Source organism: Priestia endophytica, assembly GCF_026790145.1.
Lineage (GTDB): Bacteria > Bacillota > Bacilli > Bacillales > Bacillaceae_H > Bacillus_I > Bacillus_I endophytica_A.
This window is the reverse complement of record NZ_JALAMS010000003.1, coordinates 115,343-173,013: the sequence shown is the minus strand read 5'-3', so window position 1 is coordinate 173,013 and position 57,671 is coordinate 115,343. Positions and strand designations below refer to the sequence as shown.

57 protein-coding genes (2 of these 57 running past the window's edge) are annotated in these 57,671 nt (G+C 37.6%); 8 read left to right on the top strand and 49 right to left on the bottom strand.

What is annotated here, in order from left to right:
* From MOC86_RS05075 to MOC86_RS04915, 33 genes are all read right to left on the bottom strand, one after another.
* Positions 1 to 315, bottom strand: partial view of a M23 family metallopeptidase gene (locus MOC86_RS05075; RefSeq protein WP_268583081.1) — the beginning only. Its footprint begins 501 nt before the window's first position; only the first 315 of its 816 coding nucleotides appear in the window; the start codon lies at positions 313 to 315; the stop codon falls past the left edge of the window.
* A gap of 144 nt (positions 316 to 459) precedes the next feature.
* Positions 460 to 1,494 carry a stage II sporulation protein D gene (gene spoIID / locus MOC86_RS05070; RefSeq protein ID WP_268583080.1) on the bottom strand — a complete coding sequence of 345 codons (1,035 nt, stop codon included), beginning with the start codon at positions 1,492 to 1,494 and terminating at the stop codon, positions 460 to 462.
* Between the two features lie 129 nt (positions 1,495 to 1,623).
* Positions 1,624 to 2,928, bottom strand: a complete 1,305-nt coding sequence (murA, locus tag MOC86_RS05065; protein ID WP_268583079.1) for a UDP-N-acetylglucosamine 1-carboxyvinyltransferase — start codon at positions 2,926 to 2,928, stop codon at positions 1,624 to 1,626.
* Between the two features lie 31 nt (positions 2,929 to 2,959).
* Positions 2,960 to 3,712, bottom strand: coding sequence for a YwmB family TATA-box binding protein (locus MOC86_RS05060; protein WP_268583078.1), 753 nt, complete (start codon positions 3,710 to 3,712; stop codon positions 2,960 to 2,962).
* A 138-nt stretch (positions 3,713 to 3,850) separates the two neighbouring features.
* Positions 3,851 to 4,087: a DUF1146 family protein gene (locus MOC86_RS05055; RefSeq protein WP_019394810.1), complete on the bottom strand. Its 237-nt coding sequence runs from the start codon at positions 4,085 to 4,087 to the stop codon at positions 3,851 to 3,853.
* 110 nt (positions 4,088 to 4,197) lie between these two features.
* Positions 4,198 to 4,602: a F0F1 ATP synthase subunit epsilon gene (locus tag MOC86_RS05050; protein ID WP_243516365.1), complete on the bottom strand. Its 405-nt coding sequence runs from the start codon at positions 4,600 to 4,602 to the stop codon at positions 4,198 to 4,200.
* 25 nt (positions 4,603 to 4,627) lie between these two features.
* On the bottom strand, positions 4,628 to 6,046 hold the full coding sequence (atpD, locus tag MOC86_RS05045) for a F0F1 ATP synthase subunit beta (protein WP_019394808.1): 1,419 nt from the start codon (positions 6,044 to 6,046) through the stop codon (positions 4,628 to 4,630).
* Between the two features lie 77 nt (positions 6,047 to 6,123).
* The gene (locus MOC86_RS05040) at positions 6,124 to 6,990 is read right to left on the bottom strand and encodes a F0F1 ATP synthase subunit gamma (RefSeq protein WP_019394807.1); all 867 of its coding nucleotides are present in this window, start codon (positions 6,988 to 6,990) and stop codon (positions 6,124 to 6,126) included.
* Positions 6,991 to 7,060: 70 nt separating this feature from the next.
* A complete protein-coding gene (gene atpA, locus MOC86_RS05035) occupies positions 7,061 to 8,572 on the bottom strand; it encodes a F0F1 ATP synthase subunit alpha (protein WP_243516363.1) in 1,512 nt (503 codons plus the stop codon).
* A 15-nt stretch (positions 8,573 to 8,587) separates the two neighbouring features.
* Positions 8,588 to 9,130, bottom strand: a complete 543-nt coding sequence (locus MOC86_RS05030; RefSeq protein ID WP_268583076.1) for a F0F1 ATP synthase subunit delta — start codon at positions 9,128 to 9,130, stop codon at positions 8,588 to 8,590.
* The gene (gene atpF, locus MOC86_RS05025) at positions 9,130 to 9,657 is read right to left on the bottom strand and encodes a F0F1 ATP synthase subunit B (protein WP_061804793.1); all 528 of its coding nucleotides are present in this window, start codon (positions 9,655 to 9,657) and stop codon (positions 9,130 to 9,132) included. The genes MOC86_RS05030 and atpF overlap by 1 nt, the downstream gene beginning before the upstream one ends.
* A gap of 137 nt (positions 9,658 to 9,794) precedes the next feature.
* The gene (gene atpE, locus MOC86_RS05020; protein ID WP_019394803.1) at positions 9,795 to 10,010 is read right to left on the bottom strand and encodes a F0F1 ATP synthase subunit C; all 216 of its coding nucleotides are present in this window, start codon (positions 10,008 to 10,010) and stop codon (positions 9,795 to 9,797) included.
* A 52-nt stretch (positions 10,011 to 10,062) separates the two neighbouring features.
* A complete protein-coding gene (atpB, locus tag MOC86_RS05015; protein WP_243516353.1) occupies positions 10,063 to 10,773 on the bottom strand; it encodes a F0F1 ATP synthase subunit A in 711 nt (236 codons plus the stop codon).
* A 21-nt stretch (positions 10,774 to 10,794) separates the two neighbouring features.
* Positions 10,795 to 11,166, bottom strand: coding sequence for an ATP synthase subunit I (locus MOC86_RS05010; RefSeq protein WP_019394801.1), 372 nt, complete (start codon positions 11,164 to 11,166; stop codon positions 10,795 to 10,797).
* 5 nt (positions 11,167 to 11,171) lie between these two features.
* Positions 11,172 to 11,393, bottom strand: coding sequence for an AtpZ/AtpI family protein (locus MOC86_RS05005; RefSeq protein ID WP_026009747.1), 222 nt, complete (start codon positions 11,391 to 11,393; stop codon positions 11,172 to 11,174).
* A gap of 364 nt (positions 11,394 to 11,757) precedes the next feature.
* On the bottom strand, positions 11,758 to 13,971 hold the full coding sequence (locus MOC86_RS05000; RefSeq protein WP_326847707.1) for a S8 family serine peptidase: 2,214 nt from the start codon (positions 13,969 to 13,971) through the stop codon (positions 11,758 to 11,760).
* A gap of 76 nt (positions 13,972 to 14,047) precedes the next feature.
* Positions 14,048 to 15,193: a non-hydrolyzing UDP-N-acetylglucosamine 2-epimerase gene (gene wecB / locus MOC86_RS04995; RefSeq protein WP_268583075.1), complete on the bottom strand. Its 1,146-nt coding sequence runs from the start codon at positions 15,191 to 15,193 to the stop codon at positions 14,048 to 14,050.
* A 22-nt stretch (positions 15,194 to 15,215) separates the two neighbouring features.
* On the bottom strand, positions 15,216 to 15,845 hold the full coding sequence (upp, locus tag MOC86_RS04990) for a uracil phosphoribosyltransferase (protein ID WP_019394797.1): 630 nt from the start codon (positions 15,843 to 15,845) through the stop codon (positions 15,216 to 15,218).
* 325 nt (positions 15,846 to 16,170) lie between these two features.
* Complete coding sequence (glyA, locus tag MOC86_RS04985) at positions 16,171 to 17,412, bottom strand: serine hydroxymethyltransferase (RefSeq protein WP_268583074.1); 1,242 nt, start codon at positions 17,410 to 17,412, stop codon at positions 16,171 to 16,173.
* Between the two features lie 218 nt (positions 17,413 to 17,630).
* Complete coding sequence (locus MOC86_RS04980) at positions 17,631 to 18,134, bottom strand: TIGR01440 family protein (RefSeq protein ID WP_268583335.1); 504 nt, start codon at positions 18,132 to 18,134, stop codon at positions 17,631 to 17,633.
* An 83-nt stretch (positions 18,135 to 18,217) separates the two neighbouring features.
* Positions 18,218 to 19,501, bottom strand: a complete 1,284-nt coding sequence (locus MOC86_RS04975; RefSeq protein WP_268583072.1) for a methyl-accepting chemotaxis protein — start codon at positions 19,499 to 19,501, stop codon at positions 18,218 to 18,220.
* Between the two features lie 77 nt (positions 19,502 to 19,578).
* A complete protein-coding gene (locus tag MOC86_RS04970) occupies positions 19,579 to 20,013 on the bottom strand; it encodes a low molecular weight protein arginine phosphatase (RefSeq protein ID WP_243516345.1) in 435 nt (144 codons plus the stop codon).
* A gap of 76 nt (positions 20,014 to 20,089) precedes the next feature.
* On the bottom strand, positions 20,090 to 20,650 hold the full coding sequence (locus tag MOC86_RS04965) for a manganese efflux pump MntP family protein (RefSeq protein ID WP_268583070.1): 561 nt from the start codon (positions 20,648 to 20,650) through the stop codon (positions 20,090 to 20,092).
* 68 nt (positions 20,651 to 20,718) lie between these two features.
* Positions 20,719 to 21,762: an L-threonylcarbamoyladenylate synthase gene (locus tag MOC86_RS04960; protein WP_268583069.1), complete on the bottom strand. Its 1,044-nt coding sequence runs from the start codon at positions 21,760 to 21,762 to the stop codon at positions 20,719 to 20,721.
* Between the two features lie 174 nt (positions 21,763 to 21,936).
* A complete protein-coding gene (locus MOC86_RS04955; protein ID WP_243516339.1) occupies positions 21,937 to 22,383 on the bottom strand; it encodes a GNAT family N-acetyltransferase in 447 nt (148 codons plus the stop codon).
* Between the two features lie 64 nt (positions 22,384 to 22,447).
* Positions 22,448 to 23,152 carry a stage II sporulation protein R gene (gene spoIIR, locus MOC86_RS04950; RefSeq protein ID WP_268583067.1) on the bottom strand — a complete coding sequence of 235 codons (705 nt, stop codon included), beginning with the start codon at positions 23,150 to 23,152 and terminating at the stop codon, positions 22,448 to 22,450.
* Between the two features lie 120 nt (positions 23,153 to 23,272).
* A complete protein-coding gene (prmC, locus tag MOC86_RS04945) occupies positions 23,273 to 24,139 on the bottom strand; it encodes a peptide chain release factor N(5)-glutamine methyltransferase (RefSeq protein ID WP_268583065.1) in 867 nt (288 codons plus the stop codon).
* Positions 24,139 to 25,215 (bottom strand): peptide chain release factor 1, encoded by a 1,077-nt coding sequence (gene prfA, locus MOC86_RS04940; protein WP_081496143.1) that lies wholly within the window; start codon positions 25,213 to 25,215, stop codon positions 24,139 to 24,141. The genes prmC and prfA overlap by 1 nt, the downstream gene beginning before the upstream one ends.
* A gap of 444 nt (positions 25,216 to 25,659) precedes the next feature.
* Entirely contained in the window at positions 25,660 to 26,232 is a 573-nt protein-coding gene (locus MOC86_RS04935; RefSeq protein WP_243516333.1) for a thymidine kinase, read from the bottom strand.
* A 225-nt stretch (positions 26,233 to 26,457) separates the two neighbouring features.
* A complete protein-coding gene (gene rpmE / locus MOC86_RS04930; protein WP_019394784.1) occupies positions 26,458 to 26,658 on the bottom strand; it encodes a 50S ribosomal protein L31 in 201 nt (66 codons plus the stop codon).
* Positions 26,659 to 26,792: 134 nt separating this feature from the next.
* Positions 26,793 to 28,067: a transcription termination factor Rho gene (gene rho, locus MOC86_RS04925; protein WP_061804808.1), complete on the bottom strand. Its 1,275-nt coding sequence runs from the start codon at positions 28,065 to 28,067 to the stop codon at positions 26,793 to 26,795.
* A gap of 582 nt (positions 28,068 to 28,649) precedes the next feature.
* The gene (gene glpX / locus MOC86_RS04920) at positions 28,650 to 29,618 is read right to left on the bottom strand and encodes a class II fructose-bisphosphatase (protein WP_268583062.1); all 969 of its coding nucleotides are present in this window, start codon (positions 29,616 to 29,618) and stop codon (positions 28,650 to 28,652) included.
* Positions 29,619 to 29,642: 24 nt separating this feature from the next.
* On the bottom strand, positions 29,643 to 30,929 hold the full coding sequence (locus MOC86_RS04915) for a UDP-N-acetylglucosamine 1-carboxyvinyltransferase (protein ID WP_113750236.1): 1,287 nt from the start codon (positions 30,927 to 30,929) through the stop codon (positions 29,643 to 29,645).
* 358 nt (positions 30,930 to 31,287) lie between these two features.
* Between MOC86_RS04915 and MOC86_RS04910 the strand changes: the two genes are divergently transcribed.
* The 4 genes from MOC86_RS04910 to MOC86_RS04895 are packed head-to-tail and all read left to right on the top strand — an operon-like array spanning position 31,288 to position 32,980.
* Positions 31,288 to 31,611, top strand: coding sequence for a PadR family transcriptional regulator (locus tag MOC86_RS04910; RefSeq protein WP_268583059.1), 324 nt, complete (start codon positions 31,288 to 31,290; stop codon positions 31,609 to 31,611).
* A 1-nt stretch (position 31,612) separates the two neighbouring features.
* Positions 31,613 to 31,813, top strand: coding sequence for a hypothetical protein (locus MOC86_RS04905; protein WP_268583058.1), 201 nt, complete (start codon positions 31,613 to 31,615; stop codon positions 31,811 to 31,813).
* Positions 31,776 to 32,276, top strand: coding sequence for a hypothetical protein (locus MOC86_RS04900; RefSeq protein ID WP_268583056.1), 501 nt, complete (start codon positions 31,776 to 31,778; stop codon positions 32,274 to 32,276). The genes MOC86_RS04905 and MOC86_RS04900 overlap by 38 nt, the downstream gene beginning before the upstream one ends.
* A 44-nt stretch (positions 32,277 to 32,320) precedes the next feature.
* Entirely contained in the window at positions 32,321 to 32,980 is a 660-nt protein-coding gene (locus MOC86_RS04895) for a DUF1129 family protein (RefSeq protein ID WP_268583055.1), read from the top strand.
* Between the two features lie 44 nt (positions 32,981 to 33,024).
* Here MOC86_RS04895 and fsa read toward each other — a convergent pair whose 3' ends face one another.
* From fsa to MOC86_RS04880, 3 genes are all read right to left on the bottom strand, one after another.
* Positions 33,025 to 33,672 carry a fructose-6-phosphate aldolase gene (gene fsa / locus MOC86_RS04890; protein ID WP_268583054.1) on the bottom strand — a complete coding sequence of 216 codons (648 nt, stop codon included), beginning with the start codon at positions 33,670 to 33,672 and terminating at the stop codon, positions 33,025 to 33,027.
* Positions 33,673 to 33,768: 96 nt separating this feature from the next.
* Positions 33,769 to 34,626 carry a class II fructose-bisphosphate aldolase gene (locus MOC86_RS04885; RefSeq protein ID WP_268583053.1) on the bottom strand — a complete coding sequence of 286 codons (858 nt, stop codon included), beginning with the start codon at positions 34,624 to 34,626 and terminating at the stop codon, positions 33,769 to 33,771.
* A 275-nt stretch (positions 34,627 to 34,901) separates the two neighbouring features.
* Positions 34,902 to 35,273 (bottom strand): response regulator, encoded by a 372-nt coding sequence (locus tag MOC86_RS04880; protein ID WP_268583052.1) that lies wholly within the window; start codon positions 35,271 to 35,273, stop codon positions 34,902 to 34,904.
* Between the two features lie 244 nt (positions 35,274 to 35,517).
* On the opposite strand from MOC86_RS04880, the gene MOC86_RS04875 reads away from it, so the two are divergent.
* Positions 35,518 to 36,048 carry a DUF2529 family protein gene (locus MOC86_RS04875; protein WP_268583050.1) on the top strand — a complete coding sequence of 177 codons (531 nt, stop codon included), beginning with the start codon at positions 35,518 to 35,520 and terminating at the stop codon, positions 36,046 to 36,048.
* Positions 36,049 to 36,084: 36 nt separating this feature from the next.
* Here the strand turns inward: MOC86_RS04875 and MOC86_RS04870 are convergent, their stop codons facing one another.
* From MOC86_RS04870 to MOC86_RS04835, 8 genes are all read right to left on the bottom strand, one after another.
* Positions 36,085 to 37,692, bottom strand: a complete 1,608-nt coding sequence (locus MOC86_RS04870) for a CTP synthase (RefSeq protein WP_268583049.1) — start codon at positions 37,690 to 37,692, stop codon at positions 36,085 to 36,087.
* A gap of 349 nt (positions 37,693 to 38,041) precedes the next feature.
* Positions 38,042 to 38,599: a DNA-directed RNA polymerase subunit delta gene (gene rpoE / locus MOC86_RS04865; protein ID WP_326847706.1), complete on the bottom strand. Its 558-nt coding sequence runs from the start codon at positions 38,597 to 38,599 to the stop codon at positions 38,042 to 38,044.
* A 245-nt stretch (positions 38,600 to 38,844) separates the two neighbouring features.
* Positions 38,845 to 42,039: a fused isobutyryl-CoA mutase/GTPase IcmF gene (gene icmF / locus MOC86_RS04860; RefSeq protein ID WP_268583047.1), complete on the bottom strand. Its 3,195-nt coding sequence runs from the start codon at positions 42,037 to 42,039 to the stop codon at positions 38,845 to 38,847.
* Positions 42,040 to 42,059: 20 nt separating this feature from the next.
* Positions 42,060 to 43,190 carry an acyl-CoA dehydrogenase gene (locus MOC86_RS04855; protein WP_268583046.1) on the bottom strand — a complete coding sequence of 377 codons (1,131 nt, stop codon included), beginning with the start codon at positions 43,188 to 43,190 and terminating at the stop codon, positions 42,060 to 42,062.
* 18 nt (positions 43,191 to 43,208) lie between these two features.
* Positions 43,209 to 44,291 carry an acyl-CoA dehydrogenase family protein gene (locus tag MOC86_RS04850; RefSeq protein WP_268583045.1) on the bottom strand — a complete coding sequence of 361 codons (1,083 nt, stop codon included), beginning with the start codon at positions 44,289 to 44,291 and terminating at the stop codon, positions 43,209 to 43,211.
* Between the two features lie 13 nt (positions 44,292 to 44,304).
* A complete protein-coding gene (locus tag MOC86_RS04845) occupies positions 44,305 to 45,156 on the bottom strand; it encodes a 3-hydroxybutyryl-CoA dehydrogenase (RefSeq protein ID WP_268583043.1) in 852 nt (283 codons plus the stop codon).
* Between the two features lie 14 nt (positions 45,157 to 45,170).
* Positions 45,171 to 46,346: an acetyl-CoA C-acetyltransferase gene (locus MOC86_RS04840; RefSeq protein WP_268583333.1), complete on the bottom strand. Its 1,176-nt coding sequence runs from the start codon at positions 46,344 to 46,346 to the stop codon at positions 45,171 to 45,173.
* 12 nt (positions 46,347 to 46,358) lie between these two features.
* On the bottom strand, positions 46,359 to 48,461 hold the full coding sequence (locus tag MOC86_RS04835) for a (Fe-S)-binding protein (protein ID WP_268583041.1): 2,103 nt from the start codon (positions 48,459 to 48,461) through the stop codon (positions 46,359 to 46,361).
* Between the two features lie 162 nt (positions 48,462 to 48,623).
* Here MOC86_RS04835 and cls point away from each other — a divergent pair, with 162 nt between their 5' ends.
* The gene (cls, locus tag MOC86_RS04830) at positions 48,624 to 49,814 is read left to right on the top strand and encodes a cardiolipin synthase (RefSeq protein ID WP_268583039.1); all 1,191 of its coding nucleotides are present in this window, start codon (positions 48,624 to 48,626) and stop codon (positions 49,812 to 49,814) included.
* Between the two features lie 13 nt (positions 49,815 to 49,827).
* Positions 49,828 to 50,784 carry a UV DNA damage repair endonuclease UvsE gene (uvsE, locus tag MOC86_RS04825; protein ID WP_268583038.1) on the top strand — a complete coding sequence of 319 codons (957 nt, stop codon included), beginning with the start codon at positions 49,828 to 49,830 and terminating at the stop codon, positions 50,782 to 50,784.
* A gap of 36 nt (positions 50,785 to 50,820) precedes the next feature.
* Here uvsE and argS read toward each other — a convergent pair whose 3' ends face one another.
* The 5 genes from argS to MOC86_RS04800 form a co-directional block, all read right to left on the bottom strand.
* Positions 50,821 to 52,491 (bottom strand): arginine--tRNA ligase, encoded by a 1,671-nt coding sequence (gene argS, locus MOC86_RS04820; RefSeq protein ID WP_268583037.1) that lies wholly within the window; start codon positions 52,489 to 52,491, stop codon positions 50,821 to 50,823.
* Positions 52,488 to 52,925: a DUF1934 domain-containing protein gene (locus MOC86_RS04815; protein WP_243516270.1), complete on the bottom strand. Its 438-nt coding sequence runs from the start codon at positions 52,923 to 52,925 to the stop codon at positions 52,488 to 52,490. The genes argS and MOC86_RS04815 overlap by 4 nt, the downstream gene beginning before the upstream one ends.
* 144 nt (positions 52,926 to 53,069) lie before the next feature.
* Positions 53,070 to 54,071 (bottom strand): FecCD family ABC transporter permease, encoded by a 1,002-nt coding sequence (locus MOC86_RS04810; RefSeq protein ID WP_268583035.1) that lies wholly within the window; start codon positions 54,069 to 54,071, stop codon positions 53,070 to 53,072.
* A complete protein-coding gene (locus MOC86_RS04805; RefSeq protein ID WP_268583034.1) occupies positions 54,068 to 55,066 on the bottom strand; it encodes a FecCD family ABC transporter permease in 999 nt (332 codons plus the stop codon). The genes MOC86_RS04810 and MOC86_RS04805 overlap by 4 nt, the downstream gene beginning before the upstream one ends.
* 84 nt (positions 55,067 to 55,150) lie before the next feature.
* Positions 55,151 to 56,116, bottom strand: a complete 966-nt coding sequence (locus MOC86_RS04800; protein ID WP_268583033.1) for an ABC transporter substrate-binding protein — start codon at positions 56,114 to 56,116, stop codon at positions 55,151 to 55,153.
* Positions 56,117 to 56,355: 239 nt separating this feature from the next.
* Here MOC86_RS04800 and MOC86_RS04795 point away from each other — a divergent pair, with 239 nt between their 5' ends.
* Positions 56,356 to 57,671, top strand: the 5' portion of a protein-coding gene (locus tag MOC86_RS04795) for a sigma-70 family RNA polymerase sigma factor (protein ID WP_268583032.1). Its footprint extends 553 nt past the window's final position; the window shows 1,316 of its 1,869 coding nt (coding positions 1-1,316); its start codon is at positions 56,356 to 56,358; its stop codon lies beyond the right edge, outside the window.

Genomic DNA, 57,671 nt, shown 5'->3' with positions numbered 1-57,671 from the left:
TTCTTCTTGTTCTTCCGGTTTTGCACTGTGGTCATAAAACTCTGTCTTTACAACCATTTTGTCTTCATTTGCAAAAGGTTTTGCAATTTCCTCAACACTTGAATTTACTTCTACAGCATCTTGACTTCCGTCATATACAGTTTGGTCATTATTTTTGTCATTAGCTTGATCATTGCTGTTTCCTTGGAACCAAAGAACTGCTGTAAGAATGATTGCTGCACTGAATAAGTAAACAGCCGGATATACCCAACGTTTTCTAAAAAACTTCTTGAATTTTGATGGTTGTGAAACGCGATTTTTTTCTTCGTCTCTCATATGTTATCACCTCAGCAACCATTCTGAACAAAAAAAAGGCATTATATACACAAAAAGAATTTTTTCCACTTATTTTTTGCTAAAAACGTTAAATTATGCAGAAAATAAGAAAAAAGCTTAGAAAGTATGCTCTTTTCTAAGCTTTTATTTCTTGGCCATTAAACTATTCAACTCTTGATCATAGGAGGAAATAGAGACATCTTGATAATAGTGATGGACAATATCTTGATAATTTTTTCCTTCCTCTGCCATTCCATTTGCCCCATATTGACTCATTCCAATGCCGTGACCGTTCCCTTTTGTGTTAATGGTAATCTCGTTCCCATGCCTTTCAAATGAGAAATCGGTTGAAGCTAATTCTAATTTTGCACGTACGTCTTTACCAGTTAGTGTTTTGTTATCAAATTTCACTTTTTCTACTCGTTTACCAGGAGTAGTTGATATAATTTGCCCTATCTGTTCCCCATCTCCAAGAGTAACATCTAAATTTTTTTCAAACTGCTCAACTGATATGACTTTCTTTGCCGTAAACTTTGGTGATTTCTTATCCCAAGGGCTTTCAACACTTTTCAAGTATGGAATTGAATTCGGCCAATATTCTTCTGAATTATCCGTATAACCATTGCTTGTTGAAAAGAAGGTTGCCTCAATTGGATCACCATTATACGTTAAGATTTCTCCTGTCGTCTCTTCAACAGCTTCTTCAATCTTTTGAATTTTTTCTTCGTAGTTACCTTTCCAGAGTTTCTTTAGTTCTTTTCTATTGTGATAAACCTGATCTTGAACAGTATCCGTAACATTTGCTTTACCTGGAAGGTTAGAAGAGCCTGATGTTAAATGTTTTACAATATAAGTACGAGCTGCCAGAGCTTGAGCTTTCAAAGCTTCTTCTTCGAACTCTGCGGGCATTTCTGCAGCAACAACACCAACTAGGTACTCTTCAAGCGGAAGCTTCTCGATTTCTTTAGTTTCTGTTCTGTATACCGCCACTTCAACAGCTGTTGCGTTCTGTTTCTTTTTGGCACTAGCACTTTCTGTTTCCTTTTTGGGAGGTTGAACACTTTCCATACTCTCTTCACTAGCCTTTTCTCCAAAAGGAACAACTAGAAGAGCAGGAATGATTAAGACGACCGTAAATAGAATTGCTGCTGTGATAAAAAGGGGTTTGTAACGTTTCATGAACGCGTATAGCCTCCACTCTCTTAAAATTTAATCATCTATGTTCATTTTTATGGAAGTGGACAACCTTTTATGACTGAAGAAACCATAAAAAAAAAAGGTGGCTTATAAAAGCCACCTTTTTATAAATTAAACGTTCATATCTGTTACTTTAGAAACTTCTGGTTTTACAGCTTCATCATTCACGCGTTCAATGTCTGCTCCAAGGGCAAGTAATTTGCCATGGAAATTCACATAACCACGATCAAGATGCTTAAGCTCTGTAACACGCGTATAGCCTTCTGCTACAAGACCAGCAAGGATTAGAGCTGCTGCTGCACGTAAATCTGTTGCAGCGACCTCTGCTCCTTGCAATTTAGAAGGTCCGTTAATAATAACTGAACGCCCCTCGATTTTAATATCAGCATTCATGCGACGGAACTCTTCCACATGCATGAAACGATTTTCAAAAACTGTTTCTGTAATCATACCTGTACCAGATGCTTGAAGAAGCAATGACATCATTTGTGATTGCATATCCGTTGGGAAGCCCGGATGTGGCATTGTCTTAATGTCAACTGGAGTTAGTTTTTCTGGACCAATAATGCGTAAGCCATCGCCTTCTTCAGTAATGGTTACACCCATTTCTTCCATCTTCGCTACTAGAGAGCTTAAATGCTCCATAACAGCTCCTCTTACAAGGACGTTTCCTCCTGTAATTGCTGCAGCTACCATAAATGTACCTGCTTCAATACGATCAGGAATAATCGTATGTTGAGCGCCATATAATGTAGGAACGCCCTCAATACGCATTGTACCAGTGCCAGCTCCTCTGATTTTGCCTCCCATAGCATTAATAAAGTTAGCTAAGTCAACAATTTCAGGTTCTTTAGCACAATTTTCAAGCGTTGTTGTACCGTCTGCAAGAGCTGCAGCCATCATAATGTTTTCAGTAGCACCTACGCTTGGGAAGTCTAAATAAATTTTAGCTCCCTTTAGTCTTCCGTTAACATGAGCTTCAATGAAGCCATTTCCTACCTGTACTTTTGCACCCATTGCTTCAAAGCCTTTAAGATGTTGATCAATTGGTCTTGAACCAATCGCACAGCCTCCAGGTAAAGCTACACTTGCTTTTCCATTACGAGCCAATAAAGGACCCATAACAAGCACAGAAGCACGCATCTTACGTACATATTCAAAAGGCGCATCTGTTTTAAGTTCTTGTGATGCATCTACAACTACTTCATTACCGTTAATCTCTACTTTTGCGTTCAAGTAGCGTAAAACTTCGCTAATTGTAAATACATCGGAGAGAGCAGGTACATCATTCAGAATAGTTTTTCCATCACTAGCTAATAAAGTTGCAGCGATAACAGGCAACACAGCATTTTTTGCACCTTCAACTTTTACTGTGCCGTTCAACTGTTTTCCGCCGCGGACGATGATTTTTTCCAAGGTATTCCCCTCCGCGTCCATTTTCTATATATTAATATTCAGACGTAATAATAGGTGTGCCAACGACAAAGGTCGTCTTTTCGCCCATTCCTTGATTTCTTATTGCTATTTGTAAGTTCATTCTTTGTTGGTCTTGTGTCAGAAGAACGTCTTCCCACATTTCAGTATATGCTGTTACTGAAACAAATGCTTCTTCACTAAGCTCTTCGACAGAATCTGCTTTAAATGATTTCAATAGTTTCTGAGAGCCTAAAGACAAAACACCTTTAATGTTATCATTGAAGTGCCCTCTAATACAAGCAAAACTTTCGAAATTTCCTGCAAATAATTCTTCGTTTTTCTTTGTTAAATATGGATTAAAATAAGACCAGACTTCCTGACTCCACTGCTTCCCTTTGACATCATATATAATATACGATTGATGATGTTCTTTTTTGAGGGTCATTAGCAGCTGAATTTTTTCATTAATTCCAAACTTTTTCTCTTTCCCTACCCCGACAGCTTTCCAAACCTCTTTATCCTTTTGAATCGACCACTGAAAATGGGCATACTTCTTCTTTAATAAAGCCGCTTTGCTCTCAAAAGCCGCTTTTGTTGTTACATCAATTTTCTCTCGATTATAAATTGACCATTCTGTAACCGTTCCTTCTGATTTATGAACCCCGTGAGCAAGCTCTTCAATTGGGTATTTCTCCCCAAAAGCAAAACTCACGTAATTACCATGATATAGGAATATAGCTAGAATGAAAATAGCTAAAAAGACACTATTTTTAAATTTTAACATCCAATTTCTCCCCCTTCTCCTTATCTCTCATTTTTTCCAAATGATAATGTCTCATACGTGAAAAAAATCGACAGAATTCAGAGGAGATTGTCTAACTATATGTCACTATAAAAGAAGAAACATTCTGTCAGCACAATATTAGAAAAAAAGTGATGGCAACGATTGGGACCATGACAAAAAGTCTAGAAAAAAGTTACTAACGCTTGTGCCGATGGCAATTGTAAGAAGCATTAATAAAAGTCGTGCTTGCACAACACGATTAGCTCTAATCATCTTATCAATGGAAAGAGCTTGAAGAGCCCACCAGGTTACAACAAGAAAGATAAGATGTGAAAACATCCCAACTAATGCTTGTTGACCAATTGCTTGTAACATATTTTATCATTCCTTTTAAATCCTATTGTTTTTGCATGCTTGAATTGTTAATAAATATAGCTAAAAAAACCTCTAGGGCTTCTACGTTCGTTCCCTAGAGGTTTTTTATGTTAAACGTTACGGCTACCTACTTTAATACGGTTTAAAGCACGTCTTAGAGCAAGTTCAGCGCGCTGAACATCAAGGTCAGCTTGCTTGTTAGCTAGCCGCTCTTCCGCACGCTGCTTAGCCTCTTCCGCACGTTTGATATCGATGGCACCTGCTGCCTCTGCTGCCTGTGCTAAAATTGTCACCTGATCCGATCTTACTTCTAGAAAACCGCCGCTTACTGCGATAAAATCTGTTCCACTTGGTGTGTTAAGTTTTACAGCTCCGATTTTCAACGGTGAGACCATCGGAATATGACCTGGCAAAACACCTAGCTCACCGCCCTGTGTTTTGGCAATGACCATTTCTACATCTTCACTATATACCGGGCCATCAGGAGTTACCACACTGACATTCATCGTCTTCATCTAACACCCTCCTAGGTCCCTATCATTATGCTTGTTGCATTTCTTTTGCTTTTTCAACTACTTCTTCAATGCGTCCAACTAGACGGAAAGCATCTTCTGGAAGATCATCATACTTACCAGCAAGAAGTTCTCCAAATCCTTTAACAGTTTCTTTTACAGGAACATATGAACCTTTCTGACCTGTAAACTGTTCAGCAACGTGGAAATTTTGAGACAAGAAGAATTGAATACGACGTGCACGGTGTACTGTTAGTTTATCTTCTTCTGAAAGCTCATCCATTCCTAAAATTGCAATGATATCTTGAAGCTCTTTGTAACGCTGTAGAGTTTGCTGAACTTGACGTGCAATATTGTAATGTTCTTCACCTACATATTCAGGTGAAAGTGCACGAGAAGTTGAAGCAAGCGGATCTACCGCTGGATAGATACCCATCTCTGATAACTTACGCTCAAGGTTTGTTGTTGCATCTAAGTGAGCAAATGTTGTTGCTGGTGCTGGATCTGTATAGTCATCGGCAGGAACGTAGATTGCTTGGATTGATGTAACAGAACCAACGTTTGTTGATGTAATACGCTCTTGTAATTGACCCATCTCTGTTGCAAGAGTCGGCTGATAACCTACGGCTGAAGGCATACGTCCTAGAAGGGCAGATACCTCACCACCTGCTTGTGTAAAGCGGAAAATGTTATCAATGAAAAGAAGTACGTCTTGACCTTGCTCATCACGGAAATGCTCCGCCATTGTAAGACCTGTTAGTGCTACACGTTGACGAGCACCAGGTGGTTCGTTCATTTGACCGAATACCATAGCTGTCTTATTGATAACTCCAGAGTCTTTCATTTCATAATAAAGGTCATTACCTTCACGTGTACGCTCTCCAACACCTGCGAATACTGAGATACCGCCATGCTCTTGAGCGATGTTATTGATAAGCTCCTGAATTAGAACGGTTTTACCAACACCCGCTCCTCCAAACAGCCCAATTTTTCCACCTTTAATGTATGGTGCTAATAAGTCGATAACTTTAATACCTGTTTCAAGAATCTCAACTTCTGTTGATAAATTCTCAAATGTTGGTGCTTGACGGTGAATTGGATCACGCTGAATATCTGCAGGAAGATCTGGATCAAGGTCAATTTTCTCTCCAAGAACGTTAAATACGCGTCCTAATGTAACATCCCCTACTGGAACAGAGATTGGAGCTCCTTTATCTTCCACTTCCATACCACGAACAATACCATCTGTTGATGACATTGCTACAGCGCGAACTGTGTCGTCCCCTAAGTGAAGAGCAACTTCTAGTGTAAGATCAATACTCACATTATTTTCATTATTTGCTTCACGAACAATGTGAAGCGCGTTATAGATTTCTGGAAGGTGTCCACTTTCAAATTTCACGTCTACAACTGGACCCAGAACTTGAGTAACGCGTCCTTTTGTCATCATGTTCCCTCCTAACGTACATTTATCAGTCTAAAACAAGGAATAGTATGTAAAATTCCTTTGTTCAATGTAAATTTCTATTCAAGTGCCGCTGCTCCACCGACAATTTCAGTGATTTCTTGTGTAATTGCTGCTTGTCGAGCACGGTTATAAACAAGTGTAAGCGAGCTAATAAGATCTTTTGCATTATCTGTCGCATTTTTCATCGCTGTCATACGTGCAGCATGTTCACTTGCTTTTCCATCTAATAAAGCTCCATAGATAAGGCTTTCTGCATATTGAGGAAGTAACACTTCTAAAATTTCTTCTTGAGAAGGTTCAAACTCATAAGATGTAAGGTTAAGAGACTTGCTCTCTGCTCCAATATCTGTTAGAGGAAGAAGCTGCTTCTCTGTTACTTCTTGCTGAATAGCACTTACAAAATGGTTGTAGAATAAATGAATTTCATCAAACGTCTCGTCACCAAACATATTTACTGTTTGAGATGCAAGGTCTTTAATATCTGAAAAACTCGGTTGATCAGACAGACCAATAACTTCAAGCATGATTGGAACTTCACGCTTTTTGAAAAAGTCTCGACCAACGCGTCCAACGACAATAACGCCATATTCGTTTGGAGACTGATGATTTTGCTTAATTTTATTATAAACCGTACGAAGAATGCTGCTGTTATAAGCACCTGCTAAACCACGATCAGATGTAATGACAACGTAGCCTGTACGTTTAACTTCACGAGACTTTAACATAGGATGTGTAGCGTTACGGCTTCCGCTCGCAATACTTGCAACAACATCTTGGATTTTATCCATATACGGGTTAAAAGACTTTGCATTTGTCTCAGCTCGATTTAGCTTGGAGGCTGAAACCATCTCCATTGCTTTCGTAATTTGGCTTGTTTTCTTCGTCGAATTAATTCGAGACTGAATATCACGTAAAGATGCCAAAGGTCTCACCACCTTTTTTTCAAAAAGTCACGTTGAAGTTTAAAGAGGAAAGCTCTTTAAACTTCCCTTTTTATTCTTCTGATACAACGAACTTCGTTTTAAATTCTGCGATTGCACCTTTGAACTCTTCGTCTTCAGGTAAATTTCCTGTCGCACGGATAGAGTTCATCATATCGCTCTTGTTCTTTTCTAACCATGTAAGATATTCTTCTTCAAAGCGTTGAATATCAACTACAGGAATATCATCAAGGAAACCACGAGTTAATGCATAAAGAATCGCAACTTGCTTATCAACTGTTAAAGGTTTGTTTAATCCTTGTTTCAATACTTCAACAGTTCGCTGTCCACGGTTAAGCTTTGCTTGTGTTGCTTTATCAAGGTCTGAACCAAACTGTGCGAATGACTCTAGTTCACGGAAAGAAGCTAAGTCAAGACGAAGCGTTCCGGCTACTTTTTTCATTGCTTTAATTTGAGCAGATCCTCCAACACGAGATACAGAAAGACCTGCATTGATCGCTGGACGTACGCCCGAGAAGAACAAGTCTGATTGTAAGAAAATCTGTCCATCTGTAATCGAAATTACGTTTGTTGGAATGTATGCTGAAACATCACCAGCTTGCGTTTCGATGAATGGAAGAGCTGTTAGAGAACCTGCTCCTTTTGCATCTGAAAGCTTCGCTGCACGCTCAAGCAAACGAGAGTGTAAGTAGAATACATCACCAGGATATGCCTCACGACCTGGAGGACGACGTAATAATAATGAAAGTTCACGATATGCTGATGCTTGTTTTGTTAAGTCATCATATACAACTAGAACGTGTTTTCCATTGTACATAAACTCTTCACCCATTGTTACACCTGCATATGGTGCTAAGAATAGCAATGGTGCAGGCTGTGAAGCAGATGCTGTCACAACAATTGTGTAATCAAGAGCTCCTTTTTTACGAAGCGTTTCTACTACATTACGTACTGTAGATTCTTTCTGTCCAATAGCAACGTAGATACAAATCATATCTTCGTCTTTTTGGTTTAAGATTGTATCGATTGCAACAGATGTTTTACCTGTTTGACGGTCACCAATGATTAACTCACGCTGACCGCGACCGATTGGAACAAGAGCATCGATTGCTTTAATTCCAGTTTGCAATGGTTCATGAACTGATTTACGATCCATAACACCTGGTGCTTGGCTTTCAATTGGACGAGTTTTCGTTGCTCCAATTGGACCAGCTCCATCAACTGGTTGCCCAAGCGGGTTTACGACACGGCCAATTAGCTCTTCACCAACTGGTACTTCCATAATTCTTCCTGTACGGCGAACCTCATCACCTTCACGGATGTCTGTATAAGGCCCTAAAATAACAATACCTACGTTATTTGTTTCTAAGTTTTGTGCTAATCCCATAACACCGTTTGAGAATTCCACAAGCTCTCCAGCCATAACACCATCTAAGCCATGAACACGAGCAATACCATCTCCGACCTGGATTACTGTTCCCACGTCATGAACTTGAACATCTGACTGATAGTTTTCAATTTGCTTTTTTATCAGTGCACTAATTTCTTCAGCTTTAATGCTCATGTGTTTCACCCCTATCTACGATCTCTTTGTAAGCGTGCTACGGACACGGTCTAGGCGTCCTTTCACACTGCCATCATATATACGATTACCAATTCGAAGCTTTACACCACCAATAAGACTTGGGTCAACAATGTTTTCAATATGTAAAGACTTCTTGTTTACTTTCTTAGAAAAAGTATTGGAAAGCAACGATTTCTCATCTTCGCTTAGTATTTTTGCAGAATAAACCAGCGCTTTTGCCACGCTCTTTTCCTCATCATATAGTTCAAGGAAATGATCAATCACTTCAGTCACAATAGCAATGCGGTGACGATCTAAAAGTAATAAAAGCGCGTGCTGAACTGGTGGAAGACATGTAGAAAACGTTTCTTCCATCAACGCCTTCTTTTTCTGTCTATCAATCTTAGGATGTGTTAAAATTTCAAGAAATTGCGGATTTTCATTAAACACATTTTTAATGATTTCAAGCTGTTTGCTTGCCTCATCTAAAATATGTTGCTCTTTTGCTAATTGAAACAAGGCCACTCCGTAACGTCTTGCAACTACTCCGTTACTCATTACGCTCGCCCTACTTCATTAATATATTGTTTGATTAATTGCTCCTGATCATCTTCAGAAAGCTCTTTTTCAATAACTTTAGAGGCAATTAAAACAGATAGAGAGGCAACTTGCTCGCGTACAGAATCCATTGCTTGCTCTTTTTCAAGCTCAATTTCTCTTTTCGCAGATTCTTTCAAACGCTGTGCTTCATTTCTTGCAGCAGCGATGATTTCTTCTTTTTTCTCATCTGCTGTTTTACGCGCTTCTTCCATCATTGTTTGAATCTCTTGACGAGAATTTTTTAGAATTTCACGTTGCTCTTCAGCTAACTTTCTAGCCTCAGCATTGCTTTGTTCTGCTTGATCAATTTCATCCGCAATATATTGCTCACGCTTTTTCATAATACCCATAATAGGCTTCCATGCAAATATCTTTAAAAGCACTAGTAGGATAATAAACATAACAAGTTGGAAAAGCATATCTCCAACTAGAAAGCCTCCACCAGCCGCTCCTAACATAAGTGAATCTGGATTTAGAACAGACATCGCGATGCTCACTCCTTTCAGAGGGTTACCGTTTTTTTAATATATTATAAAGAAAAAATAGTTTGTGAATATAAAGGAAAGGCGAAGGTTCGTAGAGAATGATCTTCGCCATGTTCATCCTTGTAAGATTCTTGTTATTAACCTTGACCTTGGAAAATGAATGCCATTACTACAGCGATAATCGGTAATGCTTCAACAAGGGCAACCCCGATAAACATGATTGTTTGTAGTTTACCTTGTGCTTCTGGTTGACGAGCAACACCTTCTACTGTACGTGAAACGATTAATCCGTTACCAATCCCTGCACCAAGTGCACCTAAACCAATTGCAATTGCAGCTGCTATTAAATTCATTTAAAAGCTCCTCCTTTAATTTATGTATTAATGTAGTTAATTTATATAACTTTTAATGGTCTTTTGTGACTTTATGAGCCATGTAAACCATTGTTAACATAGTGAAAATAAATGCTTGAATTGTTCCTACGAACAAACTAAATCCTTGCCATAATAACATCGGGATAGCTCCTCCAAGGATTCCAAAAACTCCACTTGCCGAAAGACCTGCTAAAAGCCCTAATAATATCTCTCCGGCAAAAATGTTACCGTAAAGACGAAGACCTAACGTTAATGTATTGGCAAATTCTTCAATGATTTTTAATGGGAACAATAATGGCAATGGACGGAAATAGTCGCGTCCGTACTCTCCTACTCCCTTCATTTTGATGCCGTAGTAATGAGTTAGTACGACAACCATTGCTGCTAACGTTAGGGCAATTCCTGGATCTGCTGTTGGTGATTTCCACCAAAGCGTGTGATCTACAACTACAGCAAACGGTAATCCTAGCATATTAGAAACAAAGATATACATTAATAAGGTCGCACCTAGGAATAGAAAACGTCCTCCTGTTTTCCAGTCCATATTACTGCCAATGATTCCTTTTACAAAGTCTATGATCCATTCTACGAAGTTCTGCATTCCTGTAGGTTTCATAGCCAATGTCCTTGCACCAAGAACTGCAATGATGAATACAATGATCGAAGCTACTGTAATCATTAAGACATTACTCAAATTGAAAGAAAGTCCAAAGAATTCATGTATAGGCGCTTTATGATCCAATTTTGCTCACCTCTCTTCCCATTATTTATTACGTAAAATTTGAATAAGATAATCTATGACAATGACAATATAAACTGTCATTAAGCCAAGCAATACTACAATGGGATCAAATAGTTCCGGATACTCTACTGCGATAATGACAGCAAGTAATGCTATCGCAAAGCGTGTAAAGGTACCAAGTGATCTAAGCTTTTTTCCTTCTTTCAGCGCCTTAGCTAACTTTTGCTGACTTCTAACCATCGTCCAAAGCATATAAAAGCTAAAAGCTGCACCCATAATCAAACTGAGAAAGATGGTTTTATAAGGTGTAACTCCCCAGCCAATGGCAAATAGAGCTAGAATGGAAAACATGTACCCTCTTAACCTTATAAATAGATTTTGAATGTCTGACATAGGCATTAGTCTCCTGAGAAAAAGTACTTAATTGAGTAAAGCATCACATAAATCCCAAGGGCAATTCCAAGCAGTATACCTACTATAAGCCAAAGGGGATCTGTCCCAAACTTTCGATCAAGAAAGCCTCCAACAAACATACCAATCAATGGAAAGCCTGCTAGTTGTGAAACAATGGTTGTCATCAAAGACATTGCTTTAAGCAACTGATGAGGTCCATCTTTCATCACCTAGTTTCCCTCCCCCATTTTTTTAATATTTTTAAAATTCTTTTAATAATTTCTTGAAATTTTGATGTCTAAGAGTTGGGTGTGAGAGGAAAAAATTTGTTACTGATTGTAAAAAATACGGCTTTATAAATTGGTTGATTTTATGAGGAAAAACATTGATACTACAACTTTTTTTAGGGTGTGAAAACCTTACCATTCATATCCCCTGTTAGCATACAATACGACTATATTCATGTCAATGTGTTTAAAGTGAAAATCATCTTTATTCATCCAAAACTTCGCTTTTGTACACATTTTCGTCATATTTTCTCACAAACAAACCTAGATGTTAATATACTTAACATTTAGGTTTGTTTACTATTCATTCTATTTTTATTTCACCTTCAAAAGTTTGTTGCTTTGCATTTTTATACACAAAAATGACTGCTTTATACTCCCCTTTCACAGGAAGTAATGAACGTTCAACAACAGAAGTAAATCGTCCTCTTCCAATATTTTCACGAACATCAACGTATTGAACAAATCTTAATGTATCTTTTTCATAAAGAGCTATCCCTAACTTATCTGCTCCTTCAGGTAAGAAAAGCTCATATTGATAAAGATCGTCACTTTTAACTTGTGAGAATTGAAATCCCATAACTTTAGGATAGCTAGGTTCTCCTACAATAAAGAGATATGGAAGATGAACTTCACGAGTAGAATCTTTTATAGACACAAGTCCATCATGAAGACCTTTTTTAAGATTTGAGTTTTCAATAACAGCCTTTACTATAATTTCTTTTTTTTCACGTGGAAGCACATCTATAAATAAAGGTGCCTCCCAACGAATTCCTTCGCGTTTTGGAAACTGTAAGCTAAGTCTTTTAGATTCTTCACTTATATTTTCAACTGTTAGAGAGGCCTTTTTCGTTATTTTGCCCTTTTTTGTTTCATGAACAATTCCAAGGGATAAAGAAGGAGTGACAAACAAGGTTTGTTCAATAGCTCTTTTTAAGTCAATACGCCCTGATCCTTGAACATAAGCAGGTAAATTCCTTTTTTTATCATCTTGAAGAGATATTGCTGTATTCATAAGAGCTGCTTTCACTTGGTTTGGAGACCAGGTTGGATGAGCTTGTAAAATAAGAGCACACGCTCCCGCTACGTGTGGTGCAGCCATACTTGTACCATGAAGAGACATATAGTCTTTCAATGCTGTGCTATTAATCTCCATACCTGGAGCTAATACATCTGGCTTAATTTCCCACGTTGTTGTAACAGGTCCTCTAGAGCTAAATGGAGCTATCTTATCTTGAATCTCTTCATATTGAGTTACTCCATAAAGGCGGTTATTTTTCTTCTTTAAAAGAAGCTCTTTTCCGTCATTATGACTAATTGCTGCGATGGGTATTCCGAGCTCAGATTGAAGAGCACCAGAAAATATCCCCCTCTCCCTCTCATTGTTTGAAATAAGAACTCCTTTTGCTCCAGCTTTTTCAGCATTAAGCGCTTTTTCTGTAAATGATATTTTCCCTCTTTTTACAAGGACTACTTTTCCTCTTGCATCTTCTAATTCGTTCTTTTGTCCATAACCCCCTGCTACAATTTCATAACTTTGTTCTAAATTCCAATTTGGTGATCCTTGTAGCTGTTGAAGCGTAACCTTCTTTCTGTTAACTTCAAGATAAGGTAGCTTTAATGGAGGAGCTGAAGCACCAACTGAAATAGCCTCAGAAGCGGTGGCTGGAGCACCGACGGTCCATAAATCAGGACCTGAGTTACCATTTGCAGCTACAACTACGACGCCTTGGCGAACAGCTTCATTTACAGCTAGACTTGTGGGCCAATCAGGACCATTAATCTCGTTTCCTAAAGAAAGATTTAACACGTCCATTTTTTCTTCAATTGCTTTTTCTATTGCTAGAATAACTTGCTCTGAACTTCCCATCCCACCTGGTCCTAATGCTCTGTACATATAAATATCAGCTTCTGGAGCTACGCCTTTCATTTTACCGTTTGCACCGATAATTCCTGCTACATGTGTTCCATGATAAGTAGGAGGTCCTTGCTTTTCCACCGTTTCCATTGGGTATTCATCAACATCAACGAAGTCGTAGCCTCCTTTGTATGAATGTTGAAGATCGCGATGAAGCATGTTAATACCTGTATCAATAATTCCGATTTTTACACCTTTACCTGTCAAACGCTTGTTTTCTTTGTCAAAGATCCCTCTTACTTCATCTCCACCAATAAATGGAACACTCTCATTCATTGTTTGCTGATAATAAGTTACTCCAAATAACTGTTCTGTCCACTTTTCTTTCTTGATTGCTTGAAGATCTATACCAAGCCCTTCTACTGAAAAACCTTCAAAAACATGATGATACACATTCCTTATTTTTACATTTGGGTAATGTATCTTTACATTTCTTAAAGCTTCTTGAAGATGTCCCTTCTTTACTACAATAATGGTCTTTTGTAATTTCTGAGAAAGAGCATTGTCAATTGAAGGAGGTCTTTCAAAAGCTTGGCTATATACATCTATAGGTAACAATAGAAAACATAAAACAATACTTATAAAGAAACATTTTCTCATAAAAAAACACCTCTCACATAGCGTTTCACAAACAACGCTTTTCATGCGAGAGATGTTTCTTTATAATATAGACCTTTTATGGATTGAATGTATCAGGTCGATTTTCTTTTTGTTTGAAGTGATACAAGATAGCATCTGCAATACGAGCTGAAGCATGTCCATCTCCATATGGGTTTGAGGCTTTTGCCATTTGCTCATATGCTTCCTTATCTTCTAAGAGCTCTTTTGTAAGCTTATAAATATGTTCTTCTTCTAATCCTGCAAGCTTCAATGTTCCTGCTTCAATTCCTTCAGGACGCTCTGTTGTATCTCTAAGAACAAGAACAGGAACACCTAATGAAGGTGCTTCTTCCTGCACTCCACCCGAATCTGTTAGGATAATATGTGCACGTGAAGCAAAGTTGTGAAAATCTACAACTCCAAGTGGTTCAATAAGCTGAATTCTTGGATCATTACCAAGCACCTCATCAGCTAGTTCACGCACGACTGGGTTAAGGTGCACAGGATAAATTACTCGCACATCGTCATGCTCTTCGACAATTCTTTTTACCGCTTTAAACATGTTGCGCATCGGCTCACCTAAATTTTCACGACGGTGTGCTGTTAAAAGAATTAAACGATGGTCACTAAGACCTTCTAAGATTTCATGGTGATAAGTTTCGTCTACTGTTGTTTGAAGAGCATCAATAGCTGTATTTCCTGTAATGTAGATGTTTTCTTCTTCTTTATTTTCTGTCTTTAAATTGTTTGCTGATTTATTTGTTGGAGCAAAGTGTAAATCTGCTAGCACACCTGTTAATTGACGATTCATTTCTTCAGGGTACGGAGAGTACTTATTCCATGTTCTTAATCCAGCTTCAACATGTCCAACAACAATTTGATTGTAGAAAGCTGCTAAACTTGCAATAAAAGTTGTTGTTGTATCTCCGTGGACAAGGACAATATCAGGCTGCACTTCTTTCATTACAGCATCAAGACCTTGAAGACCTCTTGTTGTTACGTCCATAAGTGTTTGGCGATCTTTCATAATGTTAAGGTCATGGTCTGGTGTAATGTTGAAGATGGACAGAACTTGATCAAGCATCTCTCTATGCTGTGCTGTTACTGTAACAATTGATTCAAACTGTTCTGAGCGACTATTTAGTTCAAGTACAAGAGGAGCCATTTTAATTGCTTCCGGGCGTGTCCCAAAAATAGTCATAACTTTAATCCGCTTAGCCATTTTTCATCACCTTTTATTTTGTTTATTTCGTTCCGTACAAACGGTCTCCTGCATCACCAAGACCTGGCACAATATAGCCGTGATCGTTTAACTTTTCATCTAATGCTGCAATATAAATATCAACATCTGGATGAGCTTCTTGCATCACTTCTACTCCTTCAGGTGCTGCTACTAAACACATAAATCTAATGCTTGTTGCTCCACGTTTTTTCAGAGAGTTAATCGCTTCAACTGCAGATCCCCCTGTAGCTAACATTGGATCTACAACGATAAAGTCACGTTCTTCAACATCACGAGGAAGTTTTACGTAATATTCAATTGGTTTTAGTGTTTCAGGATCACGATATAAACCAACATGCCCTACTTTTGCCGCAGGAATAAGTTTTAAAATTCCTTCCGTCATTCCAAGACCTGCACGTAAAATTGGTACAATCCCAAGTTTTTTACCTGCTAATACTTTTGATGTAGCTTCACAAACTGGTGTTTCAACGTTTACTTCTTGCAAAGGTAAATCTCTTGTAATTTCAAAAGCCATTAAGCTTGCTACTTCATCCACAAGCTCACGGAATTCTTTCGTTCCTGTACTTTTATCACGAATATACGTTAACTTATGCTGAATTAACGGATGATCAAACACATATACTTTTCCCACAATTACATCTCCTTTAGTTAAAATGTTACACATGGAACAAGGCATTCTAAAATAAGAAATCTTACTTTTAGAATACCTCTCAAATCTTGTTAGCCTCACATGTTCTGCCGTCAAGTACGCACAGCAATAGCGTTCACCAGCAATATGTAATACTGTTTATCATAAATAACGGTTCGTTTGTAATATCGCCTAAACGAAATAAACACATTGCGTTTATTTTACAGAAAAAAAAAAGTGAGTTCAAGTCCTTCTTCTAGAATGAAGTTTTTTTAAGACGATAAAAAGGCACGCCTTGAGCTGTCCTCAAGACGTGCCTTTTTGATTTTTAGTATGTTGGGTAAAGCTTAAATTTGCTTGTTAAAGCTTCAACACGTTCTTTTGCTTCTGCAAGTTTGCTTTCATCTTCTACATTTTTCAATGTTAGACTCATAATTGAAGCAATTTCTTTCATATCTTCTTCCCCAAAGCCACGGCTTGTAACTGCTGCAGTACCAATACGAATACCACTTGTTACAAATGGGCTTTCTGTATCATAAGGGATAGCATTTTTATTTGTTGTAATTCCTACGGAATCAAGAGCTTCTTCAGCTACTTTACCTGTTAATCCCATCTCTTTTACGTTGATTAGAATTAAATGGTTGTCCGTTCCATCTGAAACAATAGAGAATCCTTCTTCTTTTAGAGCACTTGCGAATGCTTTTGCATTATTAATGATTTGTTGAGCATATGTTTTGAAATCTTCCTCTAATGCTTCTCCAAATGCTACTGCTTTCGCTGAAATAACGTGCATAAGTGGACCACCTTGAAGACCTGGGAAGATCGCTTTGTCAATCTTCTTCGCAAACTCTTCTTTACATAGAATTAAACCACCACGAGGTCCACGTAATGTTTTATGAGTTGTTGACGTTACAAAATCTGCATATGGAACTGGGTTTGGATGAAGACCAGCTGCAACAAGTCCAGCAATGTGAGCCATATCAACCATTAAATATGCGCCAACTTCATCAGCAATTTCACGGAAACGAGCAAAATCAATTTCACGTGGATATGCACTTGCACCTGCAACAATTAATTTTGGTTTATGTTCTACTGCTTTTTGTCTTACATCATTATAGTCAATAAGATGTGTTTTTTCGTCTACACCGTACTCTACAAAGTTATATTGAACACCGCTGAAGTTAACAGGACTTCCGTGTGTTAAATGTCCACCGTGTGATAAATTCATACCAAGAACCGTATCACCTTGTTCTAGAATTGTGAAATAAACACCCATGTTAGCTTGTGCACCTGAGTGAGGTTGAACATTAGCATGTTCTGCCCCAAAAAGTTCTTTTACACGATCACGTGCGATATCCTCAACAACATCAACATGCTCACATCCGCCATAATAACGACGGCCAGGATAACCTTCTGCATATTTATTTGTTAATACTGAACCTTGTGCTTCCATAACAGCTTCACTTACAAAGTTTTCTGAAGCAATTAGCTCGATTTTAGATCTTTGTCTTGATAGCTCATCTTGAATGGCATTATAGATTTTTGGATCTTGTTTTGAAAGTTTTTCCATGGTGGTCCTCCCCTTCTTTTACGGTACTTTTTGTTATTTAGTCCTAAGTCTTTCCCTATTGTAGCACATTTCCTTAACTATGAAAGGCTATTTTTTATAAAAGTTCATGTTTTATATAAAAATAAATAGAAAAAGGACAAATAACAATGTTCATATCCATTTAAACACGAACATTAACCAATTTTCAACATGAAAATATATGTTAATAAGCTTAATTTTTAAGCATATGTTGCTCTGGCCCCACCAATGAACTTAGGTCTTGTTGTAGCAAAAGTAACATGTGCTTCTCCAAGTTTATTGCTTTGACACCGAACAGGAACAGCAACAGCTTTTAAATGCATTCCAATAAATGTGTCACCAATGTCAATTCCAGCTTCAGCTTTTATTTCTTCCACTACAACAGGGTCTTTCATATGTTTGTAAGCATACGTTGCCATTGACCCGCCAGCTTTTGCTACTGGAATAACACTTACAGGATCTAATCCATGCTCTTTTGCTGTCTCCCTTTCAACAACAATAGCTCGATTTAAATGTTCACAACATTGAAAAGCTAATTTGACTCCTTTTTCTTTACTAAGTTTGTCCAAAGAAGAAAAAATCGTCTCTGCTACAGGACTCTTGCCTGCTGTCCCAATTCTCTCCCCGCTCACTTCACTTGTACTGCAACCAATGACTAATGTTTTATCACTCAAAGAAACTTGTTCTGAAAAATCAGTCAACATTGCTTGAAAATCACTCGCTAGACTGCTGAAGTTATTACTCAAAGTAAACACCTCTTTACGGTTAATATTCGAACTTTCCTTCATTATAACTTAAAACGTTGAATTGTGGATTTCAATTGCTCAGCTTGTTCTGCTAAATATTTCGCAACATTACTAACTTCTTTCATTAAATGAAACTGTTCCTTAATTACGGCATTTACTTCTTCTGCACCTACTGATGTTTCTTCAGCGATTGCTGCTACTTCCTGAGATTGACTTGATGTTTGGCCTATGTTTTGTACTTGCTGTTGCGAGAAAGAGACGATAGTTTCAACAGAGGAAGAAACCTCATAAACAGATTCTTTCATATCTTTTAATACTTTTTGTGTTTTATCCCCTTTTAACACTTCTTGCTTTCCGATTTCGACTTGGTGATGAATTTGATTTACAACTTCACTAATTCCATTTTGGATATTTTGAATAAGCTTTGTAATACTTTTTACAGCTTGTGCACTTTCATCAGCCAATTTACGCACTTCTTCTGCTACAACAGCAAATCCTTCTCCATGCTCTCCTGCCCGTGCTGCTTCAATCGAGGCATTTAATGCAAGCAAATTTGTCTGCCTCGAAATATCCCCTACAAGTGAGATAATATCTTCTACTTGTTTAGCGTGTTTCTCAAGTTGTCCAACAGCTTGCAAAGATTGACCATTCTGCTCAACCAATCGTTCTAGCCCTTTTATAAGCCCAACTGTTGCTTCACTTGTTCCATCTAGAGATCCAACCATTGTTTCAGAAAGACGTTTTGAGTGCAGTGCTTTTTCCCGCACATCTCCTGCTAGAACAAGTACATGCTCAATAGATTCTGCTGTGTCTTCAATAGCAGCTGCAGAGTTCTCAGCGCCCGCTGATATTTCATCAATTGTTTGGGAAATATGCGAAGAATGTCTAAAGGCATCATCTGCTAAATTAGAGATTTGAAGCACGCACTCATTTGCTTTATTTGTGTTCTCTTCAATGGTCATAATTATGTCACGCATATTTTGCAACATTCTATTAAAAGCTTGTCCAATACCATAGATTTCATCATTTGAAAGTTTTAGATTTACTTCATCACTGAGATTACCTTCAGCTGCTTTATTTACTACAATCTCTAACTTTTGCAAAGGACGGATAATGAAACCTGTTGCTAAAAACATTAACAACCCTGTCCAAAATACCCCAAGCGTGAGAACAAGAGCTGTAAAGACTGTCTGACTCATCAATTCTCCTGCATGGGGGTAGACAAAATATAGAAAAAAAGCACTTGTAGAATAGGTGATGATTGCTAAAATAAAAGTGAAAAATACAAGCTTAAATCTTAAATTAAATTTATATTGCTTCGACATAAAGACCCCTCACTTATCCAATAAATTATTCTCTACAATGCCTTCCATGCAACATTTAGAGATAATGGACTTCTGTCCTATTTATCGGCTAATTTAAGGATAAGTTGACGAATAAGTTCGTCTAATTCACCGAGTGTTTCTCGGTAGATAGAGAGATCTCCCCCATATGGATCTTGTACATCTCCAACTGATGAAGTAGAAAATTCATGCAATGTGAATGTTTTCTTAGCAGCAGAGGGGTGCTGACTAACAATTAATTGTTTATGCTGATTTGTCATCGTAAAAATATAATCAGCCCATTCTGCAAGCTCTGATGTAAAGGGCTGCGAGCGGTGATTATGCTCTATTCCTTTTTCTAATAAAGCCTGAGAGGCTGCAGCGGAAATTGGCATTCCTTTCCCTGCAAATATTCCAGCTGACTGGACTTCAAAATCCTTTTTTTCCTTCAGCAATGCAGAAGCCATTGGACTACGGCACGTGTTACCTGTACAAACGAATAAAACTCTCTTCATGTAATCAACCTTCTCTCTAAAAAATAAAAAGCTCAAATCTCTGAGCTTTTGTTCATCTTCTTTCTATTATAAAAATTTAAAATGGCCAGAGCAATTTTATACCAAACGCAAGAAGGATACTTCCCCCAAGCACCTCACTATAAGACCCTAACAATCCTTGAACACGACGTCCAAGTAAAAGGCTTATCCACGTTAATACCATGCTGACAGCTCCAAACACAATAACAGTAAGCAAGGTTTTTGCTCCAAAAATCCCTAGGCTAAGTCCGACTGAAAAACTGTCTAAACTAACGCTTAAAGCAAAAACAATAAGACCAAATCCAACAGGTTTTATTAATATATCTTCCCCTTTTTTGAAAGACGAATAAACCATTTGAATGCCAAGGAAAAGAAGAAGAGCTCCTCCAACATATGTTGCAAACATCCCAAATTTCTCTGAAAGCAAACGTCCCATTCCAATTCCTAACAAAGGCATAATGAAATGGAAAACGCCAATAGTTAGTCCAATGTAAAAAATCTGTTTCATCCTCAATTGAATAAGACCCATTCCAAGGCCGATTGAAAAAGCATCCATTCCTAGTGCAAACGCCATCACAAATAATGTAAGAAACTCACTCGCAAAATCAGGCAAGGTCATTTTTTCTCCCCCTCAGATGTACATATCCTAATTCACCATATGCACGTCCAAAGGGGTTTAGAATGGTTCTATTCTTCTGAAATGATTTTATGTCCTGCAGCTTTAACAAGACGATTCATAATCGCCTCTCCTAATCCTTCTTTTTCAAAGCTTTCACTATAGATAATATCGAGATCTTCTTGATTGAAAGCTCGCAATGAATCGTATAAAGAGGCAGCAATTGAAGCTTGATCTTCTCGATGTCCACATACAATGACTTTATCTCCTGGATAGAAAGAATGATTTTCTTCTGTAGAAAGGACACCTACTTTCTTTCCGCCTTTTTGTGCTTTCATAATAGTCTCTCGCATAAACTCTCGTGTTCCAGATACAATGAAAAGAGGAGCATTTGGTGCATAATGCGTATATTTCATACCAGGAGATTTTGGTTTCTCCTCTTCCTTTAATAATGCTTGGTCAACTTTAACTTCTCCGATAACTTCTTCTAACTGTCGCTTTGTAATACCACCTGGTCGCAAAATAAGGGGCGGTTCACATGTACAGTCCAATACTGTTGATTCAAGACCTACTCCTGTTTGGCCACCATCAACAATCCCCACAATTCTTCCTTGTAAATCCTCGTAAACGTGCTGTGCAGTAGTTGGGCTAGGTCGGCCAGATAGATTCGCACTTGGAGCTGCAATAGGAAGGTTTACTTTTTGGAGAAGAGCAAGAGCTACAGGATGTGAAGGCATACGAATGCCAACCGTTGATAGACCTGCTGTCACTCCTTGAGAGATGCCTGTTTTACTTTTTAAGATAAGCGTAAGCGGGCCAGGCCAGTAGGCTTCTATTAGCTTTTTAGCTTTTAAGGGTACTTCCTCAACAAGTCCATCAAGCTGATTAGCATTCCCAATATGTACAATAAGAGGATTGTCGCTTGGTCGACCTTTGGCTTCAAAAATCTTCTTCACTGCTTTATCATTTGTTGCATCTGCTCCAAGACCGTAAACTGTCTCTGTTGGAAAAGCCACAACTTCCCCTTTTTTTAATAAAGAAGCAGCTTCTTCGAGTTGTGGATAACTATTTACATTATTTTCTGAATTATCCACAATCCACATGTTTGTTTTCATCTTCTTACCTCCTATTATCTTTTTATTTATCCCCATTAAAATAGGGGTTCTACTCACTTTTTTACTGAAAATAGCACCAATAAGCGCCCTTCGTCCACATTTTGTGGATAAAAGGCGCTGGGGTGTTAATAACTCTGTGGATAGTATTTTTCATAAAAGTTATCAACAGCTTTTCTACGCTTCTTTCTTTACATTATAATGCATAAAATGAATTTCTTCATTTTCCTCAACAGCTTCTTGATAAAATCGTTGAAAAGCAGACGGTGAACTTACTGGATCAACTTCCTGAAAACCAAGCAGATGGAAAAACGGCAAAGCACTGCTTTTATTCGTCACTAAGTACAAATCTTTCAACTCTTTTTGCCATGCAAGTCGAAAAGCTTCGTGAAAGAGCGCTAAGATTTCTTCCTGACTTACTTTCTCACTCATAACAAGAGAACGTAGAAGCCCTTTATCACCTAGTTTATAAATACCTAGCGTTCCTTGTAGATTTCCTTGCTTGTCTTCCATTAAAACAAAATGTTGTATTTGCTCCTTAATCCCTTCTGAATCAACTCCAGCTTTCTCAATAAAGGCAAGTATATTTCTTTCATCACTCTTCTCAGCATAGCGTAAATGCATCTCTCTTCCCCCCCTAGTCTTTGATATCTACTACCTACTCTATGAGGTGGAAAGAGAAATAGAACTAAGAGACCACTTTTTCAAACCATTCTACAACAAAGAACTTCACTTCTGGTTTTTGCTCTTTCTCTTCTATCTTGCTTTCTTTCTTTTTTGGTTTAGGATTTTTTGTTTCTTCTTCCTCTGCCTTTACTGATGGTTCTGGTTGTGCCACTTCTTCTTTCACCGGCTTTGAAGTTGATTCAGAAGCTTTTACACCTTCTTGTTCTGGAACAGCTTGACCGTTTGAGAAATCAAGGAAACACATCGGTGGAAATAATACACACCACCAATTTGCGCCTTCACCTTCTCCAAGCGTAATCAATACTGCTTCATATTCCCCAGCAGGATATAATAAATTCCCATAAAGCTTCGTTGGAAATGATACTTTACCGAATTTAACGTTTGCTTCATATGAAAACCCTTGTTCTTTAAGAACTCTATTAGCAATTTCCTTAATCTCTGGAAGATTACTTTGAATTACTTTACTAGCTTCTTCAAAAGACGTTAGCTCTTCTACCCACTTATTAATTTCCTTGTTCACTTCATCACGAACCATACGTTTTACTTTTTGATCTTTATCACTATCGCTATTAGCTAAAATCCGAAGCCTTATAGCGTCATTTGGAATAACCGTTCGTTCAGTGGCCTGTGCTGTTCCATTTCCTGTAACTTGGAGATATGCTCCTACAAATAAAAGTAATAAAAAAATAATTGCTTGTTTCTTCATTTCCCACACCGCCCTCTCACTAGAACAGTATGGGCAAAATTTGTTTTCTTAAACCTTGAAAAACTATTATTCTTTTATTTTTTCAGACAAGAAGTTCCTCTCCTAAAAGAGGAACTTGACTTAAAGACTTGCTATAACAATTCGATCTTTGCCGTTAATGTCATCAATTGCTTTTACATCCGCTGTCGGAAAAGTTTCTTTCAGCATGTTTCCTACATCCTTTGTTTGTCCAACTCCAACTTCAAACGCTACAATTCCGTCTTTTTCTAATACATAAGGAAGCTCTTCCATTAGTTGACGATAAAAATCAAGCCCGTCCTCTCCTCCAATAAGAGCACGCATTGGCTCATGTTCTTTCACAACAGGGGAAAGTGTATCAATATCACAACTTGGAATATAGGGAGGATTAGAGACGATAACACTTGCCTTTTTCCCCATCTTTATTAACGGAGAAAGCATATCTCCTTCTAAAAATTCAACAGCTGCTCCGAGCAACCGAGCGTTTTGTTCTGCCACTTCAATTGAAGCTGGAGCAATATCAATAGCTTTTAGAGCTAAATTTGAATTTTCTAGTGCAAGGGTAATCGCAATTGCCCCACTGCCTGTTCCAACGTCAACAGCGTTCAACTTCTTATTGCTTCCCCACTTTTGCTCTATCTTCTGCAAAACATGAAAGACAAGCTCTTCCGTTTCAGGACGTGGGATTAATACTTCCTTATTTACTAAAAAATCTCGTCCATAAAAGCTCTCTTTTCCAATAAGATATTGAATTGGAAGTCCTTCAGCATGACGTCGTACATCAGCTTCAAAAGCAGAGAAGATCTCCTGGCTTACTTCATCATGAAGAGAAGCTAAAAGTTTTGAGCGCGTTGTTTTTAAATGGTGAATTAAAAGAAGTTCACCTGCATTTTGATCTCGATTATGTTCTTCTAAAAAAGAAGAAGCCCATTTAAGGACTTCAAAAATTTTTGTTCTGTTTTTCATCATTACATCGACTCTTCCATACGTTGAGCTTGATCTTCCATGATAAGTGCTTCAATCACTTCATCAAGTTTACCTTGCAAGATTTGATCAAGTTTTTGGATTGTTAATCCAATGCGGTGATCTGTTACACGGTTTTGTGGGAAGTTATACGTACGAATACGCTCAGAACGATCTCCACTTCCTACCGCTTGTTTACGGTTTTGATCATATTCAGCCTGTGCTTCACGCTGGAATTTATCATAAATACGAGCACGTAAAACCTTCATCGCTTTTTCTTTGTTTTTAATTTGAGATTTCTCATCTTGACATGATACAACAACACCTGTTGGTACGTGTGTTAAACGAACAGCTGACATTGTTGTATTTACACTTTGCCCACCTGGACCACTTGATGCAAAGGTGTCAACGCGAATATCTTTTTCATGGATATCAACCTCAACCTCTTCTGCTTCCGGCAAGCACGCAACCGTTGCTGTTGATGTATGAATACGTCCACCTGATTCTGTCTCTGGTACACGTTGCACACGGTGTGCTCCATTTTCAAACTTCATCTTTGAATAAGCGCCTTTTCCACTAATCATAAAGATAATTTCTTTATAACCACCAACACCTGTTGAGGTTGCTTCCATTACTTCTGTTTTCCAACCATTTGCTTCTGCATAACGGCTGTACATACGATAAAGGTCTCCTGCAAATAGAGCTGCTTCATCTCCACCTGCTGCACCACGAACCTCCATAATTACGTTTTTATCGTCATTTGGATCTTTTGGTACAAGTAAGATTTTCAAACGTTCAACAAGCTCTTCTTCACGTTCAGAAAGCTCCGAAATTTCTTCCTTTACCATTTCCTTCATTTCAGCATCAAGCTTATCTTCAAGCATTAATTTTGCTTCATCAAGCTGCTCTTTTACTTCTTTATATTCACGGTATGCTTCAACTGTTTCCTGAATATCAGACTGTTCTTTTGAATACTCACGAAGTTTATTTGCGTCATTTACAATTTCAGGATCACTCAATAGCTCATTTAATTTATCATAACGCATTTCTACTGAATCTAAACGATCAAACACGTTCTTCACCTCTATTATATTCCCTTAATCGCGTCTTAAAGACATCTGAATAAATGTCTCATTTTACCCTTTACAGTAGTAAAATATAGACACTTCTAAGTGGAAATCAAATTTTATCCATAACATTATAATTATAGTATAGGCTGTAGCAAACGTCAAAAGCAAATAAGCCCACAGGATGTAGGTGATGAACCATTCTCTTTCTATAATAAAAGCGATAGGAAACCAAAGTGCCCTATCTTTTTTCTTATTTTTCTTGAACAAGAATTTTCATTTTTCTCTCTCTAAGAAGACCTTCAAACCCTTCTTCAATTACCTCATCCTTAAAGATTTTTCAATAATAAAAAATATATTGTAAAAAAACATTTATTTTTGATTTTTAATATAAGAAAAAGTGATAAAAACCCTTCAACTAGAAAAGAATTTTCATCGCTTTTTCCATTACTATTTATTTTACAGAGGCGGATTAGCATGACATTTACGACAAACTGGATAGTAGGAATCATTTCCCCCAATTTGAATTTGTTCACCTGTATATACGGGCTTCCCAGCATCATCTACGCGCAAATTCATAATTGCTTTACGCTCACAAAACCAGCAAATTGTCTTCATTTCTTCTACTTTATCAGCATAAATTAATAAATAACGACTTCCTTCAAAAAGTTCGTTTTGAAAGTCATTTTTTAGTCCGAAACACATAACAGGAATATTGAGTTCATCTACAATACGAGCAAGCTGTAAAACGTTATCTTTATTAAGAAACTGAGCTTCATCAATAAGGATACAGTTCGGTTTTGGAGAATGATCAAAGACAATATTAAAGATGTCGGTGTCATCAAATATTGGAATAGCTTTTCGACGAAGGCCCACTCTACTTGAGACATATCCTATTTCATCTCTTGTATCAATTCCAGAAGTAAACATAAGGACTGTTTTATTTTGTTCCTCATAGTTGTTTGCCACTTTTAAAATTTCAATTGATTTTCCACTATTCATTGCGCCATATTTAAAAAATAACTGTGCCATCAAATTCTCCTTACCTTGTTATTCATCTCTCTTTACAGATCCTTAGGAGTAGCTTTCCATACGTTACGCTTTTCTATGTTTAGAGCGAACCACATTAAAAAGAAGATAAGTTTTATACATATCTTCCTAGGTGCCCTATAATAATATAAACGTTTTATGTTTCACTATGTAAAAAACAGGCAAGAGCTTGAGCCGCTTGCCTGTTTTGATCGTACATATTTACGATTACTTAAGACCGTATTTTTTATTGAAACGTTCAACACGACCGTCTGCAGAAGCGAAACGTTGACGTCCTGTGTAGAATGGATGGCACTCAGAGCAAACCTCTACGCGTACCTCTTCTTTAACAGAACCAGTTTCAAATTCATTACCGCAAGAACATTTTACTGTTGCTTTTTTATAATCCGGATGAATTGCTGATTTCATGTTTTTCATCTCCTTCCGCCCTGAATCATCTGAAACAGAGTTATATCCACGCTGATTGCGTGATGTCGCACATCTTTGAATTATAACAAGGGTTTACTTCTTTTGCAATAGCATTGTTTTATAAGAAGAAAATGTTAACGTTTGCCGTGTGTGACCGCTTTTCTTTCCTCTGTTAATGCTTGAAAGAAATCTTCATTTGATTTCGTTTGACGTAAACGACGCATAAACTTATCAACAAAGTCAGGAGCATCTGCCATTGTTTTACGGATTGCCCATAAATGATCAAGATGCTCTTTCGGGATCAACATTTCTTCTTTACGAGTACCTGAACGACGAATATCAATTGCAGGGAAGATACGCTTCTCAGCAAGTGAACGGTCAAGATGAAGCTCCATGTTTCCTGTACCTTTAAACTCTTCATAAATAACGTCATCCATACGTGAACCTGTATCAACAAGCGCTGTTGCAAGAATAGTTAAACTACCGCCTTCTTCAATATTTCGGGCAGCCCCAAAAAATCGCTTTGGACGGTGGAACGCTGCAGGATCAATACCACCCGAAAGCGTACGTCCACTTGGTGGAATAACTAAGTTATAAGCACGAGCTAATCTTGTAATACTATCCATTAAAATAACCACATCTTTTTTATGTTCTACTAAACGCATAGCACGCTCTAGAACAAGTTCTGCTACTTTAATATGATTTTCTGGAACTTCGTCAAATGTTGAACTAACAACATCCCCTTCTACAGAACGCTCAATATCTGTTACTTCTTCAGGACGCTCGTCAATAAGAAGAACAATAAGCTCTGCTTCTGGATTATTTGTAGCAATGCTATTTGCAATTTCTTTTAAAAGCATTGTTTTCCCTGCTTTTGGCGGGGCTACAATAAGACCACGCTGACCAAAACCAACAGGAGCAATCAAATCCATCACACGAGTTGATAAGTGATTTGGTTTTGTTTCAAGCGTAATTTGACGATCTGGATAAATTGGAGTCAAGGCAGGGAAATGCACACGTTCTTTTGCAGACTCTGGATCATCTCCGTTAACCGCTTCCACGTGTAACAAACCATAATAACGTTCATTTTCTTTAGGAGGACGTACTTTCCCCGAAACTTTGTCTCCGTTACGCAAATCAAAACGACGAATTTGAGATGCTGAAATATAAATATCTTCTGAACTTGGAGAGTAGTTAATTGGACGTAAAAAACCAAAACCCTCTGATTGAATAATTTCAAGAACACCTTCCATAAATAGTAAGCCGTCCTTTTCAGCTTGTGCTTTTAAAATTGCAAAGATTAATTCCTTTTTAGTTAACTTACTATAGTATGAAACACTATATTCACGAGCGTGCTCATATAATTCTTTTAATTTCATATTTTCTAAACTCGATAATGTTAAGCTCATGGAAAACACCACTTTTCAAGATAAAATTTTTCAAAAATGCAAGATTTTATAAAGCATTAGGAAAGCTTGCACAAACAATGATAAAAAAACTAAATACTCGTTTAGCCTGTTCTTCCTAAATAATTCTTTTACTATTTTTCCGTTGGGATCAATCTATATTTTAGGAGAAGATAAATTAAAACTTCTAACGTGTAGGAGTTCATCTTTACTACTTTGTTCTGGATAAAAAGCAGTTGAGATAAGATAAACAGAAGTATAAAGAGTAGAGTAGTGTTTTTCTATTTGTGTAGCATTCTCTATTCTAACCCTTTTTACACTTTTTAATCAACAAAAAAGGTGAGCTATTACAACGGGACTCAGCAATGGGGATTAAAGATAAATTCGCGCTTATCCCTTCATTTCCTTCATTTTAGGCTAATGTCACTACAAAGGAAACGGAAACAAATTCCAGTAATATATCAAGCGTTGCCTCAATCTGGCAACGCTTGATCATTAGACTTTATACAACTATTAAAATAGTACATTATGAAAAGAAATACAAGATATGATAGCTCTAATTTTAATTATGGTTAAAAAGTTCCGTTATGGCTTAATAACTAGGTTTGGCTTTTTCTTCAGACTGTGACGACCATCAACAAAACGAACTGTACCCGACTTTGCTCTCATAACAAGTGATTGAGTTGTACCAATAGATCCTTTAAATTGAACACCTTTTAAAAGTTCACCATCTGTTACCCCTGTCGCTGCAAAGATGGCATCTTCCCCTTTTACAAGGTCGTCCATATAAAGAACGCGATCAACATCCTCAATGCCCATTTCTTTACAACGTTTTAATTCTTCTTCACTTTGTGGTAAAAGCTTCCCCTGAAGTTCCCCACCTAAACACTTTAAAGCAACAGCTGCTAAAACACCTTCTGGCGCTCCGCCTGAACCAAATAAAATGTCAACACCTGTATTGTCAAAAGCTGTGTTAATAGCCCCTGCAACGTCTCCATCGTTAATAAGCTTAATGCGTGCACCTGCTTCACGAAGTTCATGAATGATTCTCTCATGACGTGAACGGTTTAGGACTGTTGCTACAACATCTTCAATATCTTTGTTTTTAGCTTTTGCTACCGCTCTCAAGTTATCAATAACAGAAGCATTAATATCAACTTTGCCAACAGCTTCTGGACCTACAGCAATTTTCTCCATATACATATCAGGAGCATGAAGTAAGTTCCCATTATCCGCAACAGCTAATACAGCTAGGGCATTCCACCCTCCTGCTGCAACAATATTTGTTCCTTCAAGAGGGTCAACAGCAACATCAACACGTGGCCCATAGCCTGTACCAAGCTTCTCACCAATATATAGCATTGGCGCTTCATCCATTTCTCCCTCACCAATAACAACAGTCCCTTTCATTGGGATTGTATCAAAAACATCACGCATTGCAGATGTAGCAGCCTCATCTGCTTCTTCTTTTTTTCCTCTTCCCATCCATCGTCCTGATGCAAGAGCTGCTGCTTCTGTTACACGAACTAATTCCATTGATAAACTTCTTTCCATTCTCATCCATCTCCAGTCGGTGATTTAAGAATTTTGAAATTGCTCAATTTCCTGTTCTGTCATACGTTCGCGCCAAATAACTGCCCCTAAACCTGAGAGTTTATCAACAAGATGGCTATACCCTCTGTCAATATGCTCAAGTCCAGTAATCTCAGTGATGCCTTTTGCCATTAATCCTGCTGTTACAAGTGCTGCACCTGCTCGCAAATCAGAAGCTTTCACTTTTGCTCCTTGAAGCTCTGTCGGACCATTAATAATAGCAGAACGACCCTCTACTTTTACAGACGCATTCATTCTTCTTAATTCGTCAATATGTTTGAAGCGTGCACTATAAATAGTATCAGTTACCATGCTTGTCCCTTCTGCTTTTGTTAGAAGAGCTGTAATTGGTTGCTGTAAATCTGTTGGGAATCCAGGGTGAACGAGTGTCTTAATATCCGCTGCTTTTAAGTTTTCTTTTCCTCTAATAAGCACTTGATCATTGTTCGTTTGCACTTCTACTCCGATTTCACGAAGTTTTGCAATTAATGGTTCGATATGCTTAGGGATTACATTGTCAATTAACACTTCTTCTCCCATTGAAGCCGCCATTATCATATATGTACCTGCTTCAATTCGATCAGGAATAATAGAATGACGGCAACCGCTTAGATGATCAACTCCATCAATACGAATAACGTCTGTTCCTGCCCCTTTAATACGTGCTCCCATGCTTGTAAGAAGGGTAGCAACATCAATGATTTCCGGCTCTTTCGCCGCATTTTCAATAACAGTGCGCCCTTTTGCTCTCACAGCTGCAAGCATAATATTAATTGTAGCCCCAACACTGACAACATCTAAATAGATACGTGCTCCTTTTAACTCTTCTGCTCGCAAATAGATAGCTCCCTGCTCATTGGTTACCTTTGCCCCTAGAGCTTCAAAACCTTTAATATGCTGGTCTATTGGACGAGGACCTAAATGACATCCTCCAGGGAGTCCAACAACTGCTTTCTTAAATCTTCCAAGCATAGCTCCCATTAAATAATAAGAAGCTCGTAGCCTTTTCACCTTTCCATTTGGGAGCGGCATCGAAATCATCTTTTCAGGATTTATTTTAAGCTCGTGAGCATCCATTGAAACACTTCCGCCAATTTCCTCAATTAAGCTGCTTAGGATAGCAACATCTGAAATATCAGGAAGACCTTCGATTGTAACAGGCGACTCAGCTAAAATCGTAGCAGGAATTAAAGCAACAGCACTATTTTTAGCCCCGCTTATTCTCACTTCACCTTTTAACTTGTGACCACCTTCGATTTTCAATTTTTCCATGTTATTCTCCTTTCTAGCAGACCGATGTTCTACTATGTCAGAGTTACGTATTATATGTTCGTCATCATTATTGCCGATAATAACTTATATGTTACAAAAATAATAAAAACTTTAAACAATTTATAATAGACTACCTTATGATAACACTTTCAAAAAAGGATGACGATAGGGTTTTTCACACATATGAGGAAAAAGTAATTCTTTTTAATCCCTATCTTTTTTCTTATTCTAAACTTTCTTCTACCATACAATATATCATTCTTGCCTAAAAAAACAATTCTTACTTCCTCAAATTTCAATAAATGAACATAAGTACCTTGCAAAACAATATAGATAAGAATCGTGGTGATGAGAACAATTGGATAATCAAAGCCAGTTACTAAAAGGGATACTAGAAGGCTGTATTTTGCTTGTTATCTCTCGAAAAGAAGTATATGGATATGAACTTAGTGAGCGTCTTCATCAGGCAGGGCTAACTATGGTGAAGGAAGGAAGTATTTATCCAGTGCTTGCTCGTATGCAAAAATTAAAATGGATTAAAGGAACAATGAAACCTTCCCCATCAGGTCCAAACCGAAAATACCACAAACTTACAATTGAGGAGGAAAAATCCTTAAAGCAGTTTGAAGAAAATTGGGATAATATCATTGGTGCCGTTAGTCAGTTGAAAGGAGAGATGTAGTTTGAATACGAAAGATATTATTAAGAGGAATAGAGAACTACAGGTATTCCTAAATACTCATAATGAAAAAGTTTACGAGAATATGGTTGTCTATATAAGACTGAACTCACTATCTGAACGAGTCACAGAAGAAACGTTACTTGAAATATTGGAACACCTCATTATTGGACAGCAAAAAGGCGGAAGAAATCTTTGGCTCTGATTTAAAAGCTTATTGTGATGATGTATTAGTCAATCTACCAAAGGAAACAAAAGCTCTTCAAATTATGAATATTCTTTATTTCAATACTTTAATTTTCATGTGGATGTTTATTCCTAAAACGATTGGAGAAATCATTGGTCTCTTCTACCCTGCTTTTTCAGAAGACCATATTTCCCTCCTTCCCTTTTTAATTTCATGGCCTTTTACATGGATTATCATTTGGGCAGTTTTTAAAGCTATTAAAAATAGTGTTTATGGCTCAAAAGGCTGGATTGCCCTTGGAGTTTCTACATTCGTCATCGGTACTATCTCATACGTTTTCACAGATCAATTTTTTAAAGACGTATGGACAGTTCCAATGAATTTGTTAATAAGCACTTCTATTACTTGTCTACTTTTCACTCTTCAGTATGCATTTAAAAAATATTCAAAACATCTCGAAACAAAAATCTCCTATAGCTAAGCATTCACATAAACTAAAAAAATCTATAAAAGGAGCAAAAAACGTTGACTACAGAAGAACTAATTAAAAGGAATACTATTCTTCATAGAAGTTTAACAAAGGAAAATGCTGCTGCTTACGAAATAGTGCTTACCTATGTACGAGGAAGCAATGTTTCTGAACGAGCAACAAAGGAAACGCTTATAGAAATTATTGAGCACTTAATCACAGGGCAAAAACACGGGAAAAATGCAGAAGATTTATTCAGGCGGGACTTAAAACAATATAGTAAAGACATTGTAGCGAACTTACCTAAGGAAACAAAATTAGTTCATCTAATTGATGCCTTTTATTTTGGAATCTTAATGCTTATGTGGATGTTTATTGTGAAAACAGCAGGGCAGTTTCTTAGCACATTCTTTGACAGGTTCTCAAAAGATACATTTTCAATCATTCCTTATCTTATTAGTTTAATTTCTTTAGCTCTTCTTATTACTTGCTTCATGAAGTTACTTAAAAATGCAGATTCAAAGTTATGGACTATAATTACTATCATCGTTGGAGTATTAAGTATTCCATCATTTATTGTCTCAAGGTATTTATTTGAAGGTGTTTGGACATTGCCTATTAATTTTTCCATTAGTTTCTTTATTACCTTATCATTATTCCTAATTCAATATTCTTTTAAAAAATGGTCTAAGTCCCTTCAGAATGGATGGGTCTAACAAAAAAATCCCTCTAGATATATCTAGAGGGATTTTTTCATCTATCAAACGTTCACACGAGCTTCCCAGTCTTGTAGGAATTTCTCGATACCTTGTTCTGTTAATGGATGGTGGAAAAGTTGCATGATAACTTTTAACGGAATTGTCGCAATATCTGCACCACGTAACGCTGCTTCTTTAACATGTAATGGATGACGGATACTTGCAGCAATAATCTCCGTTGGTAAATCATGAATCGCAAAGATTTCAGCAATTTCACTGATTAAATCTAATCCCTCATGACCAAGGTCATCAAGACGTCCTAAAAATGGAGATACGTATGTTGCACCTGCACGTGCTGCTAAAAGTGCTTGGTTTGCAGAGAAAACAAGTGTAACGTTTGTTTTAATGCCCGCTTCAGAAAAATATTTGACAGCTTTTAAGCCATCGGGAGTCATTGGAACTTTTATCGTAATATTCGGAGAAATTTTAGCAAGCTCTTTTCCTTCTTCAATCATTTCCTCTGCTTTCAAGGAAATAACCTCTGCGCTTACAGATCCTGGAACAAGACTAGCAATTTCTTTCAAACGCTCTTCGAAAGATACATTCTCTTTTGCAACTAAGCTAGGGTTTGTTGTAACACCAGCTAGAATTCCTAATTCATGTGCTTCTTTGATTTCATCTAGATTCGCTGTATCGATAAAAAATTTCATTTTCCTCATCCCTTCTTTTTTCCTTTTATTTAAAACGGTTACAAGAAAGATATAAAAGCGAGGAAGCTTGTAAAAAAGACTTCCTCACATGTTTAATTATGCTTTGTTTGAAGAACCAAACTCACGCATTTTACCAATAACAGTCGCTTTAATTGCTTCACGAGCTGGTCCTAGGTATTTACGTGGATCATATACTTCAGCGTCTGCTGCTAGTACTTCACGAACAGCTTTTGCAGAAGAAATTTGGTTTTCTGTGTTTACATTGATTTTAGCTGTACCGAAAGAAATCGCTTTTTGGATATCTTTTGTTGGAATTCCAGTACCACCGTGTAATACAAGCGGCATGTTTGTAAGACCACTGATTTCTTCCATTTCTTTGAATCCTAAGTTTGGTTCCCCTTTGTAAGGACCGTGAACAGAACCAAGTGCTGGAGCTAGGCAGTCGATACCTGTACGTTCTACAAGCTCTTTACATTCTTGTGCATCTGCGTAAATTACGCCTTCTGCAATCACGTCATCTTCTTGTCCACCAACAGTTCCAAGCTCAGCTTCAACAGATACACCGTGGAAATGAGCAAGCTCAACAACTTTAGATGTTACCGCTACGTTCTCTTCGAAAGGACCGTGAGAAGCGTCGATCATAACAGATGTGAAGCCAGCATGAATAGCTTTTGCACAAGACTCAAAGCTTGAACCATGGTCAAGGTGAATCGCAACAGGTACTGTTACGTTGTATTCTTCCATAAGTGCTTCAACAAGTTTCACGATTGTTTTGAATCCGCCCATGTAACGGCCTGCACCTTCAGAAACACCAAGGATAACTGGAGATTTTTCTTCTTGTGCTGCTTGTAAAATCGCTTGCGTGAACTCTAAGTTGTTCAAGTTGAATTGACCTACTGCATAACCGTTATCTTTAGCAGTATTCAACATTTCTTTCATTGATACTAATGGCATTAGTAAATCCTCCTCTAAACTGTTGAAAGCTCGTTTCTTTAATAAAAGGAATAAAGCTTTAAAATAATGTAAGTACATCTTTAGGATACCAATTTACGAACTTGACGGCAATATAAAAGCTAGCAGAGTTCGACAAAAATAGGCAACCTCTCTTAAAAAACTGCCATATTTTTATACATTTTATGCAGTTAATACAAGAAAAAAACGCGCATAGCAAAGCCCGTGAGATTGAATAGTGATATGTAGAATTTCACAGCAACGAGGAGATTATAGTACTAGTTAGTATTAACTGGAATATATTTTTTTACAGCTTGACGAATTTCATCAATATCAAATGGTTTTGCAAAGTGTGTCAGCGCTCCTAAGTCCTTTGCTTCTTGAATCATATCAAGCTCCCCATACGCTGTCATAATGATGACTTTCACTGTTGCATCTAGTTCTTTTAGACGCTTTAAAATTTCAATTCCATCCATTCCGGGAATTTTCATATCTAATAAAACTAAATCTGGCGTGCGTTCTTTTGCAATATCAATAGCTTCAAAGCCGTTGGAAGCCTGAAGTGTTTTATATCCTTCTTTTTGCAACACTTCTGTTAAAAGAATGCGTATCCCGTACTGATCATCTACAATTAAAATTCGTTCTTTCACTTCTATCCCACCTTAAAATAAATTTTCGTACCGAGGACTACTTTACTCTATTCTACTTAGAAAAAGAAATCCCTTCTTTCACAAAAAATAACTTTTTGTATATTCTTAGCGGAGAAAGCGCTCGAACTTCTTAATTATAATCAAAAATAACATTTCACAGAATAAAATACTTATTTTTTTATAGTTCGGCTTTTTAAATCCTTGGTGTTGTAAGCTATAATAGCTAGCAGAGGTGAATAATAATATGATGAAGATTTTTACAACCCAATTGAACGGATACTTCAATCGAATAAGTGAGAAAGAAGAGCTAAATATAGAAGATGGAGCACGCATACTTGCTCAAGGACTCATAGGCGATGGTAAACTTTTCGTCCATGGTTTTCAAGAAATGGAGGCTATTGCTATTGAAGCAATAAAAGGAGCAGATGCTTTAAATGCTGAACTTCTTCTTTCTAACCAAAACCTTGAAAATATAACAAGCGTTGACCGAATTTTAGTTTGTAGTCGATATGCTCATGACCAAGAAGCTATAGAGTTAGCTAAATCTATCACTGAGAAAGACATTCCTTTTGTTACTATGGGGGCTCTTGACCCTAAACAAGAGGGAGAAACTGCAGCTGACTATTCAGATGTACATATTGATACAAAACTTCTTAAACCACTTATCCCTGGTGATGATGGAGAGCGCTTTGGTTTTCCTTCTACAATGGTTGGCCTATATGCTTACTATGCCGTACTATTCACAATAAAAGAAATGGTGGAAGAATACGAATAAAAAAAGCAGCTGATAATTATCAGCTGCTTTTTAATATTATTGTTTTTTACCTAACTCAATTGAAGCACGAACAAACTCTCTAAATAGAGGTTGTGAACGCGTTGGACGTGATGTGAACTCTGGGTGGAATTGACAAGCTAAGAACCAAGGGTGGTCTTTTAACTCTACAATTTCCACTAGGCGACCGTCTGGGCTTGTACCAGAGAAAACAAAACCTTCATCTTCCATTGCTTGACGGAATTCATTATTGAATTCATAGCGATGGCGGTGGCGTTCATATACCACTTCATCTTTGTATGCTTGCTGTGCTAACGTACCATCAACAAGTTTACATGGATATAAACCAAGACGAAGTGTTCCACCTAAATCTTCTACGTCTTTTTGTTCTGGTAGAAGGTCAATAATTGGGCTTGTTGTCTCAGGTGCAATCTCTGCTGAATGAGCATCAGTAAGACCTAAAACGTGGCGAGCAAACTCTACAGATGCAAGCTGCATACCTAAGCAAATACCAAAGAATGGTACTTTATTTTCACGAGCATATTTGATCGTTGTAATCTTCCCTTCGATTCCACGATCTCCAAATCCTCCCGGTACAATAATTCCATCAACATTTGCAAGTTCTTCTTTTACATTTTCTTCTGTAATGTTTTCAGAATTTAACCATTTGACTTTTACATCTGTATCAAAATCATAACCTGCATGGCGAAGTGACTCAACAACAGAAATGTAAGCATCTTGTAGCTCTACATATTTACCAACAAGAGCAATCGTTGCTTTACCAGAAAGGTTTTTCACTTTATTAACAAGGCCTTTCCACTCTGTCATATCTGCTTCACGACAAGGAAGTTTTAAATGTTCACAAGTTAGCTGATCAAGGTTTTGAGCTTGTAGTGCTAAAGGAATTTCGTAAAGTGTTTCTGCATCTCCAGCTTCAATAACAGCTTTTGTATCGATATCGCAGAATAAAGCAATCTTATCTTTCATGTCTTGAGAAATTGGCATTTCTGTACGTACAACAATGACGTTTGGTTGAATACCTAAGCTGCGAAGTTCTTTTACACTATGCTGTGTTGGTTTTGTCTTCATTTCTCCTGCAGCTTTTAAATATGGAACAAGCGTACAATGAATATACATTACATTGTCACGACCAATGTCGCTTTTGATTTGACGAATAGCTTCAAGGAATGGAAGAGATTCGATATCCCCTACTGTTCCTCCAATTTCTGTAATAACCACATCTGCATTCGTTTCTTTTCCAGCACGGAATACACGATCTTTAATTTCATTTGTGATGTGTGGGATAACTTGCACAGTACCACCAAGATAGTCTCCACGACGCTCTTTTCTTAATACTGTTGAATAAATCTTCCCTGTTGTTACGTTGCTATATTTGTTCAAGTTGATATCAATGAAACGCTCATAGTGACCTAAGTCTAAGTCTGTTTCTGCACCATCATCAGTTACAAACACTTCACCATGCTGATATGGACTCATTGTTCCTGGGTCAACGTTAATGTATGGATCGAACTTTTGGATTGTTACGCTTAACCCACGGTTTTTTAATAAACGGCCTAGAGAGGCTGCTGTAATTCCTTTTCCAAGTGATGATACTACTCCACCAGTTACAAAGATATATTTTGTCATCTGTACTTCCCCCTCTAAATTTAGGTTATCTTATTTAAAAAATTCTATGAAAAAGCAAAAAGAAGGCATATGTATCCTTCTTAAAAGTTTGCACGAGCTTATAAGTCATCATTCATATAAAAATAATGATCAACACTTTAGCAAAACTTCCCTTCAAAAATGGGAGCTTCCAATTTATATAAAAAAATCAAAAAATTGCTCTTTATCTTATATACAACTCTATAAAAACAAAATTGCTCCCATCCTGCACATGCAGTAATGGGAGCAATATATATCTTATAAAAGATTGCTTTAATTTTAAGAGCCCAAAAAGAATTCTACAAAGTTCTCTCTTAAAAGTCAAGGCTCTTTATAATTTTTCATCCTCATCAAGCTCTTCATACTCTAATTCTTCATCGTCTAAATCTTCTTCATCTAGTTCTTCATCATCTAGATCATAATCTTCTTCTTCAAGCATATCATCATAATCTTCTTCATCATCTAGTTCTTCATAGTCTTCTTCATCAAGACTATCTACATCATTGTACTCTTCGTAGTCATCATCAGCATCTTCATATTCATCAAGATCGTCTTTAGCATATCTTTTTGCTTTTCTTTTCTTTGTTTTCACTGTTGCAACAAGATCTTCTTCAGACTGATCAACAGGATACCAGCTGCGTAGCCCCCAGTGGTTGTCCCCAAGCGTAACAAAACGACCATCAATGTTTAAATCTGTATAAAATTGAGCAATACGTTGACGCACTTCTGCTTCTGAAAGACCCACTTTTTTTTGAATTTCTTCCACTAGATCGTGAAAAGAAAATGCTTTTGGTTCTTTGCTATCTGACATAATTTCAAACGCTAACTCGATCATTGCCGTTTCGCGTAGTTCTTCTTGAGTATATTGGTTTAGACCCAAAATAGACACACCCTTCCTATGTATCAAACTTATCTATAAAGTTTTCATAACTGTACTATTATAGCCTGTCAATGTTGTGTAAACACACCAAGTATTATTTTATCACGTGTAACATGAAATACATACCATTCATTATAAACAAATTTTATCCATTTATGCTAGTGTTGATAAGCAAAAAATTCATTAAGCAAACTTCTTTTCTAAAAAAGGGAAAACCTTATGAAAGTCTCATTTCATTAAGGTTTTCCTCTCTATTACATATTCCGCCTATATTGCCCTCCTACTTCATACAAAGCATGAGTAATTTGACCAAGGCTAGCCGTCTTTACGGTATTCATCAACTCTGTGAAAATATTACCACCATTTCTAGCTACTTCTTTTAATTTTTCTAAATCCCTTTCTGCTTTTCCTCTATATTTTTCTTGGAAATTTTGCAGGTCAACAATTCTTTTTTGCTTTTCTTCTTTCGTTGAGCGAGCAAGCTCCATACTGTCAATGCTTTCTTCACTTTGGGCTTCAGGATTTTGGTACGTATTCACTCCAATGATAGGCAGTTCTCCTGTGTGTTTCTTCATTTCATAAAACATTGATTCATCTTGAATTTTGCTACGCTGATATTGCATTTCCATAGCTCCCAGCACGCCACCTCTATCGCTTATTCTTTCGAATTCTTTTAACACTTCTTCCTCTACAAGATCTGTTAATTCTTCCACAATAAAAGAACCTTGAAGCGGGTTTTCATTTTTGGTTAGTCCATGCTCTTTTGTTACGATAAGTTGAATTGCCATTGCTCGTCGAACAGATTCTTCTGTTGGAGTCGTAATGGCCTCATCATAAGCATTTGTATGAAGAGAGTTACAATTATCATGAAGAGCCATAAGCGCTTGAAGGGTTGTGCGAATATCATTAAACGAAATTTCTTGTGCATGCAAAGATCGACCTGATGTCTGGACGTGATATTTCAGCTTCTGACTACGTTCGTTCCCACCGTATTTCTCTCGCATTACAATTGCCCAAATGCGCCTTGCTACCCTTCCAATCACTGTATACTCTGCATCCAAGCCATTGCTGAAGAAAAAGGAAAGATTCGGAGCAAATTCATCAATTTTCATCCCTCTGCTCAAATAATATTCAACATACGTAAACCCATTAGCAAGCGTAAAAGCAAGCTGAGAAATCGGATTTGCTCCTGCTTCTGCAATATGATAGCCAGAAATAGATACAGAATAATAATTTCTGACCTTCTGATCAATAAAATATTGCTGAATATCTCCCATCATCCGAAGAGCAAATTCTGTTGAGAAAATGCATGTATTTTGGCCTTGGTCTTCTTTTAGAATATCAGCCTGAACCGTTCCTCTCACAACATTTAATGTGTGCGCTTTCAATTCTTCAATCTCTTCTTGTTCAAGCTTGCGTGAAAGCTCCTTCTCTCTCATATCTATCGCTTGGTCGATAGCAGTATTGAGAAACATCGCAAGTAAGATAGGAGCAGGGCCATTGATTGTCATTGATACAGATGTTGTTGGGGCACATAAATCAAATCCCTTATATAACTCTTTCATATCGTCTAATGTGCAGATGCTTACCCCGCTCTCCCCTATTTTTCCGAAAATATCAGGACGAATATTTGGATCTTCGCCATACAGTGTTACAGAATCAAAAGCAGTGCTTAATCTATGTGCACTCTCCCCTTTAGAAAGATAATGAAAACGGCGGTTAGTTCGTTCAGGCGGTCCTTCGCCTGCGAACTGTCTTTTAGGATCTTCTCCTTTTCGCTTAAAGGGAAAAACACCTGCTGTAAATGGAAAGAATCCAGGGGTATTTTCTCTATAAACCCATTTTAAAATATCGCCATAATCATGGTAAGAAGGCAGCATAACTTTAGGTACTTTAAGACCCGATAATGTTGTCGTAACAAGCTCTGTTGTGATTGTTTTTCCTCTTACTTTTGTAGAAAAAGTATCACCTTTGTAAGAGGCAGTTTTTTCTTCCCACGTCTCTAAAATTTTAAGTGATTCTTTTGAAAGTTTTTCTTTTTCTTTTTCTTGTAGCTCCCTCATATGCTCTTTTACGTTTTCATTAAAAGTAAGTTCTTCTGCTCCTTGAAGTCTGTAAAGGTTTGTAGCATATTCTGCTTGCTGAAGTTTGTCTTGATGATACCTTCGAACTGTATCAGAAATTTCCCGCATATAGTGCTGTCGGCTTGGTGGAATAATCGTATGCTGCTCTTTTTTTTGACAAATATCTATCCCGCTGTCCTCAAATTTTTCATTGTATTGATTGTTAAGCTTCTTAACCAAGTCATTAAATAGAATATTAGTTCCACTGTCATTGAACTGATTTGCCATCGTTCCATAGACTGGCAATGAATCAAAGTCTTTATCAAATAGAGCGTGGTTTCGCTGATATTGTTTTTGGACTTGTCGTTTTGCATCTTCTGAGCCTCGTTTATCAAACTTGTTGATTACAATAAAATCTGCATAATCAATCATTTCAATCTTCTCAAGCTGCGACGGTGCTCCAAACTCACTTGTCATAACGTATAGAGAAAGATCACAAATGTTCGTAATTGACGCATCCCCTTGCCCAATACCGCTCGTTTCAACAATGACAATGTCATAACCAGCTTCCTTCACAACGGTAACAGCATCATCAATTGCAAAAGACAATTCATGATTCGAGCTTCTTGTTGCTAGACTTCTCATAAAAACGCGAGGGGAATTAACGGCATTCATTCGAATTCGGTCACCGAGTAGGGCCCCGCCTGTTTTTTGTTTTGTAGGATCGATAGATAAAACAGCAATTGTAAGCGATGGAAACTGCATTAAAAAACGGCGAATAAGTTCATCTGTAAGAGAGCTCTTCCCAGCTCCGCCTGTTCCTGTTATTCCAATTACCGGAATATCGTTATGAGGCGTCCCTTTAGGAAGCTCTCCTCCATTCTCAACATGGGTAATAAGACGAGCTACTTCTTGGTCGTCGCTTGAATTTAGAGGTAATCTCACCTCTTTTGATTCAAGTGGAACATCACACTCTTCAATAATTTTATCAATCATTCCCTGTAGGCCATAGTTCCGCCCATCTTCAGGAGAGAAGATATGAGAAATACCGTACTCATGAAGCCTTCTAATTTCTTTTGGTAGGATAACTCCTCCACCACCGCCATAAATTTTAATATGACCTGCATTCTTCTCTTGTAGGAGATCATACATATACATAAAGTATTCCATATGTCCTCCTTGGTAGGAAGAAACAGCAATACCTTGGACATCTTCTTGGAGGGCTGCTTGAACAATCTCATCAACAGAACGATTGTGCCCAAGATGAATGACCTCAACACCGCTTCCTTGGAGAAGGCGACGCATAATATTAATGGAGGCATCATGGCCGTCAAATAAGCTTGAAGCTGTAATAAAACGTATATGGTGTTTTCTTTTATACCCCACATTCTCACCACCTTTTCGCCTTATAAATACCGTGAAATCACAAGCCGCTGAATTTCCTGAGTTCCTTCATAAATTTGCGTAATTTTCGCATCACGCATAAACCGTTCAACAGGATAATCTTTTGTGTAGCCATAGCCACCAAAAACTTGAACAGCCTCTGTTGTCACTTTCATTGCTGTATCTCCGGCGAGAAGCTTGGACATGGCAGAGGCTTTTGCATAAGGCTCTCCTTGTGATTCTAGCCATGCTGCTTGATATGTTAAGAGTCTTGATGCCTCAACGCTTGTTGCCATATCTGCTAGCTTAAAAGCAATCCCTTGTTGAGCAATAATTGGTTTTTTGAACTGATGACGCTCTTTTGCATAGGCAACAGCTGCATCAAGAGCTCCTTGAGCAATCCCAAGAGCTTGGGCCGCAATGCCGTTCCTGCCCCCATCTAATGTCATCATCGCAATCTTGAAGCCTTCTCCTTCTTCTCCAAGAAGATGTTCTTTACTTACTCGACAATCTTCAAAAATAACCTCTGTCGTCGGAGAAGCACGAATACCGAGCTTTCTTTCCTTCTTTCCAACCGAGAAGCCTTTCATATCTTTTTCAATAATAAAAGCGCTTGTTTCGCCTTTTCCATCACTATTGGTTTTTGCAAAAACAATATAGATGTCCGCCTCCCCTCCATTTGTAATGAAAATCTTTGAACCATTTAGAATATATTCATTTCCTTCTCTTCGGGCAGTTGTTTTCATCCCTCCAGCATCTGATCCTGACTGTGATTCTGTTAAAGCATATGCGCCTAGAAATTTTCCTTCTGCAAGAGGAGTTAAATAATTTCTCTTCTGTTCCTCATTTCCAAATGTATAAAGAGGCCAACATGCTAGCGAAGTATGAGCTGAGAGCATAACGCCTGTTGAAGCACATACGCGCGAAAGCTCTTCAACAGCAATGCAGTACATTACATAATCACCACCAATACCTCCGTACTCTTCAGGCCAAGGAATCCCTGTCAAGCCTATTTCGGCCATTTTTTCAAAGATTGTTCGATCAAATCGTTCCTGCTCGTCTCGTTCTTCCGCTGTTGGACCTACTTCTTTGTCCGCAAAGTCACGTACTGTCTTCCTAATCATTTCATGTTCTGATGATAGCTCAAAATTCATCTCTTCTCCCCCTTTAGTTTAGAGACTGCGACTGATTACTATCTTTTGAATCTCACTTGTTCCTTCATAAATCTCACAAACCTTTGCATCTCTGAAAAAACGCTCAGCATGATGATTTGGAAGCCCTCTATATTCTGCTAAACAATCAAGCACACCGCTTGTAACATAAACTGCTGTCTTAGCAGCAAAAAGCTTGGCCATTGAAGCTTCTTTTCTACATGTTTTTCTTTTTTGCTTTAAGAATGCAGCTTGATATGTTAAAAGCTTCGCACCTTCAATACGGGTAGCCATGTTCGCTAAAGGTAGCAGACTTTTTTTGCCCCTTTTCATAAAAAGAAGCGCCTCTTCTAGGGAAGCTTCCGCAATTCCTAAAGCTTGGGCTGCAATTCCAATTCTCCCGATATTCAAATTACTCATGGCAATTTTAAATCCTTCACCTTCATCCCCTAAGCGATTGTCTTTATGAACTTTCATATTTTCAAAGTAGAGCGATGTTGTGCGTGAACCATGCAGCCCCATCTTTTTTTCATCTTTTCCAACCTTCAAACCCACCGTTTCTTTATCTACAATAAAAGCCGTAATACCTTTATTTGTGCGCGCAAAAACAAGGTAAATATCTGCCTCTCCCCCATTTGTAATGAACTGCTTTGCTCCGTTTAGGATATACACATCTCCATCCTTCTCTGCTTTTGTTTTTAAGCTCCCTGCATCCGATCCTGCTCCTGTTTCTGTTAATGCAAAGGCACCCAAAATATCACCACTTGCTAATCTCTTACCATATCGTTCCCGCTGCTTTTCTGTGCCGAATGTTAAAATAGGATTTGTACAAACAGATGTATGAACAGATAAAATAACCCCTAATGCTGCACTTTTTTTAGAGATCTCATGAATGGACAAGATATAAGAAATAAAATCCAACCCGAGACCTCCATACCTTTTGTTGAAGGGGATTCCCATGAACCCTTGCTTACTCATTTTTTCAATAAGGGGCCTTGGAAAAACACCTTCCTCCATCCTCTCTACAAAAGGAGCAACTTCTTCCCTTGCAAACTTTTCCATCTCTTGTTGTATCTTGACATGCTTTTTTGTAAAAACGAGCATAGAATCACTCCTCTTATTCATACTCGTAAAAACCGCGCTTTACTTTATGACCAAGGTACCCCCCTTTCACGTATTGCTTTAGAAGTGGACAAGGTCGATATTTATCATCACCAAACCCTTCATGCAGTACCTCCATAATGAATAAGCATGTGTCAAGACCAATAAAATCAGCAAGCTGTAGAGGGCCCATTGGATGATTCATTCCAAGCTTCATCACTTCATCAATTGCTTCTTTTGAAGCTATTCCCTCGTATAAAGCGTATATTGCCTCATTGATCATTGGCATTAAAATACGGTTAGATACAAAACCAGGAAAGTCATTTACTAGCACAGGAACTTTTCCCAGGGACTCTGTTATACTATTAATCTCTTTATATGTTTCCTCAGATGTGGAGAGTCCACGAATTACTTCAACAAGCTTCATAACAGGAACAGGATTCATAAAATGCATTCCAATGACTTTCTCAGGCCTTTTTGTTACAGCCCCAAGTTCTGTAATTGAAAGAGCAGATGTATTAGAAGCTAATATAGCTTCCCTTTTTACTATCTGATCCAGCTTTTTAAAAACTTCTTTCTTTACTTCTAAATTTTCAACGATTGCTTCAATTACAATATCAGCATCATCTCCATTACTGAGACTTGTTGTGCCTTGAATTCTTGCTAGCGTTTCGTTCATCTCACATTCTTTTATCTTTTCCTTCTGGACTGCTTTTTTAAGAGATGTTTCAATTTTGCTCATCCCTTTTTGCAGTGCTTGTGTATCAAGGTCATAGAGAACAATATTATAAGAAGCGGAAGCGAGAACTTGAGCAATCCCCGCTCCCATCTGCCCTGCACCAATCACCATCGCCTTTCGCTTTTCCATTCCATTTCCTCCTTTCAAACTTTAATCATAAGTGCGTCACCTTGCCCTCCACCGCTGCATATTGAGGCAATTCCGAACCCGCCTCCTATCCGCTGTAATTCATGAATGAGCGTGACTAAAATACGGGCTCCGCTCGCTCCAATAGGATGACCAAATGCAAGGGCACCACCATTTACATTTACTTTTGAAGCTTGAAGGCCTTCTGTTTTCATATTTATTAAAGCAACAGCTGCAAAAGCTTCATTGATTTCAAATAGAGAAATATCTTCAACCTTCTTACCTGTTTTGGCTAATAGTTTACGAATTGCTAAGCCTGGTGTTTTAGGGAAGTCTTTTGGTTGAAGGGCTAATGATGTGTAATCGACAATTGTAGCTAATGGTCGATATCCTAATTCATATGCTTTTCTTTGGCTCATCAGCATTAAGGAAGCGCTTCCATCATTGACTCCCGGGGCATTTCCAGCTGTTATTGTCCCCCCATCATTAAAAGCTGGCCTTAATTTTTTTAGTTTTTCAGCTGTTGTGTTTCGTCTCAATGACTCATCTTCTTCTATAAAAAGAGAACCTTTACTATTCTTCACCTGAACAGGGACAATTTCCTCTTTAGAATATCCCTTCTCATAAAAGAGAGCAGCCCGTTCATGGCTTCTTACAGCCCACTCATCTTGTTCTTCTCTTGTAAGCTGAAATTCTTCCGCTGCTGTATCACCATAACTCCCCATTGCAGCTCCTGTAAACGCACATGTTAATCCATCATGCATCATGAGATCTTTCAAACTTTGATTTCCCATTTTATGCCCAAAGCGAGCATGCTCCAAAAAATACGGAGCATTGCTCATAGATTCCATTCCTCCTGCAATAACGGCTTCACTTTCTCCAAGCCGAATTAAAAAGTCCCCTTCTATTACAGCTCTCATTCCTGAGGCGCATACTTTATTAATTGTCTCTGTTTTAACATTCCAGTCTAATCCACCTTTAAAAGAAGCCTGCCTTGATGGAAGCTGACCTTGACCTCCCTGTAGCACATTTCCAAGCAATACAGTATCAACCACCTCTTTCGCCTCTTTTTTCTCTTCTAACAAAGCTCTGATTGTCTTCCCACCTAAATCGCTTGCTGTTAAATTTCTAAAATGTCCCCCAAGTCTACCAAAAGGAGTGCGCTTTGCTGCAACAATAACTGATTTCATTATTTCCCCTCCTTTTTATGCTTTCTCACTAGAGCCAAAGACAGCCTTCTCAAGAAGCTCTGCAACGTCGTATGTTCCGACTTTATCTTCTACTTCTTTTGCTTTTGTACCATCGCTTAACATTGTTAAACAATAAGGACACCCCGAACTAATGACAGTTGGTTTCACCTCTAATGCCTGCTCTGTTCGGGTTACATTAATTCGAGACCCTGCTGTCTCTTCCATCCACATTAAGCCACCACCAGCTCCACAGCACATCCCTTTCTCTCGATTTTGTTCCATTTCCAGAACATTCACCCCTGGAATGGCTTTTAAAATCTCTCTTGGAGGTTCATATACTTCGTTGTAGCGACCAAGATAGCAAGAATCATGAAATGTAATGCTTTCATTTACTTCATACTTTGGCACAAGTTTCTTTTCTTTAAGAAGAGAAGCGAGTATTTCAGTATGATGATATACATTGCCTTTGAACCCAAAATCAGGATACTCGTTCTTAAACGTATTGTATGCGTGAGGATCAATTGTAATAATGTTCTTAACTTCATTTTTCTCAAATTCCTGAATGTTCGCTGCCACAAGTTCTTGAAAAAGAAACTCATTTCCTAATCTTCTTGGTGTATCTCCAGAGTTTTTTTCCTTATTACCAAGGATTGCAAATTCTACTCCTGCTTCACGCAAAAGCTTCACAAGAGAAAAGGTAATTTTCTGACTTCGGTTATCAAGCGCACCCATTGATCCTATCCAAAGTAAATATTGAAACGTTTTTCCTTCTTTTTTGAGCTCTTTCACCGTTGGAACGTTAACATCTTGAAGCGTACGCCACTTTTCCTTTTCTTTTCTGTTAATTCCCCATGGATTACCTTGACGCTCGATATTTGTCATCGCTCTTTTCCCGTCTCCATCCATCTTTCCTTCTGTTAAAACAAGATAGCGGCGTAAATCAATAATTTTATCAACATGCTCATTCATCACTGGGCACTGATCTTCACAGTTTCGACATGTTGTACAGGCCCAAATCTCTTCTTCTGTAATCACATCGCCAATTAATGATGGGTTATAGCTGAGAGTTGCTGCTGATTCCTCAATCCCCTGCTGTTTACTTTTTAGAGCAAGCTGATTGCCGTGTGTATTATTGAAAGCAAACGCAGGGACCCATGGAGTTCTTGACGTTACAGCAGCTCCTTTATTTGTGAGATGATCACGAAGCTTTAAAATTAAGTCCATTGGAGAAAGCATTTTTCCTGTTCCAGTTGCTGGACATACATTTGTACATCGCCCACACTCTACACATGCATAAAGGTCAAGAAGCTGACCTTGAGTAAACTCCTCAATTGTTCCAACCCCAAATGTCTCTTTGCTTTCATCTTCAAAATCAATTTTTTCAAGTTTGCCAGGAGGAGTAAGACGATTTAAATAAACGTTAGCAGGACCTGCAATTAAATGAGCATGCTTTGATTGTGGGACATACACTAAAAAAGCGAGGAGCAATAAAAGATGTACCCACCATGCTACATAGAAAAGAACAGTGGCTCCTGTTTCTGGCAGAAAGCTAAATAAACTTGCAATAAGAGAAGCAACAGGCTCTGACCAACCTAGTTGTTCGTTATGCCAAATAAGGCTCATTCCGTTTCCTGCAAGAACTGAGATCATGAGTCCACCAATAAAAAGAAGAACAAGACCTGATTTGAACCCTCTTTTCAAACGTACTAGCTTTTCAATATATCTACGATGAAAAGCCCATAAAACTGCAACTACAATTAGAAGCGTCACAATTTCTTGAAAAAAGGTGAACCCTCCATAGAAAGGACCAAATGGCAAATGATATCCTGGAAAAAGTCCTTTTATAATAAAATCAAGAGCTCCAAATTGCACAAGAATAAAACCATAAAAAAAGAGAACGTGAATAATACCGCTCTTTCTATCTTTCAACAGCTTCTTCTGTCCAAAAACATTTACAACAACCTTACGATAGCGTTCTTTCACTTCTCCATCAAATTCTATTTTCCTTCCTAACCTGATGTAGGCTAGCCTTGTTCTAATAAGATATGAGAACAAGAAAACAGCGTAAGCGGTTACAAACAAAAAAGCTAACATGTTAATCCATAAGAGCATTGTCACTTTTTCCCCTCCTTTTAACATGAAAACATCAGGAATCTTTTTGTAGTATAGTACTTTTATTGTATAAATTGAATGAACATTCAGTCAACCCTTTCCTTTCTTAAATTTAGAAATAATCTTAGTCAAAAAAGGGCAAGGTATAACAAAGCGAGGAGGCGGATTATGATTGCATTAACAATTATCGGTCTTATATTTTTATTGATTGTTCTTCTCATTATTGACTTTACCTGCGGTTCTGCTCTTCATAGAAAAACAGCTAAGGAAACACTCTATCCGAAGCGAAATGGAGACGTTACTTTTTATACAGAAGGATATGATCTTTTTGAACAATTCTTCTCTGATGTACGAAATGCTACAAAAAGTATTCATGTACTTTTTTATATTATTCGCTCAGATGAAGTTGGACAGGAATTTCTAACTCTTTTGAAAGAAAAAAGACAGCAAGGTGTCGAAGTATGTCTTCTTCTTGACTGGGTTGGAAGCTCTCTTACTAAAAAAGATATTCAACACTTAAGAGAAAAAGGCATAAAATTTTCATTTACGCACAAACCTACTTTTCCTTTTCTTTTCTATAAACTAAACACAAGAAACCACCGAAAAATTACAGTTATTGATAATTCAACTGGCTATATTGGCGGTTTTAATATTGGCAAAGAGTATTTAGGATTTAACCCAAGGCTTGGGGCATGGAAAGATTTTCACCTCCGGATAACAGGAGAAGGAGTTGCAGATCTTCAGACTCAGTTTTGTGAGGATTGGAAACAGGAAACAGAAGAAGTACTATACCCACCCGAGCCTTCAAACACTGGTCCGTTTCCTTGCTCTTTCCAATTTAAAACAACAGATGGTAAAACACTTGAACAAGACTATATGACAATGATTGAGAAAGCCCAAAAAGACATTTATATTGGTACACCTTATTTTGTGCCGAGTCAAAAATTGTTTAAAACCCTTCTTGATGCAATAGATCGAGGGGTAAACGTAAACATTCTCACACCACTTAAAGCTGATCACCCTCTTATTCCTGATTCTGCTTTTCCCTATTATAAGCCTCTCCTAAAAAAAGGAGGCCGTGTTTTTCGTCATTATTATGGCTTTTATCATTCTAAAGTCATCGTGATTGATGATGTGATGTGTGATATTGGAACAGCAAATTTTGATAAGCGAAGTCTTTTTCTTAATAAGGAAATTAACTGTTACATGTACTCTCCTTCATTTATCTTGCAGGTTAAAAAAATTGTATGTGACGACATAAACGATGCAGAAGAGTTAATGTTAGAAGATATCCCAAAAAGAACGTTGTTTCAGAAAACAAAAGAGCAAATTTCAAAATTGGTATCGCCACTTCTATGAGAGGAGTTTCATTATGTTTATTCGGTTTGGCTATGTGTCACATGCTTTGAACCTTTGGGAAGGGTCTCCTGCTAAAACAATGACATTTACGCGTTTTAAACAGCTCGACAAAGAACAGCGGCTTGAGCAATTAAAAAATGTAACAGAACATAATCTTCAAACAACATGGCGCATCCTTCACTATAATGTTGGCCATAAAATTGAACTTTATCGCCTTTCTTCTTCCCTTGTTCCACTTGCAACACATCCTGAGGTAAACTGGGACTACCTTGGGATTTTCGGTTCAAAATTAAAAGAGATTGGTGCTTTTATTAAAAAACATAATTTACGGGTTAGCTTTCACCCTAATCAATATACGCTTTTTACGAGCGATAAACCTCATATCACAAAAAATGCTGTTCGTGATATGGAATATCATTACAATATTTTAGAAGTAATAGGCGTTGAGAAAACGTCACTTATCAATATCCACGTTGGCGGAACTTATGGCGACAAACCTTCTGCTATTGAACGTTTTCATAAAAATTTAAAAGAGCTCCCAACTCCTATCAAACAAAAAATGACGCTTGAAAATGATGATAAAACATATACAGCAGAAGAAACACTAAAAATATGTCAACACCAAGGAATCCCTCTTTTATTTGATTATCACCATCATCAAGCAAATTTGAGTGAAACGCCACTTGAAGAGTTGCTTGAACCCATGTTTGATACATGGAAAGAAAGGAACTTAAAACCCAAAGTACATCTCTCCTCTCCAAAATCAGAAAGCAGTTTTAGAAGTCATAGTGATTACTTGTCACTTGATTTTGTGAAACCATTTTTCAAAACAGCTCGTGAGTTAAATAGAGATTTTGATGTCATGATTGAAGCAAAAGGCAAAGATAAAGCACTGCTTCAATTTGTAGAAGAGGTAAGTAAGCTACGCGGCATAAAACGAGCAAGCGGCGGAAGCATTGTTTGGCCATAAAAAAATCTCCCACAACATAGAGGGAGATTTTTTTATTTACATTTTTTCTGGAGCTGATACACCAATTAATGCGAGAGCATTTTGAAGTGTAATGCGCACTGTTTGAATAAGAGCTAAACGAGCTTTTGTTGTTTCAATATTTTCTTTATCTAATACTTTCTCAGCATTGTAGAAGCTGTGAAGTGCAGAAGCTAGATCAAAGATATAGTTCGAAATACGGTGTGGAATACGTTTTAATGCTGCTTCTCCAACAACCTGCGGGAATTCTCCTACTTTCTTAAGCAAATCAATTTCTTTCTCTGCTTTGATTAGGGAGAAGTCTACATCCTTATCAAACGAGATGTTCAGTTCCTCTGCTTGACGAAGCATACTGCAAATACGCGCATGTGCATACTGAGCATAGTAAACAGGATTGTCATTTGATTTTGATACAGCAAGATCCAAGTCAAAGTCCATATGAGTATCAGCACTGCGCATTGCGAAGAAATAGCGAGTCGCATCAAGACCAACTTCTTCGACAAGGTCGCGCATTGTAACAGCTTTTCCTGTACGCTTACTCATCTTCATTTTCTCACCGTCTTTGTAAAGATGTACAAGCTGAATAATTTCAACTTCAAGCGTATCTTTATCGTATCCTAATGCTTGGATAGCAGCTTTCATACGTGGGATATAACCATGGTGGTCTGCTCCCCACACGTTGATAAGTTTGTTGAACCCACGTTTAATTTTATCTTGGTGATATGCAATATCAGGTGTTAAGTATGTGTAAGAACCATCGTTTTTAATAAGTACGCGGTCTTTATCATCCCCAAATGTTGTCGAACGGAACCATGTTGCTCCTTCTTCTTCATATACATGACCTTGTTCTTTTAATGTTTCTAGAGCATCATCAATTTTACCGTTTTGATAAAGAGATGTTTCAGAATACCATACATCAAAAGGTACACGGAAGTTCTCTAAATCTGTTTTTAATTTTTCCATTTCATATTTTAAGCCGTATTCACGGAAAAATGCCAAACGTTCTTGTTCTTCCATATTGACGTATTTATCGCCTTCTTGTTCTGCAAGTTTTTTTCCGATTTCAATAATGTCTTGACCATGATAACCGTCTTCAGGCATTTCTTTTTCTTGACCAAGAGCTTGCATATAACGAGCTTCAACAGATGACGCAAGATTATTAATTTGATTACCAGCATCGTTAATATAATACTCACGAGAAACTTCATAACCTGCTTTATCTAAAATATTACAAAGAGAATCCCCAACAGCTGCACCACGTGCATGTCCTAAATGTAGACTTCCAGTTGGGTTTGCTGAAACAAATTCAACCTGAACTTTTTCTCCTTCGCCAACTTTTGTTTCCCCATATGCATCGCCAGCTTTCATCACAACTGGAATTAAGTCTGTTAAATAGCTATTATTCATATAAAAGTTAATAAACCCTGGACCTGCAATTTCTAATTTTTCAATAGATGCTTTTGTTTTATCAAAGTTTGCTACGATATCTTCTGCAATTGCACGAGGAGCTTTACGTGCAACACGAGCAAGCTGCATCGCCATATTTGTTGCATAGTCACCGTGTGTTTTGTCTTTTGGTGTTTCTAGCACAACATCTGGAAGTTGTTCTTCAGTTGCTAATCCAGCTTTTAAAACAGCTTGTTTTACTTCTGCTTTCAAATTCTCCTGCACTTGTTCTACTATATTCATTGCTCTTCTTCCTCCTTGACTGTCACAGTGAGCGCATACTTTCCTGCTTTTTCTCCCTGTAGATATAAATCATATGATAAAAAAAGACGGACTTTCGTCTTGAACTGCTGATATTCAATGTTATGTGTTTCTGTTAAAACATGAAAAATGCCGTATGGACTTTTATAAGACCCTTCTGTTTTTTGCTGTTTTTTAAATGTTTGCTTCATCGTTACAGCACCAGAACGGTTCAGAAGTACTTCTACTTTACCAATTTTTAAAAGAGTACGAATTTCTTCGCCATCTTGTTCTTCGTCATATTTAATATAGATGCTGTCTCCCTTTTCATAAAGAAGCCCTCTTGAATTTGTTTTTACAATTTCTTTGCGTGCTCCGTCACGAATATCTGAGACAACTTCTACGCTTACTTTTTTACCTGTTGATGATATGCTCATCTCAACACTTCCTTACAATTCTAGCATAACTATTAACCTTTATAGTATAAGGATTGTTTTCATAAAATTCAATGTGAGGATGCCTTTAATTTCATTTTTTACATTCTCTCGTATTCTAATCAATAAAAGAGTATTTACTGTTCACTAGCTTGATTTGCGCTCACTTTTTAACAAGTAAAGGAAATAGGGAGCTCCAATAACAGCCGTAATAATCCCTGCTGGAATTTCAGTTGGTGGAACAAGTCCTCTTCCTAGGCTATCAGATACAAGAAGAATAACAGCCCCACAGAGAGCTGAAGCAGGAAGCAATACACCCGCTCGATTTCCAACAAGTCTTCTTGAAATATGCGGAGCAATTAAACCAATAAATCCAATTGATCCAACAACAGCTACACTTAACCCTGTTAAAACGACAGCTACCGCTAAAAGAATATATCGAGTTTTTTTCGCCTTCTCCCCTAATCCAACTGCAACATCGTCCCCTAGAGCTAGAATATTCAGTTTTGAGGAGAGTAGGAAACAGAATGGAATAATAATGAGGCACGGGATAAGGAGAACAAGTTCATCCCATCCACGACTCCAAAGGCTTCCTGTTAACCATACTAGTGTTGTATTCACATCGTCTGGAAACTTAATCATTGTATATTGAATACCAGCCTGACAAATAGCACCTAATGCCACACCAACAAGCGCAAGCGTGCTCGGTCTCATATTTGTTCGATGCGAGAAAATCATAAGCAAAATAGCAATAATAGACGCCCCTATAAATGCAGAAATAGGCAATGCTATAAGAGGTGAACTTGGCAGTAAGATGATTACAATCGCAGCAGCTAAACCAGCTCCTTTTGTGACGCCAATCACATCAGGGGAAGCAAGCGGATTACGTAAGATCCCCTGCAATATTGCTCCTGAAATTCCTAAACAAGCTCCGACAACTAAAGCAATAAGGACGCGTGGAAGTCGATAGTTATAGAGAATAAAGAAATTATCTTGAACACCGAAAAAGAAGGTTTGCAAAACGCTCCACGGTGAAATATAGATGGAACCAACGCCTAGGCTCATAACGCTAAGTGCTAAAACAATAATGAGTAGGATAAGAATTGTTGAAACTGGATGTTTCTTCTTTATAGCAGCGGCTTTCTTCATGATTTAGCCTCCTTTCCTTTAGTAGCCAGATAGAGAAAGAAAGGGGCTCCAATTAGTGCTGTAACAATACCAACCGGTGACTCAAATGGATAGGCAATAAATCGTGAGAGTACATCAGCATATACCATTAAAACAGCCCCAAATAAAGCTGAGAATGGAAGAATAATAGTATAATTTCCACTTCCAAAAATCTTTCGTACGATATGAGGAACAATAAGCCCAACAAACCCAATCGGACCTGCTACAGCAACAGAAGAACCTGCTAAGATAACAACAATCAAGGAAACAAAAATTCGAATTCCTTTCACTTTTAGTCCAAGTCCTTGTGCAACACTTTCTCCTAGTACAAAAATAGAAATGGATTTTGCACAAAGTATTGCAGCTATTAATCCGACAATAGCCCAAGGTAAAATAATTTGCACATGACTCCAATCTTTCCCATCAATTGCTCCAACTAACCAATATAGAACATCTTTTGCCTGCTCACTCATTACAATAAATGCCTGTGTTAAAGACGAAAGAAATAGATGAACAGCCATACCTGCTAAGGCAAGCTTCACATCTGTTATCCCTCCTCCAGAGGCAAATGAATACACAACAATGCCCCCTAATAGAGCTCCTAACAAGGCAAAATAGACTGTTGTAGAAGAAGACATTGCTGGGAATAAAACAAGAGAGCTTACCACAATAAGCGATGCTCCTGCATTTACGCCGAATACTTGCGGAGATGCGAGAGGATTTCTTGTTAAAGCCTGCATAAGCGCTCCTGCTACAGCTAGATTAGCTCCTACAATAATAGCTAATATAGCTCTAGGGAGGCGCAATGTTCGAATTACAACTTGCTCTTTTGAACCATCTGGATTGAATAAAGCACCTATAAATGTACCTACACCTGTATGTGTAGCTCCAATTAGAACACTTCCCATCGTACCAATCACAAGAAGGAAAAGAGCAAGAAGAAAAACACCATAAATTTTTATTTTTGAACTCTCCACTTCAAACACACCACACTTTTATAACTATTTCTCTCTACAAAAAAAGAAGTAAGAAAAGAGTTTTCTTACTTCTTTTTTCATAACTTAATCTTGTTTCTTTTCATCTAGCAGCTTGTTTATGTCTTTTCCGATATTTTCAGCTGAAATAATACCACGGAAACGAGTCCATAAATCACGGTCAACGTTATAGACTTGATTATTTTTCACAGCTTTTAAGTCTTTCCAAAGTGGATTATCTTTCCACTCATCTGTTAAAAGCTTTCCTTCATTGTTTGCTAAAATTAAGATGTCTGGATCAATTTTTGAAAGCTGCTCTAAGTTCATTTGAGCATAAGCATCTTTTGTGTCGATTGGATTTTTAAATCCAAGCTGTTCTAAAAGCTGTCCATCATATGATGAAGAAGTATGAGCTTGGAACGAAGTATCACGTACAACAGCAGGTAGAACAGTTGCTTTTTCATTATCAGCAAGCTTTTCTTTTAAATCTTTCATCGTTTGTTTATGTTCTTCAAGACGTTTTTTGCCTTGTTCTTCTTTATTCATTGCTTTTGCAATTGTTGTGAACGCATCTAGGTTTTCCTTATATGTAGATTCACGGCTTTTTAATACAATTGTTGGCGCAATTTGCTGTAACTCTTTATAAATAGCTTTATGACGCTGGGCATCTGCAATAATTAAATCTGGTTGTAAAGAGCTAATAACTTCTAAGTTTGGCTGCTCGCGTGTTCCAACTGAAGTATAGTCCATTTTCTTGTCAACTAACTTTTCAATCATATCTTTTTTATTATCATCTGCAATTCCAACAGGCTCTACGCCAAGAGCATTAAGAGAATCAACAAATGATAGTTCCAATGTAACTACACGCTTCGGTGTACCCGTAATTTCTGTTTTGCCTAGCTCATGCTGAACAGTTCTGGTTTCCTCTTTACTTGAGCTTTTCTTCTCTTTTTCTTCACTATTTTGTGAAGAGCTACATCCTGCTAAGGCAACTATAAAAGTTAGTAAAATGGCTACAAGAGAAAAAGTCCATTTCTTGGTGTTACGAACCATTGTGAATTCCTTCTTTCTACTTAATACTTGATAGTGATAACAATTATCAGTGTTATTATCTTACAACCCTTTCACATTGCGGGTCAATCCCTTATAAGGTGTTTATTCGATATAATAACGTATTATTCACCAAACTAATTCAGAAAATGTGAGCTATTTTGATTTATTTCCCAAGAAATTTCCCTTTAGGGCCAACTATTTTGCACTCTATCTCGTCTTACATCATAGGAGGGATTACTGTGGAAGAAACACAACTAATCAAAAGAGCTCAACAAAGGGAGAAAGGGGCTTTTGAGCACCTGATGGAAGTCTATACACCTAGACTTCAAAGGATTATTAATGCCTATGCTCTTAATAAATATGATTTAGAAGATATTAAACAAGAAACAATCATTCGTATGTTTGTTTCTCTTCCAAACTTATTACATCATCGCTCCTTCACTTCCTGGATGAAGAAAATTGCCATTCATACTTCTATTGATTTTTATCGCAAAAAAGACCGAGAAATCCCAATTGAAAATGTACAAGAAATAAAACATCCCTATAAGGAGGAAAGCGAACATTTACTTTGGATTGCACAAATTCTTGATGAACTAGATAAGAGAAAAAGCCAAATCCTCTTTCTGAAGATTATCGATGGTTATACATTCAAACAAATTAGTCATATTGTGGGTCTTACAGAAAGTACAGTGAAAAGTCATTATTATGGTGGCATAAAAAAGTTAAAAACGATTCTCGCAGCAGAATCGATTGGGGAGGTTCAGAATATGTTAGAAACGTTAAAAGAAAAAGCAGTTAGTATGTTCTCTATTCCTTCTAGCTATGACCTTTTGATTGAACAGGAATATTCAGAAGAAATATTATTTGCATGGGAAGATAAAGCTGAGGAAACTGGTTTTATTGTCTCTTTTCACCCTAATGGAGAGTTACTCTCCTATTCAAGAGACATGAATCATACTCACATTCGCTATGCTGAGGAAGTGTTATACGAAAAAGCCTTAACATTTCTCCATGATCAAACAAATTTGTGCCCGCCCTCCTTTTCAAAAGCTTCGCCCACCTTTTTAACGAAAAGTATACGATTTGAATGGATAATGAAACATAACGGCTATAAAATTGATAATAGCGGCTTCTTTATCGACGTTTCATATGATGGATATGTGATTAATTTTAGAAGGTATTGTACAACGCTCCCCCGTCATTTCCAAGAGCCGCAAAAAGAAGTACATGTAGAAGCTGTAAAAGATTATCTTATGAAAGAAACCTCATGCAATTTGTTTCTTTCAACATCCCATAACCAAGGGAAGCTTGTTTACAAAATAGAGCCTCCATTTTATAGCGTCGAGGTTGATGAATTCTCTCCACATCCTGAAAAAGAAGAAGACCTAGTCCTATCCAAACCACTGATGTCTGTAAACCCAAGTACAGAAACTATTGAAGAAATGATTGGGCTAACAGACGAACATGAATGTATTCGAGAAAGTAAAGACCCTGAGTTAAGAGGAAAAGTGTTTCGAAAGAAAAATCTTACTCTTGTCTCACCAGATAAAAGTGT

Coding starts and splice junctions, on each gene's coding strand:
- MOC86_RS05005 (WP_026009747.1), bottom strand. CDS start 11,393: ATGAAAGATGGACCTCATCAGTTGCTTAAAGCAATGTCTTTGATGACA.
- atpA (WP_243516363.1), bottom strand. CDS start 8,572: ATGAGCATTAAAGCTGAAGAAATTAGTGCACTGATAAAAAAGCAAATT.
- MOC86_RS04980 (WP_268583335.1), bottom strand. CDS start 18,134: ATGTTGACTGATTTTTCAGAACAAGTTTCTTTGAGTGATAAAACATTA.
- MOC86_RS04960 (WP_268583069.1), bottom strand. CDS start 21,762: ATGAAAACAAACATGTGGATTGTGGATAATTCAGAAAATAATGTAAAT.
- argS (WP_268583037.1), bottom strand. CDS start 52,491: ATGAATATAGTAGAACAAGTGCAGGAGAATTTGAAAGCAGAAGTAAAA.
- MOC86_RS04935 (WP_243516333.1), bottom strand. CDS start 26,232: ATGGCACAGTTATTTTTTAAATATGGCGCAATGAATAGTGGAAAATCA.
- MOC86_RS04885 (WP_268583053.1), bottom strand. CDS start 34,626: ATGCCATTAGTATCAATGAAAGAAATGTTGAATACTGCTAAAGATAAC.
- wecB (WP_268583075.1), bottom strand. CDS start 15,193: ATGGCTAAGCGGATTAAAGTTATGACTATTTTTGGGACACGCCCGGAA.
- prmC (WP_268583065.1), bottom strand. CDS start 24,139: ATGATGAAAAACAGAACAAAAATTTTTGAAGTCCTTAAATGGGCTTCT.
- MOC86_RS04915 (WP_113750236.1), bottom strand. CDS start 30,929: ATGGAAAAATTGAAAATCGAAGGTGGTCACAAGTTAAAAGGTGAAGTG.
- MOC86_RS05000 (WP_326847707.1), bottom strand. CDS start 13,971: ATGAGAAAATGTTTCTTTATAAGTATTGTTTTATGTTTTCTATTGTTA.
- MOC86_RS04870 (WP_268583049.1), bottom strand. CDS start 37,692: ATGACAAAATATATCTTTGTAACTGGTGGAGTAGTATCATCACTTGGA.
- glyA (WP_268583074.1), bottom strand. CDS start 17,412: ATGGAAAAACTTTCAAAACAAGATCCAAAAATCTATAATGCCATTCAA.
- rho (WP_061804808.1), bottom strand. CDS start 28,067: ATGAGCTTAACATTATCGAGTTTAGAAAATATGAAATTAAAAGAATTA.
- MOC86_RS04800 (WP_268583033.1), bottom strand. CDS start 56,116: ATGGTTCGTAACACCAAGAAATGGACTTTTTCTCTTGTAGCCATTTTA.
- fsa (WP_268583054.1), bottom strand. CDS start 33,672: ATGAAATTTTTTATCGATACAGCGAATCTAGATGAAATCAAAGAAGCA.
- MOC86_RS04975 (WP_268583072.1), bottom strand. CDS start 19,501: ATGTCGAAGCAATATAAATTTAATTTAAGATTTAAGCTTGTATTTTTC.
- MOC86_RS05060 (WP_268583078.1), bottom strand. CDS start 3,712: ATGTTAAAATTTAAAAATAGTGTCTTTTTAGCTATTTTCATTCTAGCT.
- cls (WP_268583039.1), top strand. CDS start 48,624: ATGATTGCATTAACAATTATCGGTCTTATATTTTTATTGATTGTTCTT.
- atpE (WP_019394803.1), bottom strand. CDS start 10,010: ATGAATTTAATAGCAGCTGCAATTGCAATTGGTTTAGGTGCACTTGGT.
- MOC86_RS05055 (WP_019394810.1), bottom strand. CDS start 4,087: ATGTTACAAGCAATTGGTCAACAAGCATTAGTTGGGATGTTTTCACAT.
- MOC86_RS04855 (WP_268583046.1), bottom strand. CDS start 43,190: ATGAATTTTGAGCTATCATCAGAACATGAAATGATTAGGAAGACAGTA.
- atpF (WP_061804793.1), bottom strand. CDS start 9,657: ATGTCTGTTCTAAATCCAGATTCACTTATGTTAGGAGCGGCTGGTGGA.
- MOC86_RS04845 (WP_268583043.1), bottom strand. CDS start 45,156: ATGGAAAAGCGAAAGGCGATGGTGATTGGTGCAGGGCAGATGGGAGCG.
- glpX (WP_268583062.1), bottom strand. CDS start 29,618: ATGGAAAGAAGTTTATCAATGGAATTAGTTCGTGTAACAGAAGCAGCA.
- spoIIR (WP_268583067.1), bottom strand. CDS start 23,152: ATGAAGAAACAAGCAATTATTTTTTTATTACTTTTATTTGTAGGAGCA.
- MOC86_RS04955 (WP_243516339.1), bottom strand. CDS start 22,383: ATGCATTTACGCTATGCTGAGAAGAGTGATGAAAGAAATATACTTGCC.
- uvsE (WP_268583038.1), top strand. CDS start 49,828: ATGTTTATTCGGTTTGGCTATGTGTCACATGCTTTGAACCTTTGGGAA.
- spoIID (WP_268583080.1), bottom strand. CDS start 1,494: ATGAAACGTTACAAACCCCTTTTTATCACAGCAGCAATTCTATTTACG.
- rpmE (WP_019394784.1), bottom strand. CDS start 26,658: ATGAAATCAGCAATTCATCCGGATTATAAAAAAGCAACAGTAAAATGT.
- MOC86_RS05050 (WP_243516365.1), bottom strand. CDS start 4,602: ATGAAGACGATGAATGTCAGTGTGGTAACTCCTGATGGCCCGGTATAT.
- MOC86_RS04810 (WP_268583035.1), bottom strand. CDS start 54,071: ATGAAGAAAGCCGCTGCTATAAAGAAGAAACATCCAGTTTCAACAATT.
- MOC86_RS04815 (WP_243516270.1), bottom strand. CDS start 52,925: ATGAGCATATCATCAACAGGTAAAAAAGTAAGCGTAGAAGTTGTCTCA.
- MOC86_RS05030 (WP_268583076.1), bottom strand. CDS start 9,130: ATGAGTAACGGAGTAGTTGCAAGACGTTACGGAGTGGCCTTGTTTCAA.
- MOC86_RS04875 (WP_268583050.1), top strand. CDS start 35,518: ATGATGAAGATTTTTACAACCCAATTGAACGGATACTTCAATCGAATA.
- MOC86_RS05010 (WP_019394801.1), bottom strand. CDS start 11,166: ATGTCAGACATTCAAAATCTATTTATAAGGTTAAGAGGGTACATGTTT.
- MOC86_RS04850 (WP_268583045.1), bottom strand. CDS start 44,291: ATGCTCGTTTTTACAAAAAAGCATGTCAAGATACAACAAGAGATGGAA.
- MOC86_RS04970 (WP_243516345.1), bottom strand. CDS start 20,013: ATGAAGAGAGTTTTATTCGTTTGTACAGGTAACACGTGCCGTAGTCCA.
- MOC86_RS04965 (WP_268583070.1), bottom strand. CDS start 20,650: ATGACCTTGCCTGATTTTGCGAGTGAGTTTCTTACATTATTTGTGATG.
- atpD (WP_019394808.1), bottom strand. CDS start 6,046: ATGACAAAAGGACGCGTTACTCAAGTTCTGGGTCCAGTTGTAGACGTG.